A 48,377-nucleotide genomic window follows, 5' to 3' on the forward strand; every position below is an offset into this window, starting at 1 on the left:
CCGCCTTCGCCACTGGTGTTCCTCCATATATCTACGCATTTCACCGCTACACATGGAATTCCACTCTCCTCTTCTGCACTCAAGTCTCCCAGTTTCCAATGACCCTCCCCGGTTGAGCCGGGGGCTTTCACATCAGACTTAAGAAACCGCCTGCGCTCGCTTTACGCCCAATAAATCCGGACAACGCTTGCCACCTACGTATTACCGCGGCTGCTGGCACGTAGTTAGCCGTGGCTTTCTGGTTAGATACCGTCAGGGGACGTTCAGTTACTAACGTCCTTGTTCTTCTCTAACAACAGAGTTTTACGATCCGAAAACCTTCTTCACTCACGCGGCGTTGCTCGGTCAGACTTTCGTCCATTGCCGAAGATTCCCTACTGCTGCCTCCCGTAGGAGTCTGGGCCGTGTCTCAGTCCCAGTGTGGCCGATCACCCTCTCAGGTCGGCTATGCATCGTGGCCTTGGTGAGCCATTACCTCACCAACTAGCTAATGCACCGCGGGTCCATCCATCAGCGACACCCGAAAGCGCCTTTCACTCTTATGCCATGCGGCATAAACTGTTATGCGGTATTAGCACCTGTTTCCAAGTGTTATCCCCCTCTGATGGGTAGGTTACCCACGTGTTACTCACCCGTCCGCCACTCCTCTTTCCAATTGAGTGCAAGCACTCGGGAGGAAAGAAGCGTTCGACTTGCATGTATTAGGCACGCCGCCAGCGTTCGTCCTGAGCCAGGATCAAACTCTCATAATAAAAGTTAGAACAATCTTGCGATTGTTAAGCTCAATTTGTTTGCTAGCATATTGCTTGCTTGTTAAAAATGTTTGTTGTCTTGAATTGAATCAAGACGCCCTACACATTTGGTTCGTCTATTCTTTGTTCAGTTTTCAAAGGTCTACGTTACCTCGCAGCAACTTTTATATCATAACAAACTTTCGTTTGAATGTCAAGAACTTTTTTAAAAAAGTTTTTTAAGTTGTTTTGCTCGGTTGTTGTCGTCTGTTGTGACAACTTCTATATCTTATCATTTCGTTTGTTATTTGTCAACAACTTTTTTGTTGTTTTTTCAAACTTTTTTCGAGAGATTTGAAATCAAGAATTGTTATTTAATTATTGATTTCTGAATCGCTCAGCTGTGTGACTCGCCTTGCGACATGTAATAATATACCAAGATTTCAAGCATTGGTCAATCATTATTTTCACTTTTTTTAAACTTTTTTTCAATACCGATTATTATGATTGGTATAGGTGTTTTTGTTCGTTTTTTACCCCCTTTCATCCTTTTTTGACTATAGTTTATTAACTTTTAGCAAAATCTTCTAAATTTATCGTAATATATCAAGGATTTTGTCCTTTTTAGCAATTATTTGTTAAAATATGGAAAAGAGATTTTTTTATATATGGAGGAAATGAACGCTTATGAAAATTTTAGTTGCAGATGATGATAAAGAAATTGTAGAACTATTGAGTATTTATATTCATAATGAAGGATACGAAGTCGTGAAAGCTTATGATGGAAAAGAAGCGTTATCCAAATTGCACACAACACCAGATATTGATTTATTAATCTTGGACATTATGATGCCAATCATGGATGGAATGGAAGTAGTAAAAGAACTTCGAAAAGAATCGCAAATTCCAATTATTATGTTAACAGCAAAAACAACCGATATGGATAAAATCAAAGGCTTAGTTGCTGGTGCAGACGATTATGTCACCAAGCCTTTTAATCCTTTAGAAGTAATGGCTCGGGTAAAGTCTATTTTACGTAGAAGCCAAATGCAATTAACCAAAGAAGAACCCGATGAATTAGAAGTCGGCCCATTAATGATTAATAAGGACTCTCACGAAGTCAAAACAATAGAAGGAAAAGAAATTCAATTAACCGCTCTTGAGTTTGGTATCCTCTATCTATTAGCTAGTCATCCAAATCGTGTGTTTAGTGCGGATGAAATTTTTGAGCGTGTGTGGCAACAAGAAAGTATTGTTTCTGCTAAAACCGTGATGGTTCACGTCAGTCATTTAAGGGATAAGATTGAAGAAGCAACTGGTGGAGAAAAAGTCATTCAAACAGTGTGGGGAGTTGGATATAAGATCGATGCTCGTTAAACCTAAAAAGATTGAAAAACAAAAACGAATTACCTTAACTTCTAAAGAAATCAGCGAGTTATTAGCAGAAGCAATTGTGACAATTGTTTTATTACTACTATTAAATGTCTCAATTATGTTCCTTTTAGGACAACTACTTAGTGAAAACTCGCCCTTAGCTGGTGTCATCTGGGCCACTAAGGATGCGGTCGCTAAAGAATTAAATACTGATTTGTTTTGGAGCTGGAATAAATTTGTCTTACCTATTTTCTTTTTAGTAGATGCAGCTGTTCTCTATTGGCGCTTAATTCGTCGCTACCATCAAATGCAATTGCGTCATATTATCAGTGAGTTACATTACATCGCTGATGGTAATTACAATCACCGCATTCCGTTTGAATTAAGTGGTGATTTAGCAAAAGTCGTGACGAGTATTAACGGTCTGGTGGATAGTACTGTCGCAGCCATTGAAGATGAACGGCGAATTGAAAAATCAAAAGATGAATTAATTACGAATGTCAGTCATGATATTCGGACACCGTTAACTTCTATTATTGGTTATCTGGGATTGATTGAAGATCGTCAATTTCATAGCCAAGAAGATTTACTGAAATATACGCATACCGCTTACGTCAAAGCGAAACAAATGAAATTATTAGTTGATGATCTTTTTGAATATACAAAAGTCCGTCAACCAAGTGTACCGATTCATACGACGACTTTTGATATGGCACAATTAATTGAACAGCTTGCTGCCGATTTTGAATTGGAAGCGAAAAAGATTAATATGCAAATCCAAGTAAAAGCCAATCCAGCTTCTTTAATGATGGAAGGCGATACGGAAAAACTAGTCCGAGTCTTTAACAACCTTCTTTCAAACGCTTTGAAATATGGCAAAGGCGGCCATCATATTGTAATGGAAGTAGACAAAGTCGGCACCGAAGCAATTATCGCTGTTCGCAATGATGGACCAGCTATCCCTAAACATTCTTTAGATCAGTTATTTGACCGCTTCTATCGTGTCGAAGAATCCCGATCACAAGAAACGGGTGGTACTGGTTTAGGTCTGGCTATTGCACAAAGTATTGTTGCTTTACATGGTGGATATATTTATGCGAAGTCTGATCAAAAGTGGACTTCCTTTATTATTCATCTACCCTTACAGCGTACCAACAAGAAATCAGAGAGTTAATTGACATCCCTGAACTTTTTCGGTATTCTATAGAAAAGAGAAAACTAAGAGAAAAAGTATTTATGGCACTGAATTCCAGAGAGTTTGCGGGGGTGCGAGCAAACATTCATCTATAAAGAAGTCCGTCTCTTCCAGGTGTCCAGCGAAATAAGTTGGAACGGTCTGCAGCCGTTATCTGCAAATCAAGGGCAGTAACATTACTGAACTTGGGTGGTACCGCGAGATTTCCAGTCATTTCGTCCCAAGAATATTTATTTTTGGGGTGAGATGGCTTTTTTGTTGTTTTCTACAACAGTTATTATTGATTATGTACTAATTTTAAGGAGGAAAAAATATGTTAGATGTAAAAATGATGCGTCAAAATTTTGACGAAGTAAAAGCAAAGCTACAAACCCGTGGCGTGAAAGAAGAAATCTTAGTGGAATTTCTGCGTTTAGATGAAAGTCGCCGTGATTTATTAGTCAAAGTCGAAGAAATGAAAAAATACCGGAATGATGTGTCTGCTGAAATTGCTCAATTAAAACGGAACAAAGAAGATGCAACGGCCAAAATCGCGGAAATGAAAGAAGTCGGCGGCAATATTAAAGCATTAGATGCAGAAATTAACGCTATTGACGAAGAGCTACGTGGGATCACAACTACTTTACCGAATTTGCCAGATGATTCTGTGCCTGTTGGTGCTGGTGAAGAAGAAAATGTAGAAGTACGTCGTTGGAGTGAACCAAGAACTTTTGCTTTTGAACCAAAACCACACTGGGAAGTCGCTGAAAACTTAGGCATTCTAGATTTTGAACGTGGTGCCAAAGTAGCTGGTAGCCGTTTTGTTTATTACAAAGGCTTAGGTGCTCGCTTAGAACGTGCGTTATACAACTTCATGTTAGATTTACATGTTTATGAACATGGCTATACAGAAATGATTACGCCTTATATCGTTAATGACACCGCCATGTTCGGGACTGGCCAATTTCCTAAGTTTAAAGAAGATGTCTTCCAATTACAAGATACGGATTTAACGTTAATCCCAACGGCGGAAGTCCCTCTAACCAATTACTACAACAATGAAATTTTAGATGGCAAGGATTTACCAATTTACTTTACGGCCTTGAGCCCTTCTTTCCGTTCTGAAGCTGGTAGCGCTGGTCGTGACACACGTGGGTTAATTCGTTTACACCAATTTAATAAAGTCGAAATGGTTAAATTTAGTGATGCAGAGCATTCTTATGAGGAATTAGAAAAAATGACGAATAATGCCGAAGAAATTCTGCAAAAACTGGGATTACCTTACCGTGTCATGGCTCTTTCAACAGGTGACATGGGCTTCTCAGCTGCGAAAACTTATGACTTGGAAGTTTGGATTCCCGCTCAAGAGACATACCGTGAAATCAGTTCATGCTCAAACTGTGAAGATTTCCAAGCGCGCCGTGCGATGATTCGTTACCGTGATGAAAATGATAAAGTCCAATATGCGCATACACTCAATGGTTCTGGTTTAGCCGTAGGACGGACAGTCGCTGCTATTTTAGAAAACTACCAAAACGAAGATGGCTCTGTAACTGTACCAGAAGTCCTAGTTCCTTACATGGGTAACCTAACAGTTATTAAATAAAGGGATGATGAAGGTCGTTGTCTGATATCAGATAACGGCTTTTATTCTATAGGAAAAGGAGCCTGTAACAAAAATCACTTTGGATTTTTGTTACAGGCTTAAAAATTGATAAACGGTGGAAACAGAAGCAACTTCTTCATTCTACAGAAAAAGAGGCAGACGTCGAAATGACGTCTGCCTCTTTAAATTTTAAAAAAATCAGCTTTTATTTTATTGAACAGAATAGTTTGGTGCTTCTTTTGTGATTTGAACGTCATGTGGATGTGATTCTTTCAATCCGTTACCACTCATTTGAACAAATTGTGCTTCTTCACGCAACGCTTTCAGGTCTGCTGCACCGACGTAACCCATCCCTGATTTCAAGCCACCGATTAATTGGAAGACAATATCAGAAACGCTTCCTTTGTAAGCAACACGTCCTTCGATTCCTTCTGGCACTAATTTGTTTGCTTCATTGACACTTCCTTGGAAGTAACGATCACTTGATCCTTTTTCCATTGCGCCTAATGAACCCATGCCACGGTAAGTTTTGAAACGACGGCCTTGATAAATTTCAAATTCGCCTGGAGATTCATCTGTACCTGCTAACATACTTCCTAGCATTACAGCATGGCCACCAGCAGCTAAGGCTTTCACGATATCACCAGAATATTTAATACCGCCATCAGCGATAATTGCTTTACCATATTCTCTAGCTACAGAAGCAGCATCATAAATCGCTGTTAATTGAGGAACACCAACACCAGCAACGACACGTGTTGTACAAATTGAACCAGGTCCAATACCAACTTTGACAACGTCAACGCCGACATCATACAATGCTTTGGTTGCTTCAGCAGTGGCAACATTACCAGCAATTAATGTTGCTTCAGGGAACGTTTCACGAATTTCTTTAATTTTGCGAATAACGCCGGCACTATGGCCATGTGCAGTATCGATAACAATCGCATCGGCACCTGCTTCTAATAATGCTTCCGCACGTTCGAACGTATCACTAGTAACACCGACTGCTGCCGCCACAAGTAAACGACCGTGTTCGTCTTTGGCAGCATTTGGGAATTCAATCACTTTTTCAATGTCTTTAATTGTAATTAAGCCACTTAAGCGACCTGCTTCATCAACGATTGGTAATTTTTCGATTTTATGTTTTTGTAAGATTTTTTCTGCATCTTTTAAAGATGTGCCAACTGGCGCAGTGACTAAATGATCTTTTGTCATGACTTCTTCGATTTTGATTTGGTAGTCGGTTACAAAACGCATATCACGGTTTGTAATAATTCCGACTAATTTACGGTTTTCCATTGTTTCTACAATTGGCACACCGCTAATACGGTAACGACTCATTAATTCTTCTGCATCCGCTACTAAGTTTGTTGGTGTTAGAAAGAATGGATCAATGATAACGCCGCTTTCAGAACGTTTGACTTTACGTACTTCGTCTGCTTGTTGGGCGACAGTCATATTTTTATGTACGACACCTAGTCCACCTTGACGAGCCATCGCAATTGCCATATTACTATCTGTAACAGTATCCATACTGGCACTCATCAATGGAATATTTAACTTGATATTTTTAGCTAATTGTACACTCATGTCTACATCATTTGGTAAGACATGGCTTTCTGCAGGGATTAATAGCACATCATCAAATGTAAGACCTTTTTTCGCAAATTTTGTTTCCCAATTTGACATTTTTTTGTCCACTCCTCGACTTAATTTTATATATGAAAATAACAGATAATACTAAGGAAGTCAACTAGATTTGTTTAAATAATCAATGAGGAATAAAGGACAAAACGCCGAAATCGGTTTGTCCTTTATTCAACTCTTCCTAATTAAGGTCCTACTTTCATCGTTGTTCTTTTATCTTGTGTTTCTTTTTTTGTTGTAAAAATCGGCTAAATCCAAAACCGCCGACAGAAAGCAAGGTAATCATTGTCCCTATTTTTTGCACTTTTGTTCTTTGGTAACGGATGTCGACATGTCCTGTACCAGATAAAGAAAGAGCGGCTAAACCTCCTTGATTGGTTAGGCTCATTTTTTTAGCGCCCGTTTGGTTTTTCATTTGAATCGTGGCTTGATAGCCTAAGTAATAAATAAAAGGAACGGTCACCTTCGCTGATTGCTTCACCACTTGGTAGTCAAATGAAATTTTCCCATAAGGCATTCTAACATTTGTAATGGTTACTTGTTCTGCCGAATAATCAAGTTGTCGTTTTTTCTGTTTCAATAATTCCTGATAATTGATTTCATCTGGCAAATATTCATGGCCCGCACCGATATAAAAAGGCGCTGGCTGCTCATACTCAGCTTTTGTTAACAGGCGGCCTTGTTGTGACTGAATACTTTGATATTGATAAATGCCCAAATTGCTGACGGCAAGGAAAACCAACAAAGCCATGGTCCAAGATTTACGGAAAACGCCCCATTCGTCTTGTGCAATGAAAAAAGCGAGCATTACAGAAAGAATCCCTAAAAACCGCCAAGGAAACTGAATCGTATTTAAAGGCGTGTGGTTCAGCAAGTGCCAAGGAAAAAGCGTGGTAACCATCAATAAGAGTACCAGCGTCAAACCAATAAACCGTTTGTCCTGAATTTTTTTGCTGGCAAGCGAAACCACTGCTACAACAAGCCCCACAAACAAAAGGGTTCCTAGATTCGCTGTTTTCGCGTGAAAAACACTGCTCTTTAAACTATTAATGAAAAGAGAAACAATGGGATAACTTCTTTCGGAAATATAAGTGAGTGGATTGGATGTAACTTTAAACACTTGATTTTTCATTTGTTCAGCAACTGGTAAAAGATAAAAGGCCAGCCAAAGCAATGTCAGACCTGCAGCCTTCGCTAATGCCCACAGGACCTCCTTTTTAAAAAACTGCTGCCAATAAAACAGAATGTATAACCCAATCCAAATAGAAACCATTTCAATAGAAATAAAGTGAGCCAACCCAATCCCAGTCATCGCCAGCGTTAACAACGGCCAACATTTCGTGGTTCCCTTTCGTAATAAAAACAGGCTCGCTAAGACCAACGGAAAAAAACTTAGCGCCAAAAATTCTCCTAACGCTTGGCGATTAAACAAGTCTTGCATGCGATAAATAGATAAGCCATACAAAATGGCAAAGAGATAGCTTCTTTTTTTAGAGAGCGCCATTAATCGGCCTGCATAATAAGTAAGACTAAATGTTGCCAAGTTTACTGCAAACACAAAAATCGCCATACTAGCGACAAAGGAAAAACCCAGAACAAGCAAAAGCGCAGGTAAATAAAGATACGCATCTGGATAAAACAAACTAGAGGCATAGCCATAGCCTCCCAAGAAAAAATAATTGATTTTAGGAAACCAGTCGTTGTTTTTAATTGCTAATGCGAGACCTTCCACCCGATTTTGATGAAAGCGAAAATCACTTGCTCGTAAAAAATTCTCTTGAAAATAGACAAAATAGAGAGAAAGTCCACTTAATAAGAGAAAACTAATAAAAATGAGTAGCCGCTCGTGTTGACGGCACCAAGACTTCACTTGTTGTCCCATAAGAGGCTCCTTTCTTTAGCAAACTTCTGAAAACAGAAGCCTGGGACACTAGTTTTTTCGACTAATCCCCCAGGCTTTAACTGTTAAAACGCTCTATTGAGAGAGCGACTTTGCTTGTTGCAGTTTCTGCGTCAGCCGAGCGCATTCACAATTGAGCGCGCGCCGTTTATTGACGTGTCATGAAACTACCTTGAATATTGTATTTTTTCTTGAAGAAATAGCGTGCTACAAAGGCTAACGCACCGATTACTAAAGCAATCATCGGATCTAAAATGGGATTGATCACTGGTGGCAGCATCGCTGAACCAGCGAAAACTGCAATCCACAAGAACATTCCGCCAAATAGAATGGCAGTCGTTTTTAACCAACCAGGACGTTTGCTTTTGTCGCCACCTTGACGATCAAAACGGTAAACATATTTGTGCATTAGATAGAAAACATAACCCCCAGCCATCGCACCTAAGATATATGTGGTTAATCCGAGAGGTTGTGCGGTTCCTTTTGAAAATAGAGACATCGCCGCTAACATGATTGTTAATAAACCAAGTAATAGTAAGGTATTGTCGAGCCAAATCATCCAGCCCGCTGGTTCTTTGACTTCTGCTGGTTTATTTAAAATTGCTTCCGTCCGTTCTGAAACAGTGCCAAATAACTGACGGGCTGTTTTGCCTGTTTTTTGACCGGCTACTAATTCTGGTAAAATACCGTGTAGAGCCAATGCTAGCTCTTCTTCAGATAAATTAGCCGCTTTTAATGATTTTTTTAAGTCAAAAATGTATTGTTCATTTCTTTTAGTCAAATTCTGTTCTAATTGACGATTCTCAGCCACGATTGCTCGTAATGCTTCTGCTTCCATAGTTGTATCCTCCTCACCCTCATGTAGAGGGAACCTCTTTCTAAACGGCTGAATGGCCTTAAATATGTGGGCTTAGCCCAAAACAAATTGCTTGTTGGACACATTTTTTTAAACGTTAAAACGGAACAACATAACATCGCCATCTTGAACGATGTAGTCTTTTCCTTCTAAACGAACACGGCCCGCTTCTTTGGCAGCTTGCATATTGCCATATTTATCTAGGTCTTCATAAGAAACTGTTTCCGCACGAATGAAGCCTCGTTCAAAGTCACTGTGGATAATCCCAGCTGCTTGAGGTGCCTTGATTCCCTTACGGAACGTCCACGCACGAACTTCTTGTTCACCAGCTGTAAAGTAGGTAGCTAAGCCTAACAAATCGTACGCCGCACGAATCAATTGATCTAAGCCAGATTGTTCAATGCCCATTGCTTCTAAAAATTCAGCCTTGTCTTCTTCAGAATCCAATTCAGCAATTTCTTCTTCTGCTCGCGCACTAACTACGATTACTTCCGCATTTTCACTGGTTGCAAAATTACGAACTTGTTGTACATACTCATTGTTGTCTGGATCTGCCACTTCATCTTCTGAAACATTTGCTACATAAAGGACCGGCTTTGTGGTTAATAAGAAAAGAGATTTAACAATTTTCTCTTCTTCTGGCGTAAATTCAATCGTACGAGCAGATAAACCTTCTTCTAAAACTGGTTTAATTTTGTCTAAAACAGCTAATTCTTCCACCGCTTCTTTATCTTTTGCTTTCGCCATTTTAGCCACGCGAGTATAGCGCTTATTGATTGAATCTAAATCTGCTAAAATTAGCTCTAAATTAATTGTATCAATGTCTGCTAAAGGATCAACGAAATCCGCATCCCGATTTTGTTCACGCATGATATTTTCGTCATCAAAACAACGAACCACGTGACAGATTGCATCTACTTGACGAATGTGACTTAAAAACTGATTTCCCAGCCCTTCTCCTTTGCTGGCACCTTTAACAATTCCGGCGATGTCTGTAAATTCAAACGTTGTGGGAACTGTTTTTTTCGGTTTTACTAGTTCTGTCAAGCGTTGTAAACGGGCATCTGGTACTTCAACCATGCCGACGTTCGGATCAATCGTTGCAAAGGGATAATTTGCAGCTTCTGCTCCTGCTTTTGTAATTGCGTTAAATAGGGTCGATTTACCAACGTTTGGTAAGCCGACAATTCCAGCTGTTAGTGCCATTTGTTTTCCACTCTTTCTCTCAGTCTATTCTCTTTTCTATTAGAGGCATCAAAGCATTAGTCTGCTTTTTTCTCGATTACTTTTTTTAATTTTTTAGTAAAATCACGACGCGGCATCATGACAATATGCCCGCAATTCGTGCACTTGATTTTGATATCAGCGCCCATGCGAATGATTTGCCAACGATTTGCTTGGCAAGCATGCGGCTTTTTCATTTCGACAATATCGCCTAAATCATACATGTTCCAAGCCTTCTTTCTTCTCTTACTTATATAAAAATACCATGATTACAATACCATTTTTTAACGAAACTAGCAAAAGGATTTGTGACTTTCTGTCTTACTTTCTCACTTTGTTTTTTATTCCTCGTCAAAATGAATATCTAAAATATCTAAAATTCTAGCCAAATCCGAAGAGGACAAGTACTCAATTTCAATTTTTCCTTTGCCTTCTTTTTCTTGAATCGCTACGGTTGTCCCAAATTTATCCATTAAGCGGTCTTCACTTTCACGAATATAAATGGGTTTTTCCTTGATGGCTTTTTTCGCTTTTTTGCCCTTTTTGCCTTGTGTTTCGTTTAATTCAGCGACAAGTTGTTCTAATTGTCGAACCGTTAAATTGTCTTTAATACAACGATTAGCTAATGGCAATAGCTGTTCTTTGTTCTTCAAGCCTAATAACGTCCGTGCTTGACCCATTGACATGCTTTGTTTTTGAACCATTGCTTTGACCGCATCTGGTAAGGTTAGCAACCGTAAATAATTGGCAATATACGGGCGACTTTTGCCCAAACGTTCTGCGACTTCCGCTTGTGTTAATTTCAAATTTTTCATTAGCATTTCATAGGCTTCTGCTTCTTCTAGCGGATTTAAATCTTCCCTTTGTAAGTTTTCCAAAACAGCAACTTGCATCATGGATTCTTCATCAAATTCGCGAATAATTGCGGGAATTTTTTCTTTGCCGGCTAATTTAGAAGCCCGGAACCGACGCTCACCTGCAATAATTTCATAGCCTTTAACTGCCGATTTACGAACAATAATCGGTTGAAACACACCGGAATGTAGAATCGAGTTTGCAAGTTCTTGTAAAGAGGTTTCATCAAATGTTTTCCGCGGTTGGTAAGGATTGGGACGAAGTTCGTTTAATAGAATTTCTGTCACTTGTTCGTTCTTAACGTCGACATCTTCTAGCTTTGCGATATCTTGAAACAAGGCATCGATGCCTCTGCCTAAACCTTTGCCTTTATTCATTCTCCAACACTTCCTTTGCTAGTGCTTGATACACTTCGGCACCTTTTGAGCGAATATCATAGTCAATGATTGGTAAACCATGACTTGGTGCTTCGGATAAACGGACATTTCTTGGAATAATCGTGTCATAGACTTTTTCACGGAAATATTTACGGACTTCTTCAACGACTTCGGCACCTAAATTGGTCCGAGCATCGTACATGGTTAACAAGACCCCTTCAATTTTCAATTCAGGGTTAAAATGTTTTTGAACCAAGCGAATCGTATTTAGCAATTGACTCAAGCCTTCTAATGCGTAATATTCACATTGAACAGGAATTAGAATCGAATCACTTGCTGTAAAAGCATTGATTGTTAAATGCCCTAGAGAAGGCGGGCAATCAATTAAAACGAAATCATACATGTCTCTTACTTCATCAATTGCTAATTTCAAGCGCGATTCTCGAGCCATCATTGAAGTTAATTCAATTTCAGCGCCTGCTAATTGAATAGTTGCAGGGACAATATCTAAATTTTCACGGCTGGTATGTTGAACCACGCTAGTGATTGGTTCTTCATTTACAAGGACATCATACACATCGTGTGCGACATCTGGTTTAGGGACACCCATGCCACTGGTAGCATTTCCTTGTGCATCAATGTCGATCAGTAAGACTTTTTTGCCTAAGTTTGCTAAACATGCGCCTAAATTTACAGTGGTCGTTGTTTTACCAACGCCGCCTTTTTGGTTCGCTACAGAAATAATTCGTGTCATGTGTGTGCCTCCATCTTATTTAATCGGTTGTTTATTTGGTAATCCAGGTTTTCTGGGATATTTTTTAGGGGTTTCTTTTTTCTTTTGAATCACGACAATGTGGCGTTCGTCTGCCGTAATCGGCAAAGTAAAACCAACTTCTTTCTGAAATTGACCGCCTAATGTAGCGATTGCAGGTTTTGCTTCATTAATTTCTTCTTCACTTTTCGATGCTTTTAAGGCTAAAAAATAGCCTTCTTTTTTAACTAAGGGTAAACACAGTTCACTTAAAACATTTAATCGTGCAACTGCTCGCGCTGTAACGTAATCAAACGCGCCACGAAATTCTGCTTTTTGACCAAATGTTTCTGCACGATCATGATACAAAGAAACATTAGCCAAACCTAGTTGATTCACCAACTCTGTTAGGAAAGTAATTCGTTTATTTAAAGAGTCAACAATTGTGACATTTAATGAAGGAAAAACAATTTTCAAAGGAATACTTGGAAATCCTGCGCCTGCGCCAACATCACAAATGGCTTTATCGCTGGCAAAGTCTTCAAAGAATGCCAACGAAACAGAATCATAGAAATGTTTCAAATAAACTTCTTTTTCTTCTGTAATGGCTGTTAAATTCATTTTTTCATTCCATTCTACTAATAAATGGAAATATTGGTCAAATTGTGTCATCTGTTGGTCTGTCAATTCAATGCCTTTTGCGGCTAATAGTTGTCTAAATTCTTCGGGTAGCATAAAGACTCCTTCCTTTTTTGTGAAACAGAAAAATGTTTCACAATCATCTTTTCCTACTTTAACGCAAATAGCAATTTCTTGCAATGCTTTTCGGAAGATTTTTGCCTGAATGATAAAAGAAAAACCCGCCTTTTTATGTAGTAAAAAGTCTCTAGCCACGGGCCAAAATGTTCAATTGGCGGCAACGAGAACCGCCTTTCTCTAAGAGTAAAACAAGCCAATGTTTCATGTGAAACATTGGCTTGTTTTACTTACTATAATCATCGCACTTTATTTGTCGTTCTCTGCGGTAGTCGTATTCTTGGATACGGGGACTTAACCAACCTTTTTTGGCTGTTTTTCGTAATTGATGATCAAATCTCCCTGGTGGTGAACTATCTAGTAATTCATGGGTACGATTATTCCGATTTGCATAATTAAACGATTCACCATTCAAGACTTTTTCCTGGTATTCATTGTTTTTGGCCGCTTGATAATAAGCTGGATTACTAATTAATCTGCCTCGCCAGTCTTCAACTAACACATCCCACTGGGTTACAAAGGTCCCTTCTTCATTCAAAATAAACTCACTGTGAAAATTAGGCGTCAATCGTTTCTTATTAATTAAAGAATAAGATGCCCCCTCAGGGTATTTGTTGTGCAAACGAGCAGAGCTTTTTTTCAGCTTCCGCCCGCCCATCCCTTGCGGCTTGGCCGTAAAAACATAGCGTTTTAATGCCTGTTCATCGGTGTCCCCTTCTTGTTTAAAAAAATCGCGGATATACGTGATATTTTGACGATCAATATACATTCTTAATTGATGTATCTTTTTCGCTTTCTCTTGATTAAAGCTCCCAAGAAGACCTAACGGATAGGCTTTTTGAACTGTTTTTGCCAACAAATCCCAAAACGTCGCATGCGGTGCAACCGTCTTCGAGAAACGATAAGGTCCTACTAATTGCAACATGCCATGCTGATCCAACACTGCACCTAATTGCCATAACAGTAACGAGAGCTTTTCTTGCGGACGATAAGCCGAAAAGCGAAATAATCGCTCATACGCTGAAGAGCCCACTTCTTCCACTTCAGAAAACAGTTCCGCGACTGCTGTTTTCGCTTGCTCAAGTGGCAAGAAACGCGTGTCTTTTATGGCGCTTTCCACTAATCCATAAACAGCTTGGCGGTCCCAGCCAGCGTCAATCGCCGCCTCTACACCAGCGCTCATTGCTTGTTGTAATTCTTGCCAACGTCCCATCTTCTCGCCGCCTTTTTCTATATACTTCTTCTATAATGATAATCCTTTCCCCGCAAAATGCCAACTGCTTTAACGCAAAAAAACAACCCGCCCTTTGGGGAAGGGCGGGCGGAGGAGTTAAAAAATGAAAAAGTGTTTTGTTAGGGTTTTGTTTATCGGGTATGTTTAAATAATAGCCGTTAAATGTGAAGAAACTATGGTAAAAATGCGCCTTCTTTTCAACAAAATTTTGAAAAAGTCTCTTCAGAAATTAAGATTTTTTTGCGAAGTTGCCCACTGGCTAATCCCATTCAATATATTATATATTTAATATCCATAAAATCACAAAAGAAATATACACAATAATAAATATTTATTCAACGGTTAATAAAACAACCAAAAAAGCGAGTGATTTACACTCGCTTTTTCAACTAAATTAAATGATTTTCTCTTAAAATATCACCAATATACGTATCCTCAAATTTCTTCACAAAGTGTTCAACCATTTTGCGTTCTACGAACGGCATATCCATTTCTGTTAATTTTTTCTTGTCAGATAAATAATAAACAGAGTTTGCTAAGACGCGCAAGTCGTATGCAGAAGCAAACACTTCTGGTACTCCGCGTTCAACCTTTAGCAATTGATAAACAGCTTCCATCGCTGTCCGTACAGAATACTCTGTTGTAAACACCGTATCTCGTTCAGTATCTGCGAAGTTCCCAATGAAAGCAAGGTTTTTAGAGCCGTTTGGTACAACTAATGGTCGATCGCCTGGTTCTCTTAACATAAAGTAAGAAGTGATAAACGGCATATACACCGGAATAGTGGTAGCCGATTCTTCTGAAATACGTTCAATTTCCCCTTCTGGGACCCCTAAATGATAAAGTAACTCTTGCGTAATTTCTTGGCCTGTACATTGTTCGATTGGTTTTTTAATATAATTTCCTGGTTTATTAGAAAGCAATCCATATACCCAAGTTATAGATTGTTGATCATTTTGTTCTTTAAAATGAGGTTGTCTATGCATAGCGAAACTCATCATCCAATTAGAGTCTTTGATAGTAATAATACCACCTGTGACAATTTTTCCTGTCCGTAATTTACGATGTGTTAACCGAGAAAGATACGGTTCAATATCGAAATTTTCCCACGTAATCGTTGCTGAGACAAACCAACTTTCATCTGGTAAATTTTCACAGAAAACTTCTGGGTGTCCAAATTCTGAGGATTGTTTTGCTAAGTTTTTCCAGAGATTCCAACTTCCCCCTAGTTCATGAGTAATTGGTGCTGGTGTATGATGATCTCCTTGCGTCGAACTTTCAGTAATTGAGCCATTCGTTACGAAGACTAAATCATTTTCAGTTAAAGGAATTTCTTTGGTTTTGCCCGCTTGTGTCAGCAATAATCGCCGAGCAACTTTAGTAGCTCCTTTGATGTCGACTTGGATATCATTGATCGTTGTTTCATATTGAAAGTCTACCCCTTGATTGGTTAAAAAGCTTAGTAATGGTTTCACTAACGATTCGTATTGATTGTATTTGGTAAACTTCAAGGCTGTAAAGTCAGGCAAACCTTTGATGTGGTGGATAAAGCGCATGATGTAGCGGCGCATTTCAATGGCAGAGTGCCATTTTTCAAAAGCAAACATTGAACACCAATAGATCCAAAAGTTGGATTCAAAAAATTCTTCACCGAAAACATCTTCAATTTTTTTGCCAATTAATTGATCTTCAGAAGTCATAAATAAATCAACGATTTCTTTTTGTGCTTTTTTGGATAAAGTAAATTGTCCATCATCTGGGACACGTTCGCCACGGTTATGAATAATGCGGCAATTTGAAGAATTCGGATCATCTAAATCTAAACGGTAAAACTCATCTAGGACAGAGGCATCTTCTACTTCTAATGATGGTACCGAACGAAATAGATCCCACAAACACTCGAAATGGTTTTCCATTTCGCGTCCGCCGCGAGTGACAAAGCCATCATGGAGAATAAATTTACCATCTAAAGAACCGCCAGACAGCGTGAGTTCTTCAAAAATGTGAATATTTTCGCCCTTCATTTGACCGTCACGAATTAAGAAAACAGCCGTTGCTAAACCTGCTAGGCCACCACCAACGATGTAGGCACTCTTGTCATCTACACCTTTTGGTTTTCTTGGTCGAGCAAATGCTTCATAATTTCCATTTGTGTATCTCATTCTCGTTTCCTCCTATCATTTGATACCCTCATCATACTGCTACCAAAAAAAATACCCAAAAGATAACCCTTTTTTTTAAGAAATTCTTTGACAAATAAAGGAAATTGTCTAATTTTTAAGCAAGTGAATAATCGTAGATGTTTCATGTGAAACAAAAAAAGAACGAGAAGAAAAATGGCCGCTTTTTCTTCTCGTTCTTTTTATGCTAATTCGTTTACCGTTTCTACTCCAAAAACAGCAACCCAATCTTCCTGAAAATCAGTTACTGCTTTTTGAATGGCGGGCATTGCCAAGCCTTGTGTCACGAGTTCTGGTGCGATAGTGACCGCTTGCGCCCCCATTTGACAGGCTTGATTAATTTGTGCCACGTTTTTAAAACTAGCAGCTAAGATCTTACTCTTTGCGTTCGTCCGTTTAATTTCTGCAGCTAAATGCTCAATAACCTTTTGAGAATCAATTGTTAAATTCTCCATCCTATTATAATACGGTGCTAAATAATCTGCACCTGCCGCAATCGCTAGGTAGCCTTGAAATTCTGTATAAATAGCGGTTGCTGTTATCCGATAATTTGCCTGCTTTAGTTGTTTGATGGCTGCCAAGCCTGCTTCATTGACTGGGATTTTAATGAATGTTTCTTGGCCTAATTGTTGTACAATGGTTTGGGCATCTTCTAGCATCTCTTCTGTCGTTTGACCGACCACTTGGACGTGCAAACTCGCTTGTCCAATCGTTTTTTTGATTTCTTTCATCTGCGCAAAGAAGTCAATTTTTCCTGCTTGTTTAACAATACTGGGATTAGACGTTACGCCTGCCAGTGGTAAAATTTTCTGATACTTTCGAATAGCCTCAAGATTAATTGTATCTAGCATAAATTCCATCTTTTACGTTCCTCCCTTAAACGATAATTATAGAATAGTGATTGTTGTACCAACAGTTATTTCAGGAATAGCTTTTTCTTCAACATATAATGTACCTGGTAATTCAGGTGTTGTTGCGCCATCAAATTTAATAGTAATGTGACCCAATGTGTCTAAATTAGTTAATACTACCTCGCCTACAGCGGTAATCTGGTAAGTTTGTTCATCAATCACTAACGTTTGCTTGTCCGTAATCGCTTCTGTGACTGGCTGAACCTCAATGTTATAACAATAATCTGCTAAAGCATCTGGTGCATCTTTTCCAAATAAGATGACCATTTTTTCTTCTTTAAATAATTCGGCTTCTGGTCCAATAGACTGAACCTTTGTTGTAAATACTGACATTTCCCATCCTCCAAAAAAATTTTTTAACTATACAATCCAAAACTTGCTAACCAAGCAACTAGTACTCGAGGGACACCATTTAAGAAACGAGAATATAAAACAGAAGGAACCCCGACTTCAACGGTTTCAGCTTCAGCTTCTTCCAAGCCTAAACCCACGGGAATAAAGTCGCACGCGTTTTGTGTATTAATAGCAAACAATGCTGGTAGAGCTAGTTGTGGCGGAATGTTGCCTTTCCCAATTTCCACACCAATTAACGTACCAATTACTTGGCTGATTACTGCTCCAGGACCTAATAAAGGAGAAAGAAACGGCAGAGAACAAATAAAACCAATAATTGTTAACCCCACAATGTTTCCTGCCAATGGCGCCATGATATTGGCAAAAAATTCACCAATTCCTGAACCTTGAATCACACCAATTAATAAAGAAACAAATGCCATAAACGGAATCACTGTGTTGATCATCGTTTGTACGCCTTCACGGGCTGATTGGTTGAATGTCGCTACAACTTTTCCTGCACCCATACCAATTTTCGCAACAAAACTTTGTTGTTCCGCTTTTTGTTCAGTAATTTTTTTACTTGTATCATATTTAAATTCTGTTTTTTTCGAGGTGGGCTTTTCTGTAGCAGCAGCAGCTTCTTCTGATGTCAATGTAATCTGTTTCGGGCCTACAGCGGAAACATAAATTGTCTCATTAATGTATTGTGCTAAGGGACCACTTTTGCCAGTTGGAACAACGTTAATAGTAGGAATTCCTTTTTTAGGATAAATTCCGCAACGAAGAGTGCCTCCACAATCAATAATGGCTAATGCGATTTCATCATCTGGAATCGATGTCTTAAAACCATTGACCGCTTCCATTCCTGTCAATTCTACGATTTTATCAACAATTGCGGGTTTCTCGCCGCCACCTGTAATGTAAATAAATTTATGTTTTTCTTCTGTCGGTGTAATCACTAAGGGCCCACCATAACCGCCATTTCCTTTAACTACCTTAATACTATTGTACGTCATCTCACCTTGCTCCTTTCTAATCCACAGCAATCTCTACTGTTTTACTAAGGGTAATTCCTTGTTGTTTGCAAACATAGGCGGTAGTGAAATCGGTAACCCAACCGCCAATAAAATTCATTAATATCCCTACAAACATATAGCGAATCGCTAGGTCCATCGAATTTAGTCCTAACGTATCAATCCCTTGCGCAATCCCTAACCAAACGAACAATTCACCAGGATTAATATGAGGGAAAACTCCATTACTGGTATGACAAAATTGCGCTTGTGCAGCATAATAGCTAGGTTTATAGTATTCTGGTAAAAATCGAGCCATCGTAAAGGACATTGGATTGCCTAACATAAAAGCGGATAAAAAAGGCAGAACTAAATATCGCGTAACAGGATTTTTGGCAGAAAGTTTGGCTACCTTGGTTACTCTTTCTTCTCCTAGAAAAGCAATTAAAGTATTCATAGCTACCATTAACATCAAAACAACAGGTACGATGCCTGTCATCCAAGAAATAAATGTTTCTGCTCCTGTTTGGAAAAGGTGCATAAATCCTTCCGCAAATTTTGTAATATAAGACATTACTCGACACTTCCTTTCAATTTTGTTTGTACTTTATTTTTCCATAATTGCCATTGAATTTTGGCTCCATTAAGCGGCGTTAATGGTTGTGTTTCTTGATAATTGCCAAGCTCAACACGTAAGTAAATTTCTCGTGCATTTTCCATCGCTTGTTGGGTTAATTTATTTTCCTTTTGTACGAGCGGATGGTAATGATCCATATAATGAATATCCTCGTTCACGTACTGAGGTAAGGAATGGAATTTAGCTAGAACAGTGACACCTTGCATCTTTCTAGCGGCTAAGATTTTCCCTTGTGAATCCACAGCAAACAAGATAATCGTGCCTGCTTTTAACTTCCCTGCACGTCGACCAATCGCGACTTTTCCTAATTGTCGCAATTCTTGGTAGTTTTGATTAAAGTGTTTAATCTGTTTCATTCCCATAGCTATCTGAACGAAGTAAGCTGTTAAAAAAAGCGCCCCGAATACGTAGATAAAACTCATATGATAATCCCCTTCCTTTGCATCCACTCTTTAACTGCTAAAACATCTCGTTGCTTCCGTAACTCATTACGTAAACGTTCGTCTCCTGCGATTGTAAACAAGCGGTCATATAGTTGTAGTAACTCTGCTTCAACAGTGGCCGTCAGCTCTTCTGGAATACCCAACAGCAAAATAACATCAACTTTACCTTCTGGTGTAACCAGTGATTCTTCAAAAACCCCAATCGATAAAATAATCGTTGGTAAGGCTTGATTAATTGTATGGGGAAAGGCAATCCCCGATTCAAAAATAGTTGTTTGTTGATCTTCTCTAGTAAAAATTCGTTCGATAAATTGAGGATCTACTAATTTTTCTGCTTCTAAATCAGCAACCATTTTCTGGATATTCGCTCGGTAACCTTGAGTATTCTCTAATAATTGATAGGTCATATGAATATTTTGAGATTCCACGGAACGAATTTCTTTTGCTCTCTGCCACTCATTTCTGAGCCAAGTATCGTTAAATAAATTAGTTAAATGGATCATCGGTGTTTGTGGTCGAATATTTTTTAAGGGAATGGTTGTAAAAATAGCAAAATATTGATTCAATTCTCTTCTCTCTGCCTCTTCTTCAGAAAAATGGGCAATCTGGACGTCTGGACCCAAAACTTTTTCCAATTGCCGCTGAATGATCAAGGCCGTTCCATGACCTGTACTGCAGATTACAGCGATTTCTTTTTTGGCTCCCGCTTCATAGTTCCCTCTCAATGCTAGCTCAAAATACAAAGCGAGATACCCAAATTCAACCGTCGGCACACAACGATTTAACAAACGGCCCAATTCTTGCAAGCCAATCTTGGCTAATTCATAGGCCAAAGGATATTGTCGTTCAATTTCTCCGTAAAATAAATCGTGACACTCCACATGAAAAACGAGTCGATTCATCACGTTTCTTAAATGATCTTTCATTTCTGAAAACAAGAAGTCCTCATCAAATTCAACAACAACTGAATGATGAATTTTTTTCATCATTTTTTGAAAATAGTCAGCTAAGAGTCCTTCATCAGCCAATAAAGAATTACGAATATGGTTTGTGTTGATGTTAAAAGGAAAGCTGATAAAGGAACGTTCCCATTGGCTTAACGTTACATTATAGGTTATTTCCAAGTGATACATCAGTTCTTCAATCTGCTCGTTATGACGAACATAATCAACATATTCTGGTGGTAGTTCCGTAATGAGTTTTCCAGCTAAAACACGCTGCAAAACAATTGAAACCACTCTTCGTAAAAGAAAACTATCTTGTTTCGCTAGTCTTGTTTCTTTGATTATTTTTTGTATCATTTGTTTGGTAGTTTCATGAAGAAACTGTTCTTCAAAATATTCTTGGACGTAATTCACATGAAGTAAGCGTAAATCAAACTCTTTTCCTTCTAAATGAATGCCACGGTTTGGCGTGCCTACAACCGCAACCTGCCAAGGAGCAATCAGCTCTTTCATGCGCTTAATGTCTTTATTAACTGTGCCGCGACTAACGGCGAGTTCTTCGGATAAATCATAAGTTGAAATAAATTGATCTTCTTCTATTAATCGTTTGATAATGTAGGAAACACGCTTGCTTGAAGAATTAAAATCAGATTCCCTTTTTAGCCGTCCAGACAAAACCTCTTCAAAACCTTCAAAGTTATTGATTTCTAACTGAAAGAGATTTTCCTTCTGAATAATTTGGGCGATACCGATTAATTCATCATTCAATGTATCAATGTTTTTACGAACTGTTTGAGGACTTGCGGCTAATTTTTCTTGCAATTCCTGTAAGCTCATTCCTTTGTGATCAACTAGTAATTTTATTACTTGGTACCATCTATTTACTAGCGTCATTTAGTTTTCCCACCTCTATCCTCTTGTTTTACCTCCAGCTACGTTTGTGGTGATGCCTGTAATATAGCTTGAACGGTCTGATAAATAATAGCATACTAAGTCAGCGACTTCATGGAGTTTTCCGCTACGACCTAATGGAATCGTACTTGTTTTTGAATAACCTGCTCGCAATTGCTCCACAGAAATGTTTCGTGTATAAGCCAATGCTTCTTCGTATGCTAAAGTGCGCAAGCCCGTTTCTTCCATAATGCCTGGCGCAATCCCCACGACACGGACGTTTGATTTTCCTAACTCTTTAGCCCATGAACGTGTATAACTGCTGACCGCTGCTTTCGTTGCAGCGTAGGCGCTTTGCCCTTCGGAGCCTTCTAATCCAGCTTCTGAAGACATATTAATAATGACACCTGCTTGTTTTTGTACAAGAATCCGGCCCACTGCTTGGCTCATTAGGTAGAGCCCTTTTTGATTGATGGCTACAATTTTATCGAATACCTCATCCGATAATTCATAAGGCCCATGAGGATGATTTTTATCCACCAATAGACGAGGAATATTGATTCCGGCGTTATTTACTAGGCCATCTACGGTTCCAAATTTTTCCACCACTTGAGCGACACCCGCTTCTACTTCTGCTCGAGAAGTTACATCGACTTTCACAAAGAGTAAATGCTCATGTTGCGTTTCTGATGCTGAAATATCAAAATTAGCGACATAGACCTCTTGTGCTAACAAGCTTTCAACAATGCTGCGACCAATACCAGATGAGCCTCCTGTAACAATCACTACTTTTCCTTTAATTCCTAACCAATCTGTCATTTGTTCCACTCCTATCATTTGTTTGCGCTTTCAGTATAGGTCAGTTTGTGAAATTATTTAAGACAGTCTTTTTTTGTAGTTTAGAAAAAAGAGTAGACTAATTCAAAACAAAAAAGCAGTTGCTTCTTCACAATCAATCATCCGTGAAGAAGCAACTGCTTCAAATTTTTATTATCCTTGCACTTTCGCGATTTTTCCTTGTTCGATGTAGACCATCAAAATGCTAATGTCAGCGGGGTTCACACCGCTGATACGGCTTGCTTGGGCAATCGTTTCTGGTTGGATTTTTTGTAGTTTTTGTTTTGCTTCTGTAGCCAAGCCGTTAATCGCTTGGTAATCAATGTTTTCTGGAATGCGTTTTGCTTCCATGCGTTTTAGTTTCTCAACTTTTTCCATGGCTTTTTTAATGTAGCCTTCGTACTTGATTTGAATTTCTACTTGTTCAATCACTTTCGGATCGAGCGCCTCTTCAGGTGCGGGAATAAATTGAGCGACTTCTTGATAACTGATTTCTGGGCGTTTCAGAAAATCTCTAGCTAAAATACCGTCTTTTAAGCCAGCAGCGCCTTTGGTTTCCAAAAATGCTTGCACTTCTTTGGTCGGTTTAATCCGATGTTTGCCTAAGCGGGCAATTTCCGCTTCAACAGCCGCTTTTTTGACTAGATAGGCGGCATATTGTTCTTCTTTGACTAAGCCAATTTCATGACCCATTTCTGTTAAACGTAAGTCCGCATTGTCATGTCGTAAAATCAAACGATACTCCGCACGTGACGTTAATAAGCGATAAGGTTCGTTGGTACCTTTTGTAACTAAATCGTCAATCATGACGCCAATATAGCCGTCACTACGTTTTAAAACAAGAGGCTCTTTGCCTTGAATTTTCAATGCAGCATTAATTCCTGCCATCAAGCCTTGACCAGCAGCTTCTTCGTAGCCACTAGTTCCGTTCGTTTGACCTGCTGTATAAAGATTCTCAATGACCTTTGTTTCTAATGTTGGGCGTAATTGGTGAGGGACTACCACATCGTATTCAATGGCGTAACCTGTACGCATCATTTCTACTTTTTCTAATCCTTCAATAGAATGAAGCATTTCTGTTTGGACATCTTCTGGTAAAGAAGTAGATAAGCCTTGGACGTAAACTTCTTCGGTATTCAACCCTTCTGGTTCCAAGAACAATTGGTGTCTTGGTTTGTCTGCAAAACGAACAATTTTGTCCTCGATGGATGGGCAATACCGAGCGCCCACACCTTCAACAATCCCAGTAAACATTGGGGCGCGGTGTAGATTTTTTTGAATAATTTCATGCGTTGTTTCATTCGTATAAGTTAACCAACAAGGTTCTTGGTTTTGATTGTAGGCACTATCTGGCGTGCTGTAACTAAAGTGGTTGGGTTCTTTATCGCCTGGTTGTTCCTCTGTCACAGAATAATCAATCGTACTTGATTTTACTCGTGGCGGCGTTCCTGTTTTAAAGCGATCGATTTCTAAACCTAATTCTTTTAAATGATTGGCTAAACCAACGGAAGGTTGCGAATTGTTTGGTCCTGATGAATATTTTAATTCACCAATAATAATTTCGCCACGCAAGGCAGTACCGGCAGTAATCACCACTGCTTGACTACGGTATGCGGCACCTGTTGAAGTTACAACACCACGACAAACGCCATCTTCCACGATTAATTCTTCAACAATCCCTTGACGAAGGGTTAAATTTTCTTCTTTTTCAATGGTATGTTTCATTTCTGTCGCATAGGCATGTTTGTCAGCTTGCGCGCGCAACGCACGCACTGCTGGACCTTTACCAGTATTTAGCATCCGCATTTGGATGTAGGTTTTATCAATGTTTTTACCCATTTCGCCGCCTAATGCATCGATTTCTCGGACAACGACTCCTTTGGCAGGTCCACCAACAGAAGGGTTACATGGCATAAAAGCAACCATATCTAAATTAATCGTTAAAAGTAACGTTTTAACGCCCATTCGTGCGGCTGCTAAGGCTGCTTCAGAGCCAGCATGTCCAGCACCGACGACAATAACATCATATGATTCTGCTTGATATTGATTCATAAAAAATTCCTCTCTTGTCTTATTTTCCTAAACAAAATTGACTAAATAACTGTGTAATTAATTCATCTTGGACACTATCGCCGACGATTTCCCCTAAATAATCCCAACAACGGGTCATATCAATTTGAACTAAATCGACTGGCATACCTGCTTCGATGCCGTTAATCACTTCTTGTAACGAAAGCGCTGATTGATCCAGCAAAGCAATATGACGTGTATTAGAAATATAGGTAGCATCTTTTTCGCCTGTTTGGCCGCCAAAGAAAAGATCAGCAATTTTCGCTTCTAACTGGTCTAAGCCTGTGTTTGACAACACCGAAACGGATAAAATTTCTTCTGCAGGGACTAATTCTTGTAATTCGTTAGGATCCAGTTTTGTCGGTAAGTCCATTTTATTTAAAAGAATAACGCGTTTTAAGCCTTTCGTTGCTTCCAACAGTTGACGATCTTCCTCTGTCAATTCTTCGCTTTGATTTAAGACTAACAAAATTAAATCCGAATCTGCTAACGCTTTGCGGCTACGTTCGACACCAATTCGTTCCACAATGTCTTCTGTTTCGCGAATCCCCGCTGTATCAATTAATTTTAAAGGAACGCCGCGAACGTTAACGTATTCTTCAATGACATCACGTGTCGTTCCAGCAATATCTGTAACGATGGCTTTTTCTTCTCGTAACAGATGGTTTAACAAACTGGATTTCCCGACATTTGGTCGGCCAATAATTGCTGTACTTAGACCTTCTCGCAAAATTTTTCCTTGTTTAGCGGTCGTTAATAATTGTTGAATCTGCGCTTTCACAAATTCGGCTTTTTCTAAAAGTAATTTCGTGGTTAATTCTTCGACATCATCATACTCTGGATAATCAATATTAACTTCTACTTGTGCTAAAGTATTTAAAATTTCTTGTCTTAATGAACGAATTAACGCCGACAAGTTACCATCCAATTGGTTCAATGCAACATTCATCGCTTTATCTGTTTTAGCACGGATTAAGTCCATCACTGCTTCTGCTTGTGAAAGATCCATTCGGCCATTTAGAAAAGCACGTTTTGTAAATTCCCCAGGTTCGGCCATTCGTGCGCCTTCACGTAACAGTAATTGCAATAATTGGTTCACCACGACAATGCCGCCATGACAGTTAATTTCTACCACGTCTTCTCGAGTAAATGTTTTCGGTGCCCGCATCACAGAAAGCATGACTTCATCAATCAATTGATCGTTTTGCGGATCAACAATATGACCATAATGAATCGTGTGCGTGGGGACTTTAGCTAAATCTTTAGTGCCTGACCGATAAACTTTGTTTGCAATAGCAACTGCTTGCTCGCCACTTAAACGAACAATACTAATCGCACCTTCACCTGGCGGCGTAGAAATCGCCGCAATTGTATCAAATTCCATTGTAGCTGATTGCATAATTAGCTTCCTTTCTTCATAACAACAAAAAAAGCGCCCACTCCTCCTGCATTAAAAAATTCAGGTTGGATTTAGCACTTTCACTGCTTGTTCCTTCGATTTTCTGAAAATAGAATAGCACATTTTATTCTATTTGGCAATTTTTCTTCATTAAATGGAACGAAAAAACGTATCATTGAGTGGGGAATTCTCAACAATACGTTTTCTCATCTATAGGAATTAAAGGAGAGAGCTAGTTTTTACGTTTGCGTTTGATGATTCCCATGCTCGCAAGGAGTGCGACAAAGGCGCCAAACAAACTTGTTGTCACGGCTGAAGACTCTTTTTCACCTGTGCTAGGTAAGTAGCCTGTTTTCCCGTGATTTCCAGTGCCATAACTGATGGTACTTAGTTTCGGATTGTAGCCACTACCATTTGTACCGAGGCCATTGCCTAGTGAACCTAAGCCAGAACCTGTTGTGCCTAAACCAGAACCCCCATTTGGATTTGAACCTGTGTTTGAACCATTCCCATTATTCCCGCCAGTTGCGCCATTGTTTCCTGTGTTGCCGCCTGTATTGCCGTTATTTCCGCCAGTGTTACCATTGCCTCCTCCAGGATTCGTTGGGTCGGCTGGTGTCATGAAGGTTGTAGCCGTACTGTAATGTCCTGCGCCATCGGTAGCTGTCGCAAGTAAACTTTGTTGAGCAGTCGCTTGTCCCGCTGTTAATTGGATAGCGAAGTTGCCTTCAGCATCGGTGGCACCTACAGCAATCACACTTCTTAATAGTCGGTTACTAATTTGAATGATTCGGTTTGGTTCAGCTGTTCCTTTGATGAGGTAGCCGGCTTTAGACGTTCCTAAAACTGAAGAAACAGTTGGTGCCGCAATTTTAATTTCTGGTTCTCCCGTAATATCGGCTGGCGTCATAAATGTGGTTTTAGGACTCACATTTCCTTGTGTATCTGTGGTTAGTGCGGTTAACGTTTCTTTTTCTGTTGCTAACCCTGCTGCAATATGAACGGAGAAGGTGCCTCCAGTAGTTGTACTGCCACTTGCCAATAATTGTTCACTGCTATTGTAAAATTGAACCGTGACATTTGGATCAGCAGTTCCAGTGACTGTATAGCCATTGGCTTTGTTTCCTTCAACCTTCGTAATCGTTGGCGCCGCTAAAACAACATCCGCTGGAATAACGGCTGTAGCTGGTTGACTTTCATTACCTGCGCCATCTTTGCTAATAATCGTAATCGTTTCTCTTGGTGTCACTACGCCAGCTGGTAGAGTCACCGTATATTGGCCAGTTTCGTTAGCAGTTGTAGCAGCAATGATGGTTCCGTCTGCGTCACGGACATCAATAGTGGTCTTGGGCTCCGCCGTTCCAGTGATTTCGTAACCTTTACCAGAATTTCCGGTAATAGAATCAATGGTTGGTGTGGCTAAGTCGGCTGGTGTAGTTGCTGTAGCTGGCTGACTTTCTTTTCCTGTTGCATTTTTCGCTACGACAGTTATTGTTTCGTTAGCTGAGGCCTTCCCTGGCTCTAAAGTTACTGTGTATTTGCCATCAGTTCCAGTAGTTGCCATGCCAAGGACTGTGCCATCGTCGTCACGCACCTCAACTGTTGTACCAACTTCTGCTGCTCCTACTACTTGATAGCCTTTTGTCGTGCTACCAGTGATTTTGTCAACAGTAGGTGTCGCGACTGGTGCATCTGGATCAGCAGGTGTTTTGAAAGCAGTCGGATTACTTTCTTTCCCAGCAGCATCTTTCGCAATGGCAGTTAAGGCTTCGTTGGCTGTTGCTGTGCCCGTCGGAAGAGTGATTGTAAAGGCACCAGCACCATCAGTCGTTCCCGTAGCAATAACTAAACCTGCTTCATTGTGAATCTCAATGGTGACATTTGGCTCTGCCGTGCCGGTTACTTGATACCCAGTGGCAGTTGTTCCTGTAACAGTCGTCACGGTTGGTGCTACTACGGTTGCATCTTCAGGGACCGTCACTTCCGTTGGTTGACTTTCATTGCCGTCACCGTCTTTTCCAACAACTGTTAATGTATCACCAGGATTAGCGGCTCCCGCTGGAAGGTCCACAGTAAAGTTCCCTTGATCATCCGTTGTCGTTGTACCAATAATTCTTCCATCTGGGTTCCGTACTTCAATGGTGGTGTTAGGGTCCGCCGTCCCAGTGATTTCATAACCAGTCGTTGAATCTCCAGTAATGTCACCAATTGTTGGTGTGGTAACATCAGCGGGTGTCATAGCTGTAGTTGGTTGACTCTCAAGTCCAGTATCATTTTTAGCAACTACATTCACTGTTTGTTTAGCTGTTGCTTTTCCTGAAGCTAACGTCACAGTATATTGGCCAGTCGGTCCAGTTGTTGCGGTGCCTAAAACTGTTCCGTCTGTTGCACGAACTTCAATGGTGGTGCCAAGTTCAGCGGTACCTGTCACTTGATATCCTTGTGTTGTATTCCCAGTAACTTTGTCGACACTTGGCGGTGCCACTACTTCATCTGCTGGTGTTTGGAAGGTTGTCGGTGTACTTGTATTGCCATCAGGATCATTGGCTAACGCTGTCAATGTTTCATTCGCATTTGCCGTCCCAGCTGGAAGGTTCACGGCAAAGGAACCAGTCCCATCGGCAGTCCCTGTTGCAATCACGTTCCCATCTGCATCACGAATTTCGATGGTAGCATTCGGATCAGCGGTGCCTGTCACCTGATAACCAGCAACTGAATTACCTGTTACTCCTGTTACAGTTGGTGCTGTAACCGTGGCATCAGCAGGAACAAGGACTTCAGTCGGTTGACTTTCATTTCCCGCGTTATCCTTTCCAATCACTGTTAACGTATCCCCAGGATTTGTCGTTCCCGTTGGTAGCATTACAGTAAAATCACCATTCGTATCAGAGGTACCTGTACCAATAACTGCCCCAGCTGGATCACGAACTTCGATTGTTGTGTTAGGGTCTGCTGTTCCTGTAATTTCATAACCCGTACCAGAGTTGCCTGTGATGTTATCAACTGTTGGTGCAGTGACATCAGCTGGTGTTGTCGCCGTTGCTGGTTGACTTTCCGTGCCACTAGCGTTTTTCGCTACAACGCTCAGCGTTTGATTTGCTGTTGCTTTCCCTGAATCTAAAGTCACTGTATATTTTCCGTCAGTTCCAGTTGTTGCAGTACCAAGGACCATGCCAGCTGCATCGCGAACCTCAATGGTGGTGCCAACTTCAGCAGTCCCTGTGACCTCATAGCCTTTTTTTGTACTACCTGTTACAGTCTCAACAATTGGCGTCGCCACGGGTGTATTAGGATCCGCTGGCGTTTGGAACGTTGTTGGCGTACTTTCTGTACCGCTGGCGTTTTTCGCTACGGCGGTTAACGTTTCATTGGCACCTGCTTCACCTGCGGGAATGGTAACTGTAAACGCTCCTGTCCCATCAGCGGTACCTGTACCTATCACGGCACCTCCTGCATTTCGGATTTCAACCGTGGCATTGGCGTCGGCGGTGCCTTTGATCTCGTAACCTGCTGTTGAATTACCTGTCACTCCTGTTACGGTAGGTGCGGTTACGGTGGCTTCATCCGCTGGTGTTTGGAACGTTGTTGGCGTACTTTCTGTACCGCTGGCGTTTTTCGCTACAGCCGTTAATGTTTCATTGGCACCTGCTTCACCTGCGGGAATGGTAACTGTAAATGCCCCTGTCCCATCAGCGGTCCCTGTACCTATTACGGTGCCTCCTGCATTTCGGATCTCAACCGTGGTATTGGCATCAGCGGTGCCTTTGACCTCGTAACCTGCCGTTGAATTACCTGTCACTCCTGTGATTGTTGGTGCGGTTACGGTGGCTTCATCCGCTGGTGTTTGGAACGTTGTTGGCGTACTTTCTGTACCGCTGGCGTTTTTCGCTACAGCCGTTAATGTTTCATTGGCACCTGCTTCACCTGCGGGAATGGTAACTGTAAATGCCCCTGTCCCATCAGCGGTCCCTGTGCCTATCACGGTGCCTCCTGCATTTCGGATTTCAACCGTGGCATTGGCATCGGCAGTTCCTTTAACTTCGTAACCTGCCGTTGAATTGCCTGTTACTCCTGTTACGGTAGGTGCGGTTACTTCACTAGTAGTACCTGCAGCAAAATAAATGTTGGATACACCGTCTGCTGTTGCTAATAAATTAACGTCTAAAAGATCTGTTTGAACGACTGTTCCTACAAAACGAGCATCTAAATTATTGGATAAATTTTGAGGTGTTGAAACGGTAGTTGGTAAAGTAACCGTGGTTGCGCCTAGTAAAGAAGCATCCACTAACTCATTTACGCCTGAACCACCAACCGCTAATAAAGGCAAAGCACCTGAAACAGCCACGTTCACCGTGCCTTTGACAGGAAGCAAGGCTGCATTTATGGCTGTAGCGACAAGATTACTTGGGATACTGGTTCCTTTTGCCTCCAAAGCTTGAACGGCCGCATTCAAATCTTGTAAGATGTTTGAAACATTTTGGGCTAAAACTAACCCTAAACCATCACTAATTGGTGCGCTAATGTATGAGCCGTCAGCTGCTAATGTTTCCGGAGCTGTAAATGAAGCAGCACCTAAGTTTTCAATGTTATTCACTAATTCCAACTGACGATTCACTTCCGTCAAATCAATATCAACACCAGTTAAATTCCCTAAAGCCCCACTGGTAATTTGAGTAATCACATTGGTTAAATCATTGGCTGCATTCAAAACGGCGGTCAAAAAAGTAACTTTTGAAAGATCAATCGTGACATTGGTATTGATTGCTGCGCTGCCTGCTGCAGCTACATTTCCTCTTAACTCAGGAGGAACCACTAACACCGCTTGTTTTTGTCCACTAAACACAGCGGAAGCATCTGCTAAAGCGCCACCAGAAACCGTGAAATTAACTGGTTGATTTTGGTTTGCGGCTGTCCAACGATTACTCGTTGAAGTGCCACTGTCATTATTTGACGTAACATTTGATAATAGTTCGATATCCAAGACCGCTGCTGATGCACTGATTGTGCCAGAGGTAACAGCTATACTTACAGGGATTGCTAATGACGTAAATAATAAACCACTTGATATTGCTAAATTAAGCATCTTGCGTTTTGTCCATTTTTTATGCTGACTTTTCCGATTAAAATCCTCAACAATTTTCTTTTTCATCTGATCGTCCCTCTTTTCTTTAAAATAAACGATAAATACCAAGATCATTAGCTTCCCCTAGTTGTTCATCTCCCCCTTTAGCGATTTAAATGGATTTAACACCTGCAGTTTAGTACATTTCCTCAGCTTTTCAAAATATAATGCTGTGAATTTTTATATAAAAATTCATTTGATAACAAACATCCTGGATATGTTAAAAAACTCACTAATTCATTAGTGAGTTATTATACAATGAGAGGAAAATGAGGAAGTTTATACATTTCTCCCCAATCATTAAAGATAAATAAATTATTTTATTATAACTTATCGTTTGATAAATCGATAATTAAATAACGGAAAAATTTTTTATTTTTTTGAGAAATTCCACTATTATTTTTTCTGCTTCTTTGACTGTTTTTATCAATTTTATAGCTGTGAGTCATAAAAACTTTACATCAAAAAAATGACTCTAATCTATAACAATTTTTTCTGTTTTTAAGATTTTTTTATGAAATTTTTTATATTAAAAAAATTTCATAAAAAAGACGACAGCCGTTTTTGAACGAATGCCGCCTTTTAGATAAACAAAAACCTGATTCTAAAAGAATCAGGTTTAGGAAAAGCAAATCAAGATTCGCTTCAACTGTTTATCATCGTATTTGTATACTCTGATAAGAATGATTTCGTAATAAAATATACTGTGTTTCGTGGTATTTGTCAATCGCTTTCTTGAATTCTCTTTAGACCTTTCCATAGGCATATAAGGTCAAAATAACTGACCAAATCCGCGTTGTAACTATCTTTTTAATTAAGGCGTCAGCCAATTTAAATTCATTAGTTTATCTAAAAACACCACCAAAATTAAAGCATCTGCACTGCCACCAATACTCCAATTTTTTTCTTTGAATAAGTGATTCAATCTTTCTAAGCAAAGGGTTCCCCGTAACGTTTGTGTCCCCCCTAAAGCAAAATATTCCTGGATTAACGGTTGATATATTTCAAAAATTTGGACATTTTGACTTCGTTTAATCAAATTCGTATCCTCAACATAGAGCGATAAATAAAGGAGCGTATCAATGAGTTTTTGTTGTTGTGTGCCTTGATGTTTTTGATAATAAGGCACTCCCTGTTCAAAGACAGCGGGATAACCTTGTTGCGCCTCACCACGGATTCCAGTCAAGCCATGCTGAACAAATAGTCGTTCACCCCAAGTTAGTTTTTCTAGCTCATTCGTAGCGAGGTTTTCAAAGTCGGTCAGTAAGTCTTGCGTCATTGTTTGAAGCGTTTGTTGAAACAATTGTAAGGTGCAAGGGGGCTCCCAAATCATTAGACGACCACAGATAGCTAAAAAAATACCTAGAGAAAAAATTGCTCCTTTATGTGTGTTGATCCCTTCTGTTGCCTCAAACATCGCTTGTTCTGCTTCTAAACCAACTTGTCGAATCGTGCGAAATGTTGCCTCAATCGGCAAATGACGTAGCTCTGTCCCAGCTTGAACGAAGGTTTCAAAATAAGGAGTCAAAACCACACTACTTTCTAAAAAAGTGAAAACATCCATATCTTGATGGGCGCCTGCATCGACTGGATCCACCAAGCCTGGTTTATTTAAACAGGTCACTTCATAGAGTAGTGCCAATTGTGCTTGCTGCGCTAATTTACTCCTTGCTTGCTTTGTCATTGCCTTTTACGTCCCTTCTTCTGCCGTGGTCTTTTCTTGTTTTATATAGTCTAGTACAGCATTAAAAACCGTGTCAACTACGCCGCCATCAAATACATTAGGTATGAATTTTTCTGCTGTGGGTTCTGAAATCATAGCGGCCAAGCTTCGTGCTACTGTCATTTGCAAACCGACATCGACTTTTCTGCCTTTCGCTGCCAATAACCCTTTAAAAAGACCTGGAAAAGCTAAAATGTTGTTCACCTGATTCGGATATTTGGAAGAACCAGTTGCTAATAAACGGACACCATTGGCTTGGGCGAGGGCTGGTTCAATTTCTGGTTTAGGATTTGCTAAAGCAAAGATAATTGGGTCTTGGCTCATTGATTTAATCAGGGCTGGCGTTAGCACATCCGCTTCTGATAAGCCTAAAAAAACATCCTGATTGACGACAGCGGTGGCTAAATCTTTGTTTTCTACTGATGGTTTTATTACCTGTCGAAGCAAAGCACGTTGGTAAGGATTCAATGTCGGGTCTTCTTCTCTTAAAACACCTTGGCGATCTACTAAGGTGAGATGCGTAATCCCCGCTTGAATACATAACTTAGCGGTCGCTACACCAGAAGCACCAACTCCGTTAATCACCACACGTAATTGATTTAAAGGTTTTCCTTTAATTTTAGCTGCATTAATTAGCCCAGCTAAAACGACGATGGCTGTTCCTTCTTGGTCATCATGATACACAGGAATGTTCAAACGTTGTTGAAGTTTTTCTTCAATTTCAAAACATTTTGGTGCAGAAATATCTTCTAAATGGATTCCTGCAAAACTATTTTGTAAATTTTCAATTGTTTGAACCATCTCGTCAACTGATTTTTGTTCCAGTGCTAAAGGAATAGCATCGACCCCCGCCAAATTTTTATAAAGTAAAGCTTTGCCTTCAACAATTGGCAAGCCCGCTTGCGTGCCCATATTGCCGAGACCCAGAACAGCTGACCCATCTGTAATAACTGCAATTAACTTACCACTAATGGTCCACTCGCGCGCTAATTCATGATTTTGAGCAATCATTAAACTCAATTCTGCGACACCAGGTGTATACATTTTGGCTAAATCATGATGGTTTAATACCGCTTCTGTTGCTTCAAGACTTAGCACACCAATATTTTTTTGATGAATTGCTAGAACTTCTTCTAACACATTGTCACTTCCTTTCACGGGCTGCCTTTTTTCTATTTGATGAAGCAAGGGTTTGAACAACCGTTATCGTCGCTCAAACCCTTGCTTCTTTATACATTTGCGGAGCACTTGCCCGTTCTATTCTGGCAAGTCAAGTTTGACTGTCACTTTCTGTAACGGTACATCGTAAAAAGGATCTTCGCGACGTCCTAAAAAGTCTTTTCCTTGTTGTGGGAACATCGCATATAATAGGACATCCTCTTCAGATTTTGCGTATTGTTGGATTTCCTTTTCTAAACTATGCAACTCTGGTTTCAATAAATCCGCTGGTCGACAAGTAATTACTTCTTCATCCCCAATGATTTTTTGCTTAATCTCTTCTGCGATAGGTGCTGGTGATTTGCCATATTCTCCGCGCACATAATCTTTGATTTCATTCGGTATTAAGGAATATCTTTCCCCAGAAATCACATTCATTAAGGCTTGTGTTCCAACCATTTGTGAAAGCGGCGTAACTAGTGGCGGATACCCTAAATCTGCTCTTACTTTAGGTACTTCAGCTAAAACTTCTTCATATTTGTCTTGCAAACCTTGCTCCGTTAATTGACTTAATAAGTTTGATAACATACCACCAGGCACTTGATAAATCAAGGTTTTCGGTTCCGTATCTTTAACTTTAGGGTTTAAAATGCCTTCACTTCTAAAACGATCACGAATCGGATTGAAATAGTCAGCAATCTCTGTTACTTTTTCCATATTTAAACCTGTTTCAAAGCCTAAATCTTCTAACGCAATGGCTACAGATTCTGTGGCTGGTTGACTCGTACCACCAGCGAAAGAAGAGATAGCTGTATCGATGATATCCGCACCTGCTTCAGCAACTTTTAAATAGGTCATCTCAGAAATACCACTAGTCGCATGCGTATGCACCTCTAAAGGTAAATCAATGGCATCTTTCATTTTGCTCACTAATTCAAAACCCGTTTGTGGCGTCAAAACGCCTGCCATATCCTTAATACAAATGGAATCCGCTCCTGTTTGACTTAATTCTTTGGCTAATTTTACAAAGTAATCGATGGTATGAATTTCACTCGTGGTATAAGAGATCGCTGCTTGACAGTGTCCACCAGCTTCTTTTGTTGTTTGAATTGCTGTTTGTAAATTACGGACATCATTCAAGGCATCGAAAATACGAATAATATCAATCCCATTTTCAACTGATTTTTCGACAAAGGCCCGCACCACATCATCAGCGTAATGACGATATCCTAGTAAATTTTGTCCTCGTAATAACATTTGAAGTTTGGTATTTTTAACTTCTTTGCGAATTTGGCGAAGACGTTCCCAAGGATCCTCGTTTAAATAGCGGACACAGGAATCAAACGTTGCCCCGCCCCACATTTCTAATGCATGAAATCCTGCCTCGTCCATTGTTTTAATAATCGGCAGCATATCTGAGGTTGGCATCCGTGTTGCAATTAAACTTTGTTGTCCATCCCGTAGCACCGTTTCTGTAAAACGAATTTTTTTACTCACTTGGCTGCTCCTTTCGTGTCAAAATTATTTCTGTTATTTTTTCTTGCATTGCTTCAAGACTGTGACGTCGATTTCGTCCACAGACTTTCGCCTCTTCTTGGCACATAAAACAGCGCCGTGGTGGCAAGCCTAAATCTCCTCGATGAAGGCTTTTTAGCTCCTCATTTCCCCATAAAACATCTAGGTCCACTAAACGACCATAAGGATGTGTTTCTTCAATTTTGACCATTCTTTGTTTTAATTCTTGTGGGGCTAACGAAACCGCCAAATAATATTCAGGCCCTGTTTTTTCATTCCGGTAAAAATTAACAATCGGTACTTGATCCAGCAATTGTTGCTCGACTTCGTCAATTACTTCTAAAAAAACAGCCGTTAAGGTGGGCGAATTTTTTACTTCTCCAGGAATATTCATTGTGGCAGATAAGAGACTAGCTTCTGGTGCTGTTTCTAACAACTCCTTCTGTGTGGCAGCTCTTTGTTCGCGAGCATCCAACATCTCTAAAAGTGTTACTTTTTCCCCATTAAACATTGCGTACCACATCAATTAGACTACCATCTCGGTATTCAATTAACGCAACAACTTTGTCTCCATATTTAATTGGTTCCGGGGTGCCAACAATGTTGTAGGCTTTGTCTTTCAACTCTTCTAACGTAAACTGAGGAACATCTAAGGTTTTAAAACAATCAATTAAGTCTGTTCTTTTTGGATTGATTGCAATGCCGACTTCTGTTACTACGACATCGACACTCGTACCTGGTGTAACGACTGTATTTACTTGCTCAACGATTGTTGGAATCCGTCCACGAACAAGTGGTGCAATCACTAGACTCATTTTACAAGCCATACTTGTATCGGAATGTCCGCCAGAAGCACCACGGATGACACCATCTGAACCAGTAATGACATTTACATTAAAATCTGTGTCCACTTCTAAAGCAGATAAAATAGCTGTGTCTAATTGATTAATAACCGCCCCTTTGCTAAGCGGTGAGGCATACATATTGGCATCAATTTCATAATGATTGGCATTTTCCCCTAAAGAAATAGCTGATGGATGATCAAAGTCTTGGACGTCAATAATTTTTTCTACTAAGCCTTCTTCCAAAAGTTCCACCATTGCATTCGTAATTCCGCCTAAAGCGAAACTTGCTTTAATGCCATCTTTAAGCATTTGTTCTCTCATGAACCGCGTAACTGCTAGTGAAGAGCCACCTGTTCCTGTTTGGAATGAGAAGCCTTCTTTGTAGTAAGGAGAATGTGTAATTATTTTTGCGGCATATTCAGCAATCAATAATTCTTTAGGATTCTTTGTAAAACGTGTCGCGCCTTTGGCAATTCCATCTGGATCACCAATTGCATCAATTTCTACCACATAATCAACATCTGTTTGTGGAATACTAATAGGGGTATTAGGATATGGTACTAATGTGTCAGTAATGATGACCACTTGATCCGCATATTTTGCATCGACCATCGCATATCCAAGAGAACCACAGGTAGCTTTTCCTTTGGTTCCATTCGCATTTCCATAAGCGTCTGAACTTGGTGCACCTAAGAAAGCTACATCAATATGGATATCACCTGCTGCTACTGCCCGTGCCCGGCCACCATGTGAACGAATCACCACAGGATTTTCCATGATACCTGCTGAAATAGCGGCGCCTACTTTATCTCTCAAACCTGAAGAAGTAATGTTGGTGACTACTCCATTTTTAATGTGTTCGATCAAAGGTTCATGAACATTTGCAATTGAACTAGGTGCAATCGAAATGTTTTTCAGCCCCATGGCGGCAATCTCGGCTAAAACTAAATTCATCACATAGTCTCCTTCACGGAAATGGTGATGGAAAGAGATGGTCATGCCATTTTTTAAACCTGTTTTTTCAATTGCTTCACGAATACTTCCTAAAAGTTTTGTCTCCCGAGGTTTCACTGGTTTAATTGCTCGGCTCGCTTCTTGATAAGCATCAATGTGTGCTAATTCTCCTTCATAAATGCCATATTGCTCTGCATAAGATTGAGGAATGTCTTTGCCTACTTTATTTACTACCATGTCTATATTTCCTCCTCGGTAATTAATTTAGCCGCCAATGCTAACGCAATGACCCGTTCAGCTCGTTCAACAATTGGTTTATCAACCATTTTTCCATTTACGGAGATAACACCGGAACCTTTTGCTTCGGCTTCCCGAATGCCCCAGATTACTTCCTTAGCATTCTGGATTTCTTTTTCTGTTGGCGCATAAATAGTATTAACTAATGGGATTTGACGAGGGTTAATCACCGATTTCCCATCGAAACCTAGCTGTTTAATCAAACGAACTTCGGCTTCAAAGCCTTCCGTATTGTCTACATCTGAATAGACCGTATCAATAGCTGCAATCCCAGCTGCTCGAGCGGCATGTAAAATCATGCTACGAGCAAAGAATAGTTCTTGGCCATCTGGATGGCGCCGTGTTTTCATATTGGTAACATAGTCTTCGGCGCCTAACGCGATGCCAATCAAGCGAGCTGAACTTTTGGCAATCGCGGGCGCATTTAGAACACCTTCAGCCGATTCGATAGCAGCCATCATTTTCGTTGTTCCTACGGGGATGTCATTTTGCTGTTCTACTTCTGTAATGACTGCCTCGACATCAATGATATCTTGGGCTGTTTCTGTTTTTGGTAAACGAATCACATCGACACCAGCTAAGACCATTGCTTCAATATCTTCTGCACCACCGGCATCTAAAGCATTAATCCGAACAACAATTTCAATATTGCCATAATCGAAAGTTTTCAAAGCAGAATGGACTAAAACACGGGCAGAGTCTTTTTCTTTTAATGAAACTGCATCTTCTAAATCAAACATGATTGAATCTGCCCCATATAAAGGTGCATCCCTTAGCATTGCTGCGTTCGCTCCAGGTACAAACATCATTGTTCTTCTTAAACGTTCCATGAGTCCAACTCCTTCCAATCATACGTTTCTTTTTCAGCGCCTCGATGTAAAACTGTAATCATCCGAGCTTTGATTGTACAATCTAATGCCCCTTTATCAATCGCCTTGATCGCAACGCCTTGGACATCTAAATGTTCCAAAGTTGTCGTAATCACCTGACGAATTTGATTGCCAAATTGTTTTTCGACACTACTTTCTAATTCAATGGTATTTTCTGTTGATTCAATGGGTTGGATGGTAATCATAATATCACTTGATTCTACTGTCCCTGCAGTAGCATTTTTGATAATCTTCACTTTCTTCACCTCATTAGTTTCTTGTGTTCTACTAAGTATTGATAACTTGTTGCTGGTAAAAACTTCTTGAGTGTCTCTTTGTCGCCTTCAGCCATCGCTTTGCGAACTTTCGTCGCACTAATCAGCTCTCCATCACTCGCTAATCGCGGGACAATGGTTAGCGTTATCGTTTGTCCGAAAACTAGTTGCATTGCTTGATTGTAGACATCGGTCACTTCTGAATAAGGCTCTTCTCCCACATAACGTTGCTGAATTTCAAGTATTGGCGCAATTCTTTCTTTAAATAACGTTGCATCAAGCGTTGCTTGAATTGCAGCTACCTCTAATGGCGCTTTTTCTTTCAAAAAATAGGTAGGAAAAGTCGCAGACGAAACTAAGTAATCTTCTGTAGATAGGACTGTCACATTGGGTAAATGGGCGACCCCTTTTTGCACCATTGCGAAACGTGCTTCTTTTGAAAACAGCGATTTATCTTCAGATAAAACAAACACATAAACGTGTGGACTTTCTTGGGCTGCTTTTTCGACTAAGTACTGATGGCCTTTCGTAAAAGGATTTGCATTCATGACAATGCTACTGGCTGGCCCTGCTTTTTTATGTTGTGTCAGGTAACCAAGATAATCGGCAAAATCTGGTTTGCCTTGCTCCATAAATAGCACCTCTTGATTCGCAACCACTTTTTGAAAGCCTAGCGACTGAAAAATTTGTTCATTTTTTGGTTTTGTATACAAAAAACTGTGTAATTGGTTTTCTTCTCTCAGTTTTTCAAGTAGTTGAACCACCAATTGGGTTAACAAATTTTCAGATTGATATTTTTTACAAACGGCCACGCACTTAATCGTTTTGCCTGAAAGCGAGCCAGAGGCGATTAATGCTGTGTCATCATATATGCCAACGGTGTAATCAAGTGCTTCTGTCGTTTGCAATTCGGCTTTTTCCATTAATTCGCGCCAAGCTTGATAAGCTTTTTTATCTTTTTGCAACCAGATTCTTTTCATTGTATATACGCTGCTCACAGCAATAACCTCCTTTATTTTTTAATTGGAAATAATTTTGTTAGTAATTTAGACGCTAGATAAATGATAAATAAAACAACGAAAACGCCGCCCCAACCAAAACCTAACAGTTCAAAAGCAATTTTTAAATCTTCCATGTTAACAGACATGTATTCGTTCTCCTTTCCGTCCTATGTTAAAAAGGCTAATAGTAAGCCACCAGCAATTACAGAAGCGATTTGTCCTGAAACGTTGGCACCAGCAGCATGCATTAAAATAAAGTTTTGTGGGTCTTCATCCGTAGCCATTTTTTGAATGACCCGACTAGACATTGGGAAAGCGGAAATACCCGCAGCACCAATCATGGGATTGATTTTTTCTTTTCTAAATAAATTCAAGAATTTAGCAAAAAGCACGCCGCCGACTGAGTCCATAATAAAGGCGACTAACCCTAAGCCAATAACCATCAATGTATCGACTTTTAAGAACTCTGCATAGTTCATGCTAACGGAAATAGATAGTCCTAGCAAGATACTAATAATATTTACCAATTCATTTTGAGCTGTAATGGATAAACGATCCAAAACGCCACATTCTCTTAATAAGTTCCCAAACATTAAGAAACCAACTAATGGTAATGACACCGGCGCAATTAACCCTGCGACAATCGTAATAACAACCGGGAAAAGAATTTTCGCTGTTTGAGAAACTTCACCGGCCCGATAAGTCATACGGATCCGACGTTCGGCTTTCGTCGTCACTGCTTTAATCGCTACTGGTTGAATAATCGGAACTAACGCCATGTAGGAGTAAGCGGCAACCATTATGGCCCCCATGTATTTTGAATGTAAGGTATTTGCTACGAAAATAGACGTTGGACCATCAGCGGCACCAATAATCCCAATCGAAGCAGCATCGTTTAAATCAAAACCTAATAAAACAGCCATAATAACTGTAAAGAAAATCCCAAACTGTGCAGCGGCACCAAACATCAACATAAACGGATTTTGTAACAATGGACCGAAATCAATCATTGCCCCAATCCCAATAAATAATAATAACGGGAATAACTCTGTTTTTATTCCAAAATCAAAAAGAACATTAAACGGACCTGGCTCGCCGCCAGCGCTCAATACGCCGGAATTAGGAAAGTTCACTAAAATCGTTCCTAAACCCATCGGCACTAAAAGTGTTGGTTCATACTCTTTTTTTATTCCTAAATACATTAATAGTCCACCAATCAGCATCATCACAATGCGTCCTGGTTCTTGGCCCATTCCTATAACACCTTGAATCAGTGTCTCCACACAAATCACTTCCTCTTCTTAAATTAATTCTAGTTAATTGTTATTAATGGTTCCCCTGGATTCACAATTTGGCCTTGGGTAACATGAATTCCTGTTACCGTACCTGCTTTTCCTGCAACGATTTCATTTTCCATCTTCATTGCTTCTAAAATTAACAATGGTTGGTTCTCAGACACCGTATCACCAACATTGACTAATACTTTTAACACAGTTCCTGGCATTGGCGCAGGCATTGCATCTGCTCCTGCTGGGGCGGCTGGCTGTGCTGCTGGCGCTGGGGCTTCTTCAACAGCAGGGGCTGGTGTTTCTGTCGTAGCAACTGGCGCTGTTGGTTGTGGCGCAACAGGTGCTGGTTGTGGGACGCCACCGATTTCTTCCATCTCGACTAAATATTCTTTCCCATCAATTGAAATTTTAAATTTGCGTAACATAATGATCCTCCTCAAGGTTTTGTTTTGAAATTCTTTTGACAACTAGCTGAGACTCTTCTGAAAGCTCTGCAGCTATACTGGCTGCAATAATGGCAACTTCTTTTGCTTCTGGATTTCGTTTTGCGATTTTTTTGATAACAAAACGACTTTCTGGAAACTCTCCTGCTGCGATGGCAGTGGCCACAATACTTACCAATTGATATTCTTTTGGCTCAGCAGGAATATATGCTGGTATATCTATCCATCGCTTTTCCAAGTTATCCGCTTCACGTTGGATAACGCTTTCATTAATCTCGGTATCCTGCGTGTGTTGCTCTTTCTTGAATAAGGACTTAAATAGGCCCATATTGTCTCTCCTTTCACTAATTCTTGGTATACGTTCATTATAGAAAAAACCGTTAAAAAACCTAGTGAAAACACTAGCTCAGATTGTTCTTTTATTGTTTATTTTGTGAAAAAAACTCTGTAAACATTGGTATATAAGCATTTATCAGCCGTTAAGATTCTATTAATATTATATTAAGTTATTAATAAGAATTTGATTGTTGAATTGTTTTTTTGATGTTCTTTTTGTTTTAGGCTATTTATTCTCTGCGAAAGTTTGTATATTCTCACACTATAGACAAACACAAAAAATATTTTTTGTTGTAAACCAGAATACTGTGAAACATTTCTCATGGCTATTCTTTTTTATTAACACCGGTTGTTAACGCTTACAAAAAAGTTCTAAAAAAAGAAAGGAAGAAAAACATGTTACTCACTATTTTAGCTTATGGTATGATTATCATCTTTATGTATGTAATCATGAAAAAGAAATTGTCACCGTTTACATCTTTAGTAATTATTCCTCTTATTTTTACTTTGATTGCAATTGCAACTGGAGTAGCGAGTCCGCCACCTGGTGCTGACGGTGTTGTCCCTGAAGTCAACATTGGGAATTTCGTCTTAGATGGGATTTCAACTACTTCAAAAACTGGTATTATGTTATTATTTGCCATTCTTTACTTCTCTATTATGTTGGATGCTGGTTTGTTTGACCCAATCACTAAAAAAATGATTTACTTTGCTAAAGGCGATCCAATGAAAGTCTTGATGGCTACTGCGGTAGTTGCTGCTGCTGTTTCCTTAAACGGAGATGGAACAACCACGACCTTGATTTGCTGTTCTGCGTTTATTCCCATCTACAAAAAACTTAATATGAAATTGATGAATTTAGGTGTGCTTGTTATCTTACAAAACACCATTATGAACTTATTACCTTGGGGCGGTCCAACAGCTCGTGCCATGGCCGTACTAGAAGTTGATGCCGACATTCTTTCTTATTTAGCACCTGGTATGATTTTATCTGTATTGTATGTTATCTTCTTTGTTGCTTATCGCATGGGGAAAAAAGAACGTGCTCGCTTAGGCGTGACAACGCTTACTGATAAAGAATTGGAAGAAATGACTATTGTTAACGATCCTGAGTTATTAGAAATTCGTCGTCCAAAGAATTTTGCATTCAATGGTATTTTAACGATTGTCTTAATCGGTTGGTTAGTCCTAAGTTCATTCGTTGGTCAATTAGGTTTGCCTTCGTGGATTGAAATGCCACCGTTATTATTATTCCTAGTTGGTACTTGTATCGCTTTAATGATTAACTATCCAAAATTAAAAGATCAAAGCAGCCGTATCAGTGCAAATGCTGGTGATGCTGTGCAAGTAGTTATCTTAGTTTTTGCTGCTGGCGTCTTCATGGGCTTATTCCAAGGTTCTGGTATGGCCAATGCCTTAGCAAATAGCTTTGTTAATATTATTCCAAAACAATTAGCCGGCGCTTGGGGCTTAGTGATTGCGTTCATTTCAGCACCAGGAACATTCTTTATTTCAAACGATGGTTTCTATTTCGGTGTCTTACCAGTCCTAGCAGAAGCTGGACGTTCTTATGGATTTGACAATATGTCTATGGCTTTAGCTTCCTTAATGGGGCAAGCGTTCCACTTATTAAGTCCATTAGTGGCATTTATTTACTTGCTATTACGTTTAACTGGTTTAGATATGGGCCAATGGCAAAAAGAATCGGCAAAATATGCCTTAGGAATTTTCGTTATTTTCGTTGTTACAATTGTTGCTTTAGGTCACATGCCTTTATTTATTCCACAAAATTAAACGTCGTCGCTGAAACCGTAGGAGTGCCTTTTCTCCTCGGTTTTCTTTTCATTTTGTCTTTTCTTGCGTTATATTTTCATTTTTAATATTATATTTATTATCTATAAAAATAACCTATAGGGAGGTGCCTCATATGAATCCAACGGTTGAAGCAGTAAAACGGAACTTAGATTTAACCAGCAGTAAACCTCTAAAAATTTGTACCTACGAAGCCTTTAAAAAAACCATTATTTTAGGGGATATTCCTGCAGGTGAACGGATTAACGAAAAAGAATTTTCCGAGCAATTAAACATTAGTCGGACGCCCATTCGCTTTGCTTTACAAGAATTGGTTAAAGAACAATTGGTGGAACATATACCTATGGTGGGTATCGTGGTTAAAGGGATTAGTATGAAAGATGCTTATGAAATTTATGATATTCGTAAATCTTTGGACACTTTAGCAACCATTAAAGCCATGGAACTCATGACACCAGAAGATTTTGATGAATTGGAAGCCTTACTTCTCGAAGGAGAACAATACAATAAAAATAACCAAGTAGATGACTTACTACAGAACTTTTCAGATTTTAATTCCTTTATTTATACTAAGAGTCAGATGCTACGTTTAAAAAAAATTGTGACTGATCTCCATGCTTACTTAATCTATTTCAGAGATATTGCGATTCGTGCCTCAGAACGTCGTAGTATTGCCCTAGAAGAACATTGGTTAATTTTCCGCGGAATGAAAACAAAGAATATTGACCAGATCACACTTTTAACCCATGAACATCTAAATCGTTCGCTTCAATTTATTTTGAAAGAAATGGAACGTCGACAAATTGAATAATCAAAAAAGACCCGCAGTCGCTCGTGCAACTGCGGGCCTTTTTTCATTTTTTTTGTACGCAACCATCTGGCGTAAAGGTATAACCAATGCCCCAAACGGTCCGAAGGTAACAAGGTTCTTTCGGGTTTTCTTCTAATTTACTTCGTAAACGATTAATAAAAACCATAATCGTATTCGCATCGACATCCCCAGTACCCCAAACACTGCTGTAAATTTGTTCTTTAGAAAATACTTGCTCGGGATTCTCCAGAAAAAATTGAATTAATTGAACTTCTTTCGAAGACAATGAAATAGGTAAATCCTTTTTAAATAGTTGATAACGACCATAATCAAAACGGAAATCGCCTACCTGTAGCTCTTCTTTTTTATAAACATTCAATTGTTTTCGAATCATTCGAGCTCGATTCAACGAAGCAATCACCTGAGCCTTAAAAACATTCAAGGAAAAAGGTTTCGTTATATAACTATCCACACCCATTTCCAAGGCTGCAATGATATCCTCTTCTTCTTTTTTGCTACTAAAAAAGATAATTGGCACCAGTGGATATTTCTCTCTAATCATTTGGACTAAGTAGTAACCATCGCTGTCATGTTCCAAGTTATCATCTAAAATGAACAAATCAAAGGTAACTCTGGACACGATATCTTTTGTTTTTTCAATTGATTCACTTTGGTAAATAAGAATACCTGTTGATTGTAATGCTTTCCAAATCAAGCGACGAACTGCTGCATCATCATCTACAACCAGTATTTTCTCCGTACGCATACCTGTTGCTCCCCCTACGTCTCTTTACAAAACTTTTTCATTTGAATTTACTACTGGAGTAATTACTGATTATCATAACATAAAAAAAGAAACGGAGACGGCTAAAAAATCATTTAACAAAGAAACGTTGGCAACTATTCAGTCCCTGCTGAGAGTTGCCAACGTTTCTTTGTTTGTTTAAAAATACTTCTTAACTGGTTCAACCACTAAATACCGATAAGGTTCATCCCCTTCAGAATGGGTTTTGATTTGCTCATCTTTACTTAGCGTGTGATGAATTTGTTTTCTTTCAAAAGCCGGCATTGGTTCCAAGAAGACTGGCCGCCCAGTACGTTTGGCTTTTTCCGCGGTGCGTTTCGCTAAACGTTCCAAAATTTCATGACGTTTTTCACGATAATTTCCGACATTCACAACAATCGATAGCTTATTGCTTGCAATGCGGTGAATAAAGACTTGCGCTAAATACTGTAACGCATTTAACACTTTTCCGTGTTTTCCAATTAAGATACCTTGTTTTTCTGTTTCTAAATGGAAGATAATATTGCCATTCTCGCGCGCTATGCGAACCATGGCAGGGGCGTTCAGTTCATTTGAAATATTCGTTAAATACATCGCTAATTCAGTAATAGCAGCTTCGTCTTCCAGATTTTCTAAAGAATGTGTTGATTCCTCTGAGAGACTAGGAATTGCTTCGGTTAATTCCTCAACTGCTTCTTCCACTGCTGTTGCTTCATCGGCAACAACAATATCTTCCACTGTTTCTTCGACCGCTTCTGTGACTTGCTCACTAATCGTTGGTTCCATTGAAATTTGGGCAAGTTTTTTTCCTAGACCTAAAAATCCTTTTTTTCCTTCGTCTAACACATCAATTGTAACATCCTCTTTGGTTAAACCAAGTGCTTGTAAGCCTTTCTGCGTTGCTTCTTCGATTGTATTTCCTTCATAAATCGGCATCTGAACGACCTCCTTTATTTTTTCTTCCCTTTTTTCTTAGGACTTTTTGCTCGTTCAAGCGCTCGCTCCCGTGCTTTGGCTTGACGTGCTGCTTCCTCCCGCTCTTTACGGATTTTGAATGGATTGTTTAATAACAATGTTTGCCCTGTTTGGAAGGCATTTGAGACCACCCAGTAAAGAGATAAACTGCTGGCTAATGAAATCCCCATAAAGAAGATCATCGCTGGCATAACGTAATTCATAATTTTTAGTGAGGCATTTGTTTCTAGTTGGCTCATACTTGAAAGATACGTACTAGCAAACGTAAAGACAGCCGCTAAAATCGGTAAAATTAAATACGGATCCGGCTTATCGAGGCTTAACCACAAGAACGTTCCTTCTTTTAACTCAGGCACGCGTGAAATGGCTTGATACAAAGCCATCATAATTGGTAGTTGAACCAACAGTGGTAAACAGCCAATGTAAGGATTCACATTATTCTCTGCATACAAACGTTGCTGTTCTTCTCGGAATAAGCGTTGTGTTTCAGGATCTTTTGAAGAGTATTTTTGTTGCAAGGCCTTTAATTGCGGTTGCAACTCTTGTGTTTTACGCATACTCTTCGTTTGGAAATGCATCAACGGCAATAAAATAATCCGGATGACTAACGTAAATAGGATAATCCCAATTCCGACACTGCCGCCTAATGATAGGAACTTAATCGCTTGGGCAAAATAATAAACAATGTATCGATCCCAAATTCCTGTACTACTTTCACTTACGGGCGCGGTTCCGCAGGCGGATAAAACAAAAACTAAGGTCACTAACCCAGCCATTAATAATAAGCGCTTATACTTCTTCACTACTCAATTCCCTCTCTTACATCTAATATTTTAGCTAAATTTAACACATGTGTTAAATTAGCTTTCACTTCTTCAGACGATAACTTTTCCAATCCTGGACGTGCAATCACGATAAAATCAATTTCTGGAGAGATACGGTCTTTTAATTGAAATAAACTCGCGCGGATTTTCCGCTTCACAGCATTTCTTGTGACCGCGTTTCCAATTTTCTTCCCAACAGAAATCCCCACTCGAAAATGGGCTTGTTGTGGTTTCTCTAAAACGTACACCACGAAACGACGATTTGCACAAGATTGTTTTTTATTAAACACCTGTTGAAATTCTTTTTCTTTCTTGACACGGTAGGACTTTTTCATCGGCATCCCTTTGTTTCTATATTTTTTTACTTCTTAATAATAATAGCATATTTCCGCTCTTTTTTAGTAGCCTTTTCTATAGAATCCTGCTTTCTTTTATTGAAAACAGAAAAAGAACCCTTAGTTATCTTCACATCTTCCAAAAAATTATGGAGATAACTAAGGGTTCTTAGAAATTGACTGTTTAAAAGACCAGACCATCATTAAGCAGAAATAACTTTTCTACCTTTACGACGACGGCTTGCTAATACGCGACGGCCATTTTTAGTGCTCATACGTTTACGGAATCCGTGAACTTTTTGGCGTTTACGTTTGTTTGGTTGATACGTTCTTTTCATGCAATTACACCTCCTGAAATTGTAACTATCCATCAATATATAGACATACTTTGATAGTATAACGAGTAATAGGGTCTTTTGTCAATAAAATTTAAGAAATATTTCCTGAGAAAGATTCGTTTCAATTATCCACAAATTAAATTTTCCTGTGAGTAGCTTGTGGATAGTTTTCCACATTTTTTTCTGTTCACAGCCGTTTTTCCACTAGTTTTACACAAAAAAACAGCCTGTTAAAAAGTTTTACACAGGTGTTTTTTTATCTGTTGATAAGTTCTTGAAATATGATTGTATCAAGCTTAATTATTCTCAAATTTTTGTGGATAACTCATTCGATAACCACTTTCTTCCGCAAGTGTCGACACCCTGTGGAAAACTTTTTTCACCCTTGTGTACTTTTTTTCCACATTGAACAATTGCTTGTGGAAAAAGTTTTAAAAAAATGCTAAAATCGACTATGCTCATTCTTTTAAGTTATCCACATTTTTTAGATAACCAAAATTTAAACATATAGGAGGTCACTGT

The 48,377-nt window shown here is 39.5% G+C and carries 42 protein-coding genes, 1 rRNA gene and 1 other annotated feature (1 of these 44 running past the window's edge); of the genes, 5 read left to right on the forward strand and 38 right to left on the reverse strand.

The features are described from left to right. Positions 1-752: ribosomal RNA gene (locus IGJ20_RS13070) — 16S ribosomal RNA — on the reverse strand (it extends 809 nt beyond the left edge of the window). A 666-nt stretch (positions 753-1,418) separates the two neighbouring features. Here IGJ20_RS13070 and IGJ20_RS13075 point away from each other — a divergent pair. The 3 genes from IGJ20_RS13075 (at position 1,419) to serS (ending at position 4,885) form a co-directional block, all read left to right on the forward strand. Continuing rightward, on the forward strand, positions 1,419-2,108 hold the full coding sequence (locus IGJ20_RS13075) for a response regulator transcription factor (RefSeq protein ID WP_002355963.1): 690 nt from the start codon (positions 1,419-1,421) through the stop codon (positions 2,106-2,108). Beyond that, positions 2,098-3,279 carry a sensor histidine kinase gene (locus tag IGJ20_RS13080; protein WP_002363566.1) on the forward strand — a complete coding sequence of 394 codons (1,182 nt, stop codon included), beginning with the start codon at positions 2,098-2,100 and terminating at the stop codon, positions 3,277-3,279. The genes IGJ20_RS13075 and IGJ20_RS13080 overlap by 11 nt, the downstream gene beginning before the upstream one ends. A 40-nt stretch (positions 3,280-3,319) precedes the next feature. Next, positions 3,320-3,526, forward strand: a binding site (T-box leader). A gap of 87 nt (positions 3,527-3,613) precedes the next feature. Beyond that, the gene (gene serS, locus IGJ20_RS13085; protein WP_002355965.1) at positions 3,614-4,885 is read left to right on the forward strand and encodes a serine--tRNA ligase; all 1,272 of its coding nucleotides are present in this window, start codon (positions 3,614-3,616) and stop codon (positions 4,883-4,885) included. A 210-nt stretch (positions 4,886-5,095) separates the two neighbouring features. On the opposite strand, the gene guaB is transcribed toward serS, so the two are convergent. From guaB to IGJ20_RS13245, 32 genes are all read right to left on the reverse strand, one after another. Continuing rightward, positions 5,096-6,577 (reverse strand): IMP dehydrogenase, encoded by a 1,482-nt coding sequence (gene guaB, locus IGJ20_RS13090; protein WP_002355966.1) that lies wholly within the window; start codon positions 6,575-6,577, stop codon positions 5,096-5,098. 157 nt (positions 6,578-6,734) lie between these two features. Further along, positions 6,735-8,417, reverse strand: coding sequence for a 6-pyruvoyl-tetrahydropterin synthase-related protein (locus IGJ20_RS13095; protein WP_126254707.1), 1,683 nt, complete (start codon positions 8,415-8,417; stop codon positions 6,735-6,737). A 166-nt stretch (positions 8,418-8,583) separates the two neighbouring features. Then, positions 8,584-9,273: a DUF1129 domain-containing protein gene (locus IGJ20_RS13100; RefSeq protein WP_002363563.1), complete on the reverse strand. Its 690-nt coding sequence runs from the start codon at positions 9,271-9,273 to the stop codon at positions 8,584-8,586. 108 nt (positions 9,274-9,381) lie between these two features. Next, positions 9,382-10,497 (reverse strand): redox-regulated ATPase YchF, encoded by a 1,116-nt coding sequence (gene ychF / locus IGJ20_RS13105; protein ID WP_126254708.1) that lies wholly within the window; start codon positions 10,495-10,497, stop codon positions 9,382-9,384. A 56-nt stretch (positions 10,498-10,553) separates the two neighbouring features. Continuing rightward, positions 10,554-10,739, reverse strand: a complete 186-nt coding sequence (locus IGJ20_RS13110; RefSeq protein ID WP_002355974.1) for a DUF951 domain-containing protein — start codon at positions 10,737-10,739, stop codon at positions 10,554-10,556. A gap of 117 nt (positions 10,740-10,856) precedes the next feature. Then, a complete protein-coding gene (locus IGJ20_RS13115) occupies positions 10,857-11,747 on the reverse strand; it encodes a ParB/RepB/Spo0J family partition protein (protein ID WP_002355975.1) in 891 nt (296 codons plus the stop codon). Continuing rightward, on the reverse strand, positions 11,740-12,501 hold the full coding sequence (locus IGJ20_RS13120) for a ParA family protein (RefSeq protein WP_002355976.1): 762 nt from the start codon (positions 12,499-12,501) through the stop codon (positions 11,740-11,742). The genes IGJ20_RS13115 and IGJ20_RS13120 overlap by 8 nt, the downstream gene beginning before the upstream one ends. Before the next feature lie 15 nt (positions 12,502-12,516). Beyond that, positions 12,517-13,233, reverse strand: coding sequence for a 16S rRNA (guanine(527)-N(7))-methyltransferase RsmG (gene rsmG, locus IGJ20_RS13125; RefSeq protein WP_002355977.1), 717 nt, complete (start codon positions 13,231-13,233; stop codon positions 12,517-12,519). A 247-nt stretch (positions 13,234-13,480) separates the two neighbouring features. Further along, positions 13,481-14,467, reverse strand: a complete 987-nt coding sequence (locus IGJ20_RS13130) for a DUF3114 domain-containing protein (RefSeq protein WP_126254710.1) — start codon at positions 14,465-14,467, stop codon at positions 13,481-13,483. A 410-nt stretch (positions 14,468-14,877) separates the two neighbouring features. Next, entirely contained in the window at positions 14,878-16,650 is a 1,773-nt protein-coding gene (locus IGJ20_RS13135; protein WP_126254711.1) for an oleate hydratase, read from the reverse strand. Between the two features lie 200 nt (positions 16,651-16,850). Then, on the reverse strand, positions 16,851-17,528 hold the full coding sequence (locus tag IGJ20_RS13140) for a fructose-6-phosphate aldolase (protein WP_002355980.1): 678 nt from the start codon (positions 17,526-17,528) through the stop codon (positions 16,851-16,853). 27 nt (positions 17,529-17,555) lie between these two features. Further along, entirely contained in the window at positions 17,556-17,912 is a 357-nt protein-coding gene (locus tag IGJ20_RS13145) for a PTS glucitol/sorbitol transporter subunit IIA (RefSeq protein ID WP_002355981.1), read from the reverse strand. Positions 17,913-17,935: 23 nt separating this feature from the next. Beyond that, positions 17,936-18,931, reverse strand: coding sequence for a PTS glucitol/sorbitol transporter subunit IIB (gene srlE / locus IGJ20_RS13150; RefSeq protein WP_430605243.1), 996 nt, complete (start codon positions 18,929-18,931; stop codon positions 17,936-17,938). Positions 18,932-18,947: 16 nt separating this feature from the next. After that, positions 18,948-19,502: a PTS glucitol/sorbitol transporter subunit IIC gene (srlA, locus tag IGJ20_RS13155; protein WP_002355983.1), complete on the reverse strand. Its 555-nt coding sequence runs from the start codon at positions 19,500-19,502 to the stop codon at positions 18,948-18,950. After that, the gene (locus tag IGJ20_RS13160; protein ID WP_002368739.1) at positions 19,502-19,987 is read right to left on the reverse strand and encodes a transcriptional regulator GutM; all 486 of its coding nucleotides are present in this window, start codon (positions 19,985-19,987) and stop codon (positions 19,502-19,504) included. Before IGJ20_RS13160 ends, srlA begins: the two co-directional genes overlap by 1 nt. Next, complete coding sequence (locus IGJ20_RS13165) at positions 19,984-21,846, reverse strand: BglG family transcription antiterminator (RefSeq protein ID WP_002364610.1); 1,863 nt, start codon at positions 21,844-21,846, stop codon at positions 19,984-19,986. The genes IGJ20_RS13160 and IGJ20_RS13165 overlap by 4 nt, the downstream gene beginning before the upstream one ends. A 15-nt stretch (positions 21,847-21,861) precedes the next feature. Continuing rightward, positions 21,862-22,662, reverse strand: coding sequence for an SDR family oxidoreductase (locus IGJ20_RS13170; RefSeq protein ID WP_002355987.1), 801 nt, complete (start codon positions 22,660-22,662; stop codon positions 21,862-21,864). Between the two features lie 171 nt (positions 22,663-22,833). Continuing rightward, positions 22,834-24,732 carry a tRNA uridine-5-carboxymethylaminomethyl(34) synthesis enzyme MnmG gene (gene mnmG / locus IGJ20_RS13175; RefSeq protein ID WP_002355988.1) on the reverse strand — a complete coding sequence of 633 codons (1,899 nt, stop codon included), beginning with the start codon at positions 24,730-24,732 and terminating at the stop codon, positions 22,834-22,836. Between the two features lie 19 nt (positions 24,733-24,751). Next, on the reverse strand, positions 24,752-26,149 hold the full coding sequence (gene mnmE, locus IGJ20_RS13180) for a tRNA uridine-5-carboxymethylaminomethyl(34) synthesis GTPase MnmE (RefSeq protein ID WP_126254714.1): 1,398 nt from the start codon (positions 26,147-26,149) through the stop codon (positions 24,752-24,754). A 232-nt stretch (positions 26,150-26,381) separates the two neighbouring features. After that, positions 26,382-31,346 carry an Ig-like domain-containing protein gene (locus tag IGJ20_RS13185; RefSeq protein WP_126254715.1) on the reverse strand — a complete coding sequence of 1,655 codons (4,965 nt, stop codon included), beginning with the start codon at positions 31,344-31,346 and terminating at the stop codon, positions 26,382-26,384. A gap of 739 nt (positions 31,347-32,085) precedes the next feature. Continuing rightward, entirely contained in the window at positions 32,086-32,955 is an 870-nt protein-coding gene (gene citG / locus IGJ20_RS13190) for a triphosphoribosyl-dephospho-CoA synthase CitG (RefSeq protein WP_126254716.1), read from the reverse strand. Between the two features lie 6 nt (positions 32,956-32,961). Beyond that, on the reverse strand, positions 32,962-34,134 hold the full coding sequence (locus IGJ20_RS13195; RefSeq protein WP_126254717.1) for an NAD(P)-dependent malic enzyme: 1,173 nt from the start codon (positions 34,132-34,134) through the stop codon (positions 32,962-32,964). Between the two features lie 117 nt (positions 34,135-34,251). Beyond that, positions 34,252-35,649 (reverse strand): oxaloacetate decarboxylase subunit alpha, encoded by a 1,398-nt coding sequence (locus tag IGJ20_RS13200; RefSeq protein WP_002355994.1) that lies wholly within the window; start codon positions 35,647-35,649, stop codon positions 34,252-34,254. Then, positions 35,642-36,178, reverse strand: a complete 537-nt coding sequence (citX, locus tag IGJ20_RS13205; protein WP_002386428.1) for a citrate lyase holo-[acyl-carrier protein] synthase — start codon at positions 36,176-36,178, stop codon at positions 35,642-35,644. The genes IGJ20_RS13200 and citX overlap by 8 nt, the downstream gene beginning before the upstream one ends. After that, positions 36,171-37,703, reverse strand: coding sequence for a citrate lyase subunit alpha (citF, locus tag IGJ20_RS13210; RefSeq protein ID WP_126254719.1), 1,533 nt, complete (start codon positions 37,701-37,703; stop codon positions 36,171-36,173). Before citF ends, citX begins: the two co-directional genes overlap by 8 nt. A gap of 2 nt (positions 37,704-37,705) precedes the next feature. Continuing rightward, positions 37,706-38,593 (reverse strand): citrate (pro-3S)-lyase subunit beta, encoded by an 888-nt coding sequence (gene citE, locus IGJ20_RS13215; protein ID WP_010777319.1) that lies wholly within the window; start codon positions 38,591-38,593, stop codon positions 37,706-37,708. Beyond that, entirely contained in the window at positions 38,581-38,889 is a 309-nt protein-coding gene (citD, locus tag IGJ20_RS13220; protein WP_126254721.1) for a citrate lyase acyl carrier protein, read from the reverse strand. Before citD ends, citE begins: the two co-directional genes overlap by 13 nt. A 5-nt stretch (positions 38,890-38,894) precedes the next feature. Beyond that, positions 38,895-39,887, reverse strand: a complete 993-nt coding sequence (gene citC, locus IGJ20_RS13225) for a [citrate (pro-3S)-lyase] ligase (protein WP_161970861.1) — start codon at positions 39,885-39,887, stop codon at positions 38,895-38,897. A 32-nt stretch (positions 39,888-39,919) separates the two neighbouring features. Then, positions 39,920-40,054, reverse strand: coding sequence for an OadG-related small transporter subunit (locus IGJ20_RS13230; protein ID WP_002356001.1), 135 nt, complete (start codon positions 40,052-40,054; stop codon positions 39,920-39,922). Positions 40,055-40,075: 21 nt separating this feature from the next. Beyond that, entirely contained in the window at positions 40,076-41,191 is a 1,116-nt protein-coding gene (locus IGJ20_RS13235) for a sodium ion-translocating decarboxylase subunit beta (RefSeq protein ID WP_002383526.1), read from the reverse strand. Between the two features lie 29 nt (positions 41,192-41,220). Further along, entirely contained in the window at positions 41,221-41,622 is a 402-nt protein-coding gene (locus tag IGJ20_RS13240; RefSeq protein WP_002363547.1) for an acetyl-CoA carboxylase biotin carboxyl carrier protein subunit, read from the reverse strand. After that, positions 41,606-41,968 (reverse strand): hypothetical protein, encoded by a 363-nt coding sequence (locus IGJ20_RS13245; protein ID WP_002356004.1) that lies wholly within the window; start codon positions 41,966-41,968, stop codon positions 41,606-41,608. The genes IGJ20_RS13240 and IGJ20_RS13245 overlap by 17 nt, the downstream gene beginning before the upstream one ends. A 404-nt stretch (positions 41,969-42,372) precedes the next feature. On the opposite strand from IGJ20_RS13245, the gene IGJ20_RS13250 reads away from it, so the two are divergent. Continuing rightward, positions 42,373-43,770 (forward strand): CitMHS family transporter, encoded by a 1,398-nt coding sequence (locus IGJ20_RS13250; RefSeq protein ID WP_002356005.1) that lies wholly within the window; start codon positions 42,373-42,375, stop codon positions 43,768-43,770. 133 nt (positions 43,771-43,903) lie between these two features. Then, positions 43,904-44,599: a GntR family transcriptional regulator gene (locus IGJ20_RS13255; RefSeq protein ID WP_002356006.1), complete on the forward strand. Its 696-nt coding sequence runs from the start codon at positions 43,904-43,906 to the stop codon at positions 44,597-44,599. Positions 44,600-44,642: 43 nt separating this feature from the next. Here IGJ20_RS13255 and IGJ20_RS13260 read toward each other — a convergent pair whose 3' ends face one another. The 5 genes from IGJ20_RS13260 to rpmH all read right to left on the reverse strand — a co-directional run bounded on the left by IGJ20_RS13260 (position 44,643) and on the right by rpmH (position 47,855). After that, positions 44,643-45,365 carry a response regulator transcription factor gene (locus tag IGJ20_RS13260; protein WP_002363545.1) on the reverse strand — a complete coding sequence of 241 codons (723 nt, stop codon included), beginning with the start codon at positions 45,363-45,365 and terminating at the stop codon, positions 44,643-44,645. A gap of 177 nt (positions 45,366-45,542) precedes the next feature. After that, positions 45,543-46,319 (reverse strand): RNA-binding cell elongation regulator Jag/EloR, encoded by a 777-nt coding sequence (gene jag / locus IGJ20_RS13265; protein WP_002361456.1) that lies wholly within the window; start codon positions 46,317-46,319, stop codon positions 45,543-45,545. Between the two features lie 14 nt (positions 46,320-46,333). Beyond that, positions 46,334-47,161: a YidC/Oxa1 family membrane protein insertase gene (locus IGJ20_RS13270; RefSeq protein WP_002356010.1), complete on the reverse strand. Its 828-nt coding sequence runs from the start codon at positions 47,159-47,161 to the stop codon at positions 46,334-46,336. Continuing rightward, a complete protein-coding gene (gene rnpA, locus IGJ20_RS13275; RefSeq protein ID WP_002356011.1) occupies positions 47,161-47,517 on the reverse strand; it encodes a ribonuclease P protein component in 357 nt (118 codons plus the stop codon). Before rnpA ends, IGJ20_RS13270 begins: the two co-directional genes overlap by 1 nt. A 203-nt stretch (positions 47,518-47,720) precedes the next feature. Continuing rightward, positions 47,721-47,855 (reverse strand): 50S ribosomal protein L34, encoded by a 135-nt coding sequence (gene rpmH, locus IGJ20_RS13280; protein WP_002356012.1) that lies wholly within the window; start codon positions 47,853-47,855, stop codon positions 47,721-47,723. Positions 47,856-48,377: the final 522 nt, after the last annotated feature.

Source organism: Enterococcus sp. DIV0294 (assembly GCF_050558155.1).
GTDB classification, from domain to species: domain Bacteria; phylum Bacillota; class Bacilli; order Lactobacillales; family Enterococcaceae; genus Enterococcus; species Enterococcus faecalis.

What these genes read in the sequence shown, in the direction of transcription:
- IGJ20_RS13075 (WP_002355963.1), top strand. Translation starts at nt 1,419, where the DNA reads ATGAAAATTTTAGTTGCAGATGATGATAAAGAAATTGTAGAACTATTG.
- IGJ20_RS13080 (WP_002363566.1), top strand. Translation starts at nt 2,098, where the DNA reads ATGCTCGTTAAACCTAAAAAGATTGAAAAACAAAAACGAATTACCTTA.
- serS (WP_002355965.1), top strand. Translation starts at nt 3,614, where the DNA reads ATGTTAGATGTAAAAATGATGCGTCAAAATTTTGACGAAGTAAAAGCA.
- guaB (WP_002355966.1), bottom strand. Translation starts at nt 6,577, where the DNA reads ATGTCAAATTGGGAAACAAAATTTGCGAAAAAAGGTCTTACATTTGAT.
- IGJ20_RS13095 (WP_126254707.1), bottom strand. Translation starts at nt 8,417, where the DNA reads ATGGGACAACAAGTGAAGTCTTGGTGCCGTCAACACGAGCGGCTACTC.
- IGJ20_RS13100 (WP_002363563.1), bottom strand. Translation starts at nt 9,273, where the DNA reads ATGGAAGCAGAAGCATTACGAGCAATCGTGGCTGAGAATCGTCAATTA.
- ychF (WP_126254708.1), bottom strand. Translation starts at nt 10,497, where the DNA reads ATGGCACTAACAGCTGGAATTGTCGGCTTACCAAACGTTGGTAAATCG.
- IGJ20_RS13110 (WP_002355974.1), bottom strand. Translation starts at nt 10,739, where the DNA reads ATGTATGATTTAGGCGATATTGTCGAAATGAAAAAGCCGCATGCTTGC.
- IGJ20_RS13115 (WP_002355975.1), bottom strand. Translation starts at nt 11,747, where the DNA reads ATGAATAAAGGCAAAGGTTTAGGCAGAGGCATCGATGCCTTGTTTCAA.
- IGJ20_RS13120 (WP_002355976.1), bottom strand. Translation starts at nt 12,501, where the DNA reads ATGACACGAATTATTTCTGTAGCGAACCAAAAAGGCGGCGTTGGTAAA.
- rsmG (WP_002355977.1), bottom strand. Translation starts at nt 13,233, where the DNA reads ATGCTACCCGAAGAATTTAGACAACTATTAGCCGCAAAAGGCATTGAA.
- IGJ20_RS13130 (WP_126254710.1), bottom strand. Translation starts at nt 14,467, where the DNA reads ATGGGACGTTGGCAAGAATTACAACAAGCAATGAGCGCTGGTGTAGAG.
- IGJ20_RS13135 (WP_126254711.1), bottom strand. Translation starts at nt 16,650, where the DNA reads ATGAGATACACAAATGGAAATTATGAAGCATTTGCTCGACCAAGAAAA.
- IGJ20_RS13140 (WP_002355980.1), bottom strand. Translation starts at nt 17,528, where the DNA reads ATGGAATTTATGCTAGATACAATTAATCTTGAGGCTATTCGAAAGTAT.
- IGJ20_RS13145 (WP_002355981.1), bottom strand. Translation starts at nt 17,912, where the DNA reads ATGTCAGTATTTACAACAAAGGTTCAGTCTATTGGACCAGAAGCCGAA.
- srlE (WP_430605243.1), bottom strand. Translation starts at nt 18,931, where the DNA reads ATGACGTACAATAGTATTAAGGTAGTTAAAGGAAATGGCGGTTATGGT.
- srlA (WP_002355983.1), bottom strand. Translation starts at nt 19,502, where the DNA reads ATGTCTTATATTACAAAATTTGCGGAAGGATTTATGCACCTTTTCCAA.
- IGJ20_RS13160 (WP_002368739.1), bottom strand. Translation starts at nt 19,987, where the DNA reads ATGAGTTTTATCTACGTATTCGGGGCGCTTTTTTTAACAGCTTACTTC.
- IGJ20_RS13165 (WP_002364610.1), bottom strand. Translation starts at nt 21,846, where the DNA reads ATGACGCTAGTAAATAGATGGTACCAAGTAATAAAATTACTAGTTGAT.
- IGJ20_RS13170 (WP_002355987.1), bottom strand. Translation starts at nt 22,662, where the DNA reads ATGACAGATTGGTTAGGAATTAAAGGAAAAGTAGTGATTGTTACAGGA.
- mnmG (WP_002355988.1), bottom strand. Translation starts at nt 24,732, where the DNA reads ATGAATCAATATCAAGCAGAATCATATGATGTTATTGTCGTCGGTGCT.
- mnmE (WP_126254714.1), bottom strand. Translation starts at nt 26,149, where the DNA reads ATGCAATCAGCTACAATGGAATTTGATACAATTGCGGCGATTTCTACG.
- IGJ20_RS13185 (WP_126254715.1), bottom strand. Translation starts at nt 31,346, where the DNA reads ATGATCTTGGTATTTATCGTTTATTTTAAAGAAAAGAGGGACGATCAG.
- citG (WP_126254716.1), bottom strand. Translation starts at nt 32,955, where the DNA reads ATGACAAAGCAAGCAAGGAGTAAATTAGCGCAGCAAGCACAATTGGCA.
- citX (WP_002386428.1), bottom strand. Translation starts at nt 36,178, where the DNA reads ATGTTTAATGGGGAAAAAGTAACACTTTTAGAGATGTTGGATGCTCGC.
- citF (WP_126254719.1), bottom strand. Translation starts at nt 37,703, where the DNA reads ATGGTAGTAAATAAAGTAGGCAAAGACATTCCTCAATCTTATGCAGAG.
- citE (WP_010777319.1), bottom strand. Translation starts at nt 38,593, where the DNA reads ATGGAACGTTTAAGAAGAACAATGATGTTTGTACCTGGAGCGAACGCA.
- citC (WP_161970861.1), bottom strand. Translation starts at nt 39,887, where the DNA reads ATGAAAAGAATCTGGTTGCAAAAAGATAAAAAAGCTTATCAAGCTTGG.
- IGJ20_RS13230 (WP_002356001.1), bottom strand. Translation starts at nt 40,054, where the DNA reads ATGTCTGTTAACATGGAAGATTTAAAAATTGCTTTTGAACTGTTAGGT.
- IGJ20_RS13240 (WP_002363547.1), bottom strand. Translation starts at nt 41,622, where the DNA reads ATGTTACGCAAATTTAAAATTTCAATTGATGGGAAAGAATATTTAGTC.
- IGJ20_RS13245 (WP_002356004.1), bottom strand. Translation starts at nt 41,968, where the DNA reads ATGGGCCTATTTAAGTCCTTATTCAAGAAAGAGCAACACACGCAGGAT.
- IGJ20_RS13250 (WP_002356005.1), top strand. Translation starts at nt 42,373, where the DNA reads ATGTTACTCACTATTTTAGCTTATGGTATGATTATCATCTTTATGTAT.
- IGJ20_RS13255 (WP_002356006.1), top strand. Translation starts at nt 43,904, where the DNA reads ATGAATCCAACGGTTGAAGCAGTAAAACGGAACTTAGATTTAACCAGC.
- IGJ20_RS13260 (WP_002363545.1), bottom strand. Translation starts at nt 45,365, where the DNA reads ATGCGTACGGAGAAAATACTGGTTGTAGATGATGATGCAGCAGTTCGT.
- jag (WP_002361456.1), bottom strand. Translation starts at nt 46,319, where the DNA reads ATGCCGATTTATGAAGGAAATACAATCGAAGAAGCAACGCAGAAAGGC.
- rnpA (WP_002356011.1), bottom strand. Translation starts at nt 47,517, where the DNA reads ATGAAAAAGTCCTACCGTGTCAAGAAAGAAAAAGAATTTCAACAGGTG.
- rpmH (WP_002356012.1), bottom strand. Translation starts at nt 47,855, where the DNA reads ATGAAAAGAACGTATCAACCAAACAAACGTAAACGCCAAAAAGTTCAC.